The following is a 56,319-nucleotide window of genomic DNA, read 5'->3' as shown; positions in this document are numbered from 1 at the left end:
TCGGTGTCCGACAGCGGATGCGGCATGCCGCCGGAGGTGCTGGAGCGCGCGTTCGAGCCCTTCTTCACCACCAAGGACGCGGGGAAGGGCACCGGGCTCGGCCTTGCCATGATCCATGGCTTCGTCAAGCAGTCGGGCGGGCTGATCGGCATCGACAGCAGTCCGGGTGTCGGCACCACCTTCCGCCTTTACCTGCCGCGGGCCGCCGTCGACGCGGTCCATGGCACGGCCTTCGACGACGACGGCGCCGACGAGGCGTTCGCCGGCCGAGGCGAGACGGTGCTGGTGGTGGATGACGACGCCGACGTGCGCGCCGTCGCCGTCCAGGCCGTGGGTGCGCTGGGCTACCGCGTGCTGGAAGCAGATGGGGCGGAAGCGGCGCTGACCCTGCTGGACCGCCTGCCTGTCGATCTCCTGTTCACCGATATCGTGATGCCGGGCGGCCTGAACGGGCGTGAACTGGCGCGCGAGGGGCTGCGCCGCCACCCCGCGCTGCGGGTCCTGTTCGCCTCGGGCTATGCCAACGGAACCAATGCGCCGGAGCAGGAGGCCGGCGCCGCCATGCCCGCGGACGACGGCACCGATCCGGGTGCCGTTCTGGGGGCGGTTTTGAGCCGGGCGGAGACGCTGGCCAAGCCCTATCGCGACGGCGATCTCGCCCGCGCGCTGCGCCGGGCGCTGGATCTGCAGTCCCCCCTCGCGCCGGCGGAGGCCGTCCGGGGCTGACGACGGGGATCAATGGCGGGGATCGATGGCGGCGCCGTCCCATGCCGCCGATTGTGCACATCAGGTCAGGTTCTGGTTCATGGTTTTGTCCGACGATGCGCTTACCCTGCTTCGAAGCTCGATCCGTTCGGTCTGGGCGCTCGAACTTCTGCTTCTGCTGCGCCGGACCCCCGGGCGCGACTGGTCCAAGGCCGACCTCGTGCGCGAGTTGCGGGGCAGCGACGTGGTGGTGCAGGAGGCGCTTGGCGGCTTTCTCGGCGCCGGGCTGGTGATGGCGCTGGCGGATGGTTGCCACCGCTACCATCCCGCCGCACCCATCCTCGACCAATGGGTCGAGGAGATCGCGCAGGCCTATGCCACCCGCCCCTCCGCCATCATCCGGGAGATCTTCGCTGCCCCCGGCAACAAGGTGCAGATCTTCGCCGATTCCTTCCGCTTCCGCCTCAACGACTGACGCCGGTGAATGACATGACCGCCGCTTTGCAATCCGACATCGTGGACCGATCGCCCTCTCCTTGGTCCGGGAGCTACAGGATGCACACATTTCGCATTTGCGAAAAGACGTGCAGCTTGGCGTTGAGGACAGCCCCTCTCCCCTCGCGGGAGAGGGGTTGGGGTGAGGGGCGGATACTTGATTTCCACGGGCTTTCAGCTGGTCGCCCCCCTCATCCCAACCCTTCTCCCGCAAGGGGAGAAGGGCTTTTCACTACCGATGGTTGCCGCTATTTCGCAGAGGCGAGATGTGTGAATGCCATAGCGTCCGGGAGAGCGGGGTGGGGGCGCTGACATGGACGTCGTGAAGTCGGCGGTCTATCTGCTGTGCTTTGCCGCCAGCCTGTTGTGCATGGTCCTGCTGCTGCGCAGCTTCCTGCGGTCGCGCAGCCGGCTTCTGCTGTGGAGCACGCTGTGCTTCGTCTGCCTGTCGATCAACAACCTGCTGCTGTTCATCGACGTCGTGCTCCTGCCGACCCAGGTGGACCTGCTGCCGTTCCGCCAGTTCTCCGCCATGGCCGGCGTGGGCGTGCTGCTCTACGGCTTCATCTGGGATGCAGAGTGATGCTGCCGACGACCTACAGCTTCTTCACCGGTGCGCTTGCGGCACTCTATGCGGTGGCCGGACTGTTCTTCCTCAGCTTCTGGAGGCGGACGCGAGATGCGCTGTTCGTCTCCTTCGCGCTGGCCTTCGCCCTGCTGGCGGTGAACCAGAGCGTCCTGGCGCTCGGCGGGCTGGAACGGGAGGAGCAGAGCTGGGTCTATCTGCTGCGGCTGCTGGCCTTCCTCTTGATCATCGCCGCCATCGTCCGCAAGAATCTGGAGGGGCGCCGCCGGTAACGCATCACTTCCGTCCGTCGCCGAACCGGCGGCAGTCCCACTCGTCGGTGCCCGACTCCGCCCGGCCGCCGTTGGAGGTGCGGTAACGCCCGTCGTCGCATTGGCCGTTGCCGGCATAGCGGCTGTAGCCGTCGCGCCCCCGTTCGCCATAATGGCCGTTTCCGTAGTAGCCGCCGTTGTGATAGCCGTCGCTGCGGTGGCGGCGCCGGTCGCGCTCGTAAGAGCGGTCATCGTCATCGTCGCCGGCGGTCGCCGCCAGCACGCCCAGCCCCACCACCGCGGCGCCGATCAGCAGGGCGCCCGTCATGTCGTCGTTGCCATTCCCGGCGCAGCCCGGCAGGGCCAGCGACACCGCAAGGCAAGCGGCCAACACCGTCCTGCCGCCGAAGACACCGCGCCGCACCGTCTTTTCCATCGCCGCCTCCCAGCATCGGGTACTTTCATGCATGAACACACAGGCAGGGCTTTTCATCCAGTACCATTATAATTTCTTTTTAGAAATATTTGTTCTGCTCAGCTGTCGCTGTCCTGATCGCATGCCGGGGTGCTCACCGCGGGGCTTGGCCCGGCCGGGAGGAAGCCCTATGGTCGGCCTGCTGTCGCCAAAATGGGGAGTGCGTGGATGTTCACCGCCAGGATCCTGCTGCTCGGCTCCGGTGAGCTGGGCAAGGAATTCGTCATCGCCGCGAAGCGGCTGGGCTGCGAGGTCATCGCCTGCGACAGCTACGCCAACGCGCCTGCGATGCAGGTCGCCGACCGGGCGGAGGTGTTCTCCATGCTGGACGCCGACGCCCTGCGCGCCGCCATCGCCAAGCACCGCCCCGACTTCATCGTGCCGGAGGTGGAGGCGATCCGCACCGAGGTGCTGCACGAGTTCGAGGATGCCGGCACCATTGTCGTGCCGTCGGCCCGCGCCGCCACCATGACGATGAACCGCGACCGCATCCGCGAGGTCGCCGCGACGGAGCTCGGTCTGCGCACCTCGCGCTATCGCTATGCCGAAAGCCTGGACGAGGTCCGCGCCGGGGCGGAGCACACCGGCTTCCCCTGCGTCATCAAGCCGGTGATGTCGTCGTCGGGCAAGGGGCAGAGCACGGTGCAGGACGCCGCCGGGCTGGAAGCCGCCTGGGACTATGCGGTGGCGAACATGCGCGGCGACCGCCGCAAGGTGATCGTCGAGGAATTCGTCGCCTTCGAATACGAGATCACGCTGCTGACCGTCCGCACCCGCGACGGCATCCTCTATTGCGAGCCGATCGGCCACCGGCAGGAGCGCGGCGACTACCAGGAATCCTGGCAGCCGGTCGCCATGCCGCAGGCGATGCTGGACGACGCCAAGGCGATGGCGGCCCGCGTCGTCGACAATCTCGGCGGCTACGGCATCTTCGGCGTCGAGTTCTTCGTGACGGCCGACGAGGTCGTCTTCTCCGAGCTGTCGCCGCGCCCGCACGACACCGGCATGGTCACCCTGCTGTCGCAGAACCTGTCGGAATTCGAACTGCACGCCCGCGCCATCCTGGGCCTGCCGATCCACAACATCGTCTGCCGCAGCCCGTCGGCCTCCGCCGTCATCCTGGCCGACCGCGAGGCGGAGAGCTTCCGCATCGAGGGGCTGGCCGATGCGCTGAGCCTGGGCAGCGCGGAGCAGGAGGTCGACGTCCGGTTGTTCGGCAAGCCGACCACCCGCAAGAACCGCCGCATGGGCGTGGCGCTCGCCACCGGCACCGACACCGACGACGCGCGTGCGCGGGCCAAGCAGGCGGCGGACAAGGTGACGATCCGGTATTGATCGGCTATTTATTAGGTTGCGGCGCTTTCAGGCCCGATGTCCGCATGGCGTCGGGCCTGAACCAAGCGATCGAGGCGCCGACCGCGGCGGCAGCACCGAGGCAGAGGCAGACGAAGCCGGTTGCCGGAAAGCCCAACGCGTTGAGCTGGGACCAATCCACCAGGCAGGAAGCCCCCGTCCAGTCGTAGTATTTGTTCGACCCCGACTTGGTGGCGCAACCGCTGAACAGGGACAGTTGCAGTCCCCATCCCAGCACGCCGAGCATGACCGAACCGCAAGCGAGCGCGCGCAACCCTGCTCGCCAGGGGAGAAGGTGCCAACCGATCGCCATCGCAAAGGAGATGGGGGCCGCCAGAATATGCAGGTACCAGCCGGGTGTACCCACTCCGCGGCCGGTTTCGGCAATCACCGTCAGTAGGTGATAGCCCAGCCCGCCGATCACCGGGCCGACGATGAAGAGGGGCAGGAAACAGGCAGGGGCCTTGGCGAAGCGGCCGGGCCGCAAGGTTGCGACCCAGCGGCCGACCGTCAGAACAACCAGGGTTGCGGTCGCAAGCAACAGATACTCGGGCGGCTGAGCCAAGGACCATGTTCCGGCCCAGATGTAGCTGCCGAGGATAGCGGCGAGGCCACGCACGAATGCTAAGATGGAGAAGTTCTGCTCAAGCCCGGCCTTCAATCCGATTCCATGGGCAAGGCGGATGAAGTCGTTGGTGCCCAGAAGATTATCGAACAGCAGCAGGTTACGCAGATACCATGCGGCTCCGATGAATCCGGCGACGGTGGCGCAGGTCACAAGATCCCGCAAATGCTCGGGTCGCCGTTCGTGCAACCATCGAACGGCAAGAAATGCCAGGACGCCGAAGGAAATCGGGACGAAGAACGCTTTCGTCAGCAGTCCGGCCGCCAAGGCAAGACCCAGCAGCGGCATGGACCATCTGTGCCTTCGCGGCGAAAGCGATTGCAGAAGCAATGCCCAGATCGTTCCCATCAGCAGGAGGCAAAGGCTGTCATTGCCCAACCGTGCCATTTCCGGGAAGAATTGCGGCACCAGGAACGGATACGCAGCCATGAACGGGGCGGCGAATGTGGCCTTTTCCGGCAGATAACGTTGCGTTGCCAGAACGCCGATGGCCAATCCGGTGAATGCCAAGCTCCAGGAGGTAAGGCGCAAAAGAAAAAGATGCGTCACCCAGTTAGCGCTCTTGACCGCCAAATAAACGGGAGCGAGAATTCCGTAGTAAAGCGGTGGATGCTGAGCTTGCCAATTCAGCTCACGCCCCTGACGGAATGAACGTTCTGTAGTCTCTACAATGCTTGTGCGATCCATTTCACGATAGGATCTATAGGTTGGTCGTCCGGTATTGTCGAAAGGCGGAGTGGTTGTATAGGGCATCGGTCCGGGAAAGGCATCCACATCCGCGGAAACATGATCCCGGCCATAAAGAGGAATTGAACCGGTCTCCGCAATTTGCTGGATCGATGACCAATGCGCGTATTCGTCGAACCCTTCCCATGGCGGCAGGAAAGCCAGTTGTGCGACGCCAATCAGGGCGACTGCGACAAGCAATATTCGTGTTACAAAGCCATTGATTGCGTTCTCGTTATGCATCATCGCACGATCTCATAAAACTGCAGATTCTCAGCCATTTCTAATTCAGAAACCTCGTAAGCGAGTAAGAAAGAATCTGATAAATCAGCTTTCCCGCGGGTATTTTTTTTAAAGATTATTGTTTGCGCGGCTCGCTGAGTTAATGTCCTTTCCACACATTTCCCATCAGGACGTCATCGCGATCATGGCAGCGGTGGTGTCTTCGCTCAATCCCGCTGCCCGGCCGGTGGTGGTTAGCGGAGCGGTCGCGCGGCCTTCGCGCAAGCCGAAGGTCACATAATGGGTGGCAGCCGCCAGCTCACTGCTCCCCAGCGCGCGCTGAACATCCGGATTTCGCGCCAGATAGGCCGCGGCGTTGAAGCTGGTCGACCGCCCTTCCAACCGGCCATTGCGGGCGTAATGCATGGCGGCAGCTGTCGTATCGGCCCCGAATGCCCGGATCAGGTCGGGATTGGCCGCGAGGTACGACATGGAGTTGAACGTTGTAACGCGGTTCTCTAGCCGGCCATGCGTTATGTAATGCGTCATTGCCGCCCCGGTATCGGTGCCGAAGGCGGTGGCGAGATCCCGATTGGCAGCGAGATATGCCGCAGCATCGAAACCCGTCGAGCGGTTCTCGACATAACCGAATTGCACGTAATGTGAAAATGCCGCCGCACCATTGGTGCCGAAGGTGGCGGCAAGATCCCGATTGGCGGCAAGATAGCTCAGGACATCGAAGCTGCCGGCGCTGGATGTGGCAACGGTTCTGTCGTAAAAGCGGATATATTCGACATTGCTCAGAATATCGGAGCCGTAGGTCCGATCGAGAACCGCTGCCCGCTCGCCGTAGGCGATCAGTTTGCCCGTTGCGTAATACTGGTTGCTGATGACGGTATCCGTCCCGTCGCCACCGTCCAGCGTGTCCGCCCCATAGCCGCCACTGATCAGGTCGTTCCCGCCCCCGCCACCGATGTAATCGTTTCCGCTATAGCCATAGAGAGTATCGCCGAAAGAAGAACCGAAAATCTGGTCGTTGGCATATAGAATTGTTTGCGGGTTGAGTGAATTGGCGAGGCCGTAAACGCTGTAGAATCTCAGGTCCATGTTGGTGAAGGACAGCAGCATCCCGCCACCCGGCAACGACGCTGTCAGAGATGATATCGTTCCGGAAGCCCCGTAATCTGAAATGTTGAACCAACCGGTTATACTGGCATCAAAAACTGGAACGTTGTTTGACGTATACCGGAACGAAATATGATTTGGACCTTGAGATGTCAGGTAATAATTGTCAAAGACAATACCCGATGCATCGCCAATTCCTGTCAAATTGATTGCAACATTCGCAGAAACAACGGTCATTTGGTCATCCTATCCGGTTCAACGGACGGATTCCATCTCCTCCGATTTGGATGTCGAGAGGATCTTGTCCGCAAAAAGCACAAATATCTCTACAGATGCAATCTGCGAATGTCCAGGCGGAAAACCTATATGTCAGCCCGTGCATCGTGACGGCTTACCGCCCCAGCAGCCTGTCCACCCGCCGCAGCGCCGGGAACATCGCCGCCCACAGTCCGGCCAGCCCGACCGCGCCGACGCCGCCCAGCACAACCGCAGGGACCGCCCCGACCATTGCCGCGACGCTGCCGGACTCGAACTCGCCCAGTTGGTTGGACGCGCCGATGAACAGCGAGGTGACGGCACCGACGCGGCCGCGCATCTCGTCGGGGGTGGACAGCTGGATCAGGGTCTGGCGGACGAACATGCTGACCTGATCGGTGGCGCCGACCGCCAGCAGGGCGATGAAGGACAGCACCGGATCGGTCGACAGGCCGAAGGCGATGGTGGCGCCGCCGAACCCCGCCACCGCGATCAGCATCCAGCGCCCGGCATGGCGCTTCACGCCCCAGCGGGTGATGACCATCGCCATGGCCAGCGCTCCCAGCGCCGGGGCGGAGCGCAGCAGGCCGAGCCCCCATGGCCCGACGAACAGCACGTCGCGGGCGTAGATCGGCAGCAGCGCGGTGGCCCCGCCCAGCAGCACGGCGAACAGGTCGAGCGAGATGGCACCCAGGATCTCCGGCCGGCTGCGGATGAAGGCGGCGCCGGCCAGCATGCTCGACAGGCTCATGGCGCGCCTGGTCATGGTGACCGGACGCGGCCGGCAGGCGGCGATCAGCAGGACCGACAGCACCAGCATCGCCGTGCTGACGCCATAGACCGCCGCCGGGCCGGCGATGTAGAGCAGTCCGCCCAGCGCCGGGCCGGAGATCTGCGCCACCTGCACCCCCGACGATTGCCAGGCGACGGCGTTGGGCAGGTCCTCCAGCGGTACGGTCGCCGACAGGATCGCCTGGTTGGCGGGTCCCTCGAAGGACTTGGCGAGGCCGATCAGCGCCACCACGGCGAAGATCGCGTGCGGCGACAGCGCGCCTGCCATTGTCAGCAGGAACAGGGATGCGACCGCGGCCATTTCGACGGACAGGGCGCCGCACAGCACCGTCTTGCGGTCGTTGTTGTCGACCACATGGCCGGCCACCAGGACCAGCGCCAGGGTGGGCAGGAACTGGAACAGCCCGACCAGCCCAAGGTCGAGCGGGTTGTCGGTCATGGCGTAGACCTGCCAGCCGACCGCCACCACCTGCATCTGGATCGCCAGCATCGAACAGACCCGCGCGCACCAGAACAGGGCGAAGGCGCGGTGACGGAAGGCGGACCGGAAGCTGTCCCCGGCCGCAGGCACGCTGGTCATTCAGACTGGCTCCAGAAGTGTGGCGATCCCCAGACCGCCGCCGATGCCGAGCGTGGCGAGCCCCCGGCGGGGCGACATGCCCGCCGCCGGGAACAGCAGCTCGGTGAACAGGCGCGTCACCAGGATGGCTCCCGACGCGCCATAGGGATGGCCGAGCGCCAGCGCGCCGCCGCCGACCGACACGCGCGACTGGTCGATGCCCAGCGCATCGAGGCTGGCCAGCACCTGGGCGGCGAAGGCCTCGTTGAACTCGATCAGGTCGATGTCGGCGACCGACAGGCCGGGGTTGCGGGCCAGCAGCTTGGTCACCGCCGGAATCGGGCCGGTGCCGAGCAGTTTCGGGTCCACGCCGGCCGCGGCGCTGTCCACCACAGCCAGCCCGTGGGTCAGGCCGAGCGCGCGGAACTTCCGCTCCGAAACCACCGCCACCACGGCGGCGCCGTCATTGACCGGGCAGGCGTTGCCGGCGGTCACGGTGCCGTCCGGCCGCAGGATGGGCCGCAGCGCCGCCAGTTTCTCAAGGCTGGTGTCGGCGCGCGGGCATTCGTCGCGGTCGATGACGCGGCCGTCGCGCAGGGTGAGCGGCACGATCTCGCGGTCGAAGCGTCGGGCGGCTTGCGCGGCCACCGCCTTGCGGTGGCTGTCCAGGGCGTAGCGGTCCTGCCGGGCGCGGTCGATGCCATAGGCCAGGGCGACGTTTTCCGCCGCTTCGATCATCGACGGGTCGCCGATCTCGTCCGGGGCGAAGCGGGCGCGGTCGTAGAAGGTCGGGCTGCGGTAGAGGCTGGACGGCTTGGCGACGCGCCAGGGGGCGGTGCTGGTGCTCTCCACCCCGCCGGCCAGCACGACGTCACAGGCGCCGGACTGCACCAGCCGGGCGGCGAGGTTGATCGCCTCCAGCCCGGACCCGCATTGCCGGTCCACCGTCACGCCCGGCACCGACACCGGCAGCCCGGCTGCCAGCGCCGACAGCCGCGCGACATTGCCGCCGGGTCCGACCGCATTGCCCAGCAGCACCTCGTCGACCTCGGCCGGCTCGATCCCGGCATCGGCAAGCACGGCGCGGATGACCGGCGCGGCGAGATCCTCGACGGGAAGGTCGCGCAGGGAACCGCCGATGCGGCCGACGGGCGTGCGCCGCGCGGCGACGATGATCGGGCGCTTGCTCATTCCACCACCTCCAGACCGCCGCCCTTCGCCTGCTCGCGCACATCGCCGCGGGCGATCTTGCCACTGCCGGTCAGGGGCATGTCGGCCGCCGCGAAGACGCGCCGGGGCGCCTTGTAGGCCTCCAACCGCTCCTGGCACCAGCCGCGCAGCTCCGCCAGCGATGCGCGCCGGGACCCGCGCCACCAGACCACGGCGGACAGGGCGTCGCCCCAATAGGGATCGGGCAGGCCGAACACCACCGCCTCCGCCACCGCGGGATGAGCGCGCAAGGCGGCTTCGACCTCCGCCGGGTAGACGTTCAGGCCGCCGGTGATGACCATGTCGCCGGCCCGTCCGACAAGCCGCAGCCAGCCCTCGCCGTCGATCCAGCCATAATCGCCGACCGTGCCCCAGCCGTCCCGCTCGCGATAGCCGGCGCCGTCGGTGGTGCCGAGATAGCCGTCGCTCAGCATCCCGCTCCGCACCCAGACGGTGCCGGGCCGGCCGCGCTCCACCGGGTTGCCGACATCGTCGCGCAGGCTCAGTTCCACCCCGTGGAAGGGGCGGCCAACGCTGTCGGCGGGGGCGCCCTCGCGGGACGAGCGCAGGCTGACGAAGCTCAGTTCCGATGCGCCGTAATATTCGAGCACCGCGGCATCGGGGCACAGCGCCGCCAGCCGGTCATGCACCGCCGGTGCCAGCTTCGCGCCGGAGCACACCACCCGGCGCAGGGCAGGGAAGCGCCGGCCGTGGCGTTCCGCCGCGTCGAGGATGCCGACCAGCATCGTCGGCACCAGCACCAGCGTGGTGACTCCGCATTCCGTCAGCTGCGCCGCCGCGTCTGCTGCGTCGAATTTCGGCTGCACCCGGATCGTGGCGCCGGCCGACAGCCCTTCCACCGCGCCATAGAGGCCGAGGCCATGGACCAGCGGCCCCGGCACCAGAACGATGTCGTCCGGCCCGATGCCGAACTCCACCCGGCTCGCCTCCAGCGTCGCCAGCCAGGATCCCTGGTTGCGGATGAAAGCCTTCGGCCGCCCGGTGGTGCCGGAGGTGAAGCCGACCAGAAAAGGCGTCTTCGCGTCGACCGCCGGAATGCTCCAGTCCGCCGGCTGTGCGGCGATCCAGGCAGCGGCGGTCTCCGTCGTCAGGTGCAGGTCGGGGCGGAAGGTATCGAGTGCGGCGGCGGTCTGCGCCGCGCTCCATTTCGGGTCGAACAGCCCGACGATGCCGCCGGCAGCGACGATGCCGAAGAACAGCGCCGGCAGCTCCGCCCGGTTGCCGAGGCTGAGCGCAACGCGCGGCGGCGTGGCGTCCTTCCGCAAGGCGGCCACACCGGCGCCGGTCCGCAGTGCCTGTTCCAACAGGGCGGCATAGGACAGGGCGACGCCATCGCACACCAGGGCGGGATGGTCAGGGCTGCGCCAGGCGGCCAGAGCGAAGGGGCGGGCGAGGTTGTCCGCCCCTAGACAGCCGACGCTCAAGGATTGTCGATCGGTCGCCATTCTCTCAGGTATGGATCGGCAGGATGCCGGCCCGGCGGACGCCGGCCGCGGCGACGGCGGCAATGCCGGCCTTGATCAGGTCGCCCGGCACGAAGGCCAGCGAGCCGAAGACCGCCTTTTCCACCGGCAGGCCGGCGACCAGCCACAGCCAGGGAATGCCGCCGGCATAGACGACCAGGATGCCGCCGACGACGCTGACCGCGAACAGCCGGATCGGGTTGGCGTTGGTGGCGAAGCGCTCCGCCAGCCAGCCGGTGACGAAGGCGGCGACCGGCCAGGACAGAACGAAACCGCCGGTCGGCCCCATCAGCACGCCGATGCCGCCGCGTCCGCCGGCCAGCAGCGGCAGGCCTGCGGCCACCAGCAGCACGAACAGCAGGGCGGCGATGCCGCCGCGCTTGGCGCCCAGGATGGTGCCTGCCAGCATGACGCCCAGCGTCTGCGCGGTGACCGGCACCGGCAGGAAGCCGAGCGGAATCGGCGGCGCCATGCCGAGCCCGCCCAGCAGGGCGGCGAACAGGGCGCAGAGAACGAGGTCGCGGGTGGACAGCATTGCGGACGCTTCCTTCGGCTGGTGACGTTATCGTTGTGGACTGTTCTTTGTGGCGGCTTGTGATCCGGAATCCGCCGGATCGTAGCCGCGTGCCTCCAATGCGGCGGTCAGATCATCGGCCATGGTGAGGATCTTGACCAGCAGCGGAACGAACAGGGCGGCTATGTTGCGCTCGACGCCGCGGGCGCGCTGGGCCATCCGCACCTCGCGCACCTGCTCGCCCAGCAGGGGGATGAAGCGGATGGTCAGGGCCAGCATCAGCGCCATCTTCGCCGGATTGACCCCGACCGGACGCAGCAGGCCGAACAGCCGCTCGAACAGGTCGACCATGTCCATCACGCGGGTGGTCAGCGTGACCAGGGTCGCCAGCAGGATCAGCGCGGCGAAACGGGCGACGGCGACCGCGGTTTCCTCCCACCCGCCGCCGGACAGCAGGGCCTGGAAGCCGAACAGCAGGGTCAGCATGACGACCGGCGCCCGCAATTCCTTCAGCACCCGCCCGGCGGGCAGCCTCGCCGCCGCCAGCACAAGGGCACCGATCAGCCCGGCGGCCGCTGCCCCCCAGGCACCGGGCAGCGCCAGCACGACGACCGTCACCAGCAGCAGCCCGCCCAGCTTCGCCCCCGCCGGCAGGCGGTGGATGACCGACTCCCGATGCAGGTAGAGCCCAAGCATCAGCCGAGCCGCTCGATGTAGGCCGGCACGGCGTCGGCCGGCGGACCGTCGGCGACGATGCGGCCATCCTCCAGCACCAGCGCCCGGTCGAAATCCTTCACCATGTCCAGGTCGTGGGTGACGACGATCACCGTCTGCGGCAGCCCGCGCAGCAGTTCGATCACCTTGCGGCGGTTGCGCAGGTCGAGCAGGGTTGTCGGCTCGTCGAAGATCACATAGGCCGGCTCCAGCACCAGCACCCCGGCGATGGCGAGCAGCTGCTTCTCGCCGCCGCTCATCTGGTGGGCCGGCTGGTGGCGGTAGCGGTCGAGGCCGTAGCGCTCCAGCGCCCCGGCGACGCGGCGGGCCACCTCGTCCTTCGGCAGCTTGCGCGCCTTCAGCCCGAAGGCGATGTCCTCCTCCACCGTCGGATAGACGATCTGGGTGTCGGGATTCTGGAAGACGAAGCCGACCCGCTGGCGCACCGCGCGCCCGTCGGTCCGCGTGTCGAGCCCGTCGACGGCAACGCTGCCGGCGGTCGGCACGATCAGCCCGTTCAGCAGCCGCGCCAGCGTGCTCTTGCCCGAGCCGTTGCCGCCGAGAATGGCGATGCGCCGCTCCGCCAGCCGCAGCGACAGGTCATGAAGGACGGGGCGGTCGCCATAGGCGTGGGTAACGGACCGGAGTTCGATCATCGACGGAAACGAGGCTTTCGCGTTGCAGTTCTATTGCGCGTGCGAAAGGTTCTTAGCCGGTTTGCGAGCGGGGTTCCAGGGGGGAGCGTGGCTGTGGCAGCCCCGACTTGACGCATGTCCGTATTTCTGTACATATTGTCATACCCCACCCGCATACGGCCAAGTACTTCGATATGGGTCACATCAGCTACACCGATCTTAGAAACAACCTTGCCAGCGTGATGGACGAGGTCTGTGACAGCCGCGCGCCGCTGACCGTCACCCGTCAGAAGGGACGGTCGGTGGTGATGATTTCCGAGGAAGAATTCGAAGGGCTGATGGAGACGCTTCATCTCCTGAAAAGCCCCAAAAACGCGGAACGGCTGCTCAAGGGCATCGCCCAACTTGATGCGGGCAAAGGCATCGAGCGGGACATTCTGAATGAAGAAGGTTTGGACTGACGGCGCTTGGGAGGATTACTTATACTGGCAGAAGAACGACCAGGCCGTGTTGAAGAAGGTCAACGATCTGATCCGCGACACTGAAAGGAACCCGTTCTCAGGACTGGGCAAGCCTGAACCCCTGAAGGAAGGGCTTGCCGGCTGGTGGTCGCGCCGCATCACGGGCGAACATCGGCTGGTCTATCGGGTGACCGGGAGCGGTGCCGCCCAAGCACTCGAAATACTGGCCTGCCGGTATCACTACTGAGTCGCCATGAAGGCCGCCCCCGGAGGGCGGCCTTTCCTCTCCCACGAACAGCCGTCAAAAACTGTTCCGCTCGTGATAGGTCTGCAGGAACTGCTGCACCCGCGGTTCCGCACATTCGTGGAAGACCTCGCGCGGGGTGCCGAAGGCGGCGATGCGGCCGTGGTCGAGGAAGGCCACCTTGTCGGCGACGTTGGCCGCGAAGCCCATCTCGTGTGTCACCACCACCATGGTCATGCCGTCGGCGGCCAGATCGCGCATGACCTGCAGCACCTCGCCCACCAGTTCGGGATCGAGGGCGGAGGTCGGCTCGTCGAACAGCATCAGGTGGGGCTCCATCGCGATCACGCGGGCGATGGCGACGCGCTGCTGCTGGCCGCCGGACAGGCGGGCGGGATAGCTGTCGGCCTTGGCGGACAGACCGACCCGGTCCAGCATCCGTTGCGCATGGGCGCCCGCCGCCGCCTTGTCCATGCCGCGGACCTGCACCAGCGCCTCGGCCACATTCTCCAGCGCCGTCATGTGGGGCCACAGGTTGAACTGCTGGAACACCATGCCGACGTTGCGGCGCAAGCTCCGCAGGTCGCGGTTCGACAGGCGGCGGTGCGGCGTCTCTTCGGTGTAGCCGACCAGCTTGCCTTCGATGCGGATTTCGCCGCGGTCGTAGACCTCCAGGAAGTTGACGCAGCGCAACAGCGTGCTCTTGCCCGATCCGCTGGGGCCGATCAGGCAGACGACCTCCGACTTGTTGACGGTCAGGTCGATGTCGCGCAGCACCTCGTTGGTGCCGAAGCTCTTGCTGACGCCGCGGATGGTGACCATCGGCGCGGCATCGCCGGCGGTGGCGGAACGGGGCGAGGTGGCGGTTTCGGAAACGGCGGTCATCACGCCCTCGCTGTTGCGGTCTGGGTCGAGGATCCCTGCGGCGACGCATGGGTCAGGAAACGGGTGACGCGGGCCTCCAGCCGGCGGCCCAGGCGCGAAACCACCTCCACCAGCAGCCAGTAGAACAGCGCCATGCCGACGATGGTCTCGAAGGTGGCGAAGGTTTCCGCCGCCATCGTCTGCATCTCGTACATCAGTTCCGGCACGGTGATGATCGACAGCACCACCGTCTCCTTGGTCAGGATCGCCATCATGTTGACGATGGACGGGATGGTCGACACCAGCATGGCCGGCACGATCACCCGGCGCAGGATCGAGCCGTAGGACATGCCGAGGCTGAGCGCGGCCTCCACCTGCCCCTTCGGCACCGCCTGATAGCCGGCGCGGAAGATCTCGGCAAAATAGGCGCTGCCATAGATGCCGAGGCCGAGGATGCCGGCCGCCGTCGCCTCCAGCCGCAGGCCGATGGACGGGCCGCCGCTGTAGAGCAGGAACAGCTGGATCAGGAAGGGTGTGCCGCGGATCACCTCGATATAGGCGCGGATGGCCCAGCGCAGCGGCTTTACCGGGATCTGGCGCAGCAGCATCAGGACGAAGCCCAGCACCATGCCGATGAGGCAGCCGGCGCCCCAGCACAGGATGGTGACGCCGAAGCCGCGCAGCAGCGCCGGGCCGTACTGGACGAGAAGGGAGAGGTCCAACATCGGATCAGGCCTGTTGCAGGCGGCGTTCGACCAGCGTGCCGAACAGGGCCAGCGCGCCGTTGATCGCCAGATAGATGACGCCGGCCGCGAGGTAAATCTCAAGCGGGCGGTAGTTGGCAGCCGAAATGGTCTGGCTGGTCCGCGTCAGCTCCGCCACCCCGACGACGGAGATCAGCGAGGACGCCTTCAGCAGCAGGATCAGTTCGTTGACCAGGGCCGGCACCGAGATGCGGAAGGCCTGCGGCAGCAGGATGCGCGTCCAGATGGCCGATCCGGGGAAGCCCAGCGCCAGCGCCGCTTCCGATTGGCCGTGCGGAACGGCGTTCAGCGCGCCGCGGTATATCTCAGACACATAGGCGCCCGATGCAAGGCCGAGCGCGGCGATGGAGGCAACCAGAGGCGGCACGTCGATGCCGATCAGCGGCAGCATGTAGTAGATCAGCAGAAGCTGGATCAGCAGCGGCACGCCGCGGAAGAAGCTGACATAGACGCCGCCGGCCATGTCCACCGCCCGGCCGCCGGACTGCCGCGCCACGCAGACGGCAAGGCCGATCACCTGCCCCAGCAGCACGCCGAGCAGCGAGACCCAGACGGTCGTGACGGCCGCCCCCAGCAGATGGGGAAGGGCGTCGATGATGACGCTGAACTTCATGGATGGGCCTTCGTCGAACGATCCCGTCCCTCTCCCGCTACGGGAGAGGGACGGTCATGCGTGCCTTACAGCTGCGGTTCCGGAACGGTGGTCGGCAGTTCCTGCGAGACGCCGAACCACTTCTTCTGGATGGTCGCCATGCGGCCGTCCTTCTGGATCTTCACCAGCGCGGCGTTGACCGCCTCGACCAGGCTCTTGTCGTCATCGCCGAGGCGGCCGACCCACGAGAAGTAGGAGGGCTTGCCGAAGGGCGGCAGGACGACGGCGAAGGTCTCCTTGCGCTGGGCGGCGGCGAAGGCGAGGTTCGGCAGCGAGTTGACCGAGGCGTCGATGCGGCCGGCGGCCAGATCGGCGTAGGACTGGTTGCTGTCGACATACTCGCGCACGTCCGGCGGGGTCGGCAGGGTCTGGCCGAACTCCTTCACCTGCGCCAGCTGCGAGGTGCCCTTGCCGCCGCCGACCTTCTTGCCGGCGATGTCCTCCGGCTTGTTGATGGTCTTGTCGTCGGCGCGCTTCATGATCGCGGCGGTCGCCTCGGAGATTGGAACGGTGAAGGCGTAGCGCTTCATGCGCTCCTTCGTGATCGTCACCGGGGCGATGACCAGATCGAACTTCTTGGCTTCCAGGCCGGGCAGGACGCTGGTCCAGGGCAGGTCGATGTGCTTGGCCTTGACGCCCAGCTCCTTCGCCACCTCTTCGATCAGGTCGCGGTCGACGCCCTTGTATTCGTTGTTCTCCAGGAAATCGAAGGGCGGGAACTGCATCTCGGTGGCGACGGTGAGCACACCGGCCTTCTTCACGTCGGCCAGCGTGTCGGCCATCGCCGTGCCGGCGGCGGCACCGGTCACCAGCAGCGTGGCGCCGAGCAGCGCCGCCTTGAACATCGTCCGAACCATACCCTTGCTCTCCATCGTGAGTGGTCCCCTGTCGTGGCCGGCCAACCCTGTCCGGTCCTTTTGTGTTTACAAATTCAACTCGGTCGCGCTGTCGGTGATCGACGAGCCGCTGAGGCTGAACCGGTCGCCGACCGAGAGGAAATGAACCAGCGTCACCGGCCGGTTGAGATGCATGGTCTGCCGCCGGATCGACAGGCAGGCCGCCCCGGCCTCCACCCCCAGCAGCGCCGCCATCTCCGCCGTGGCGTTGACCGCGCGCACCGTATGGTCGGCCGACGACCAGGGAACCCGGTCGACCAGCCAGCGGCTGGGCGCCACGCTGTCGAACGGCTCATCCGCCACTTCCGGCACGGCGTCGAGGCTGACGAGGCGGCGTTCATGCTGGATCGGCGTCCCGTCGCTGAAATGCAGGCATTCCAGCGCCAGGATCGGCGCACCGTCGGGCAGGTCGGGCCAGCGGATTCCCTGTCCGTTGCAAAGACTCTTGCGTTCGCGGATGCGGAACTCGTAGACACGCCCCTCCCGCGCGACGACGTCGCCGATGTCCTCGATGGGCAGGGCGAAGCGGTCGCGGCGGCCGGTGGCGACGAAGGTTCCGGCACGGCGGCGGCGGACGAGGAAACCCTCCCGCGCCAGCACTGCGATGGCCTTGTGCACGGTCTGGCGGGAGACGCCGTAGAGGCTCGACAACTCCGCCTCGTTGGGAAGGCGTTGGCCGGCCTGCCAGCGGCCCCGGAGGATCTGCCCGGCGACGGCGCGCTTGATCTGGTCGAACAGCGCACCGCGGCCATCGAGGGTGAGGCCATCGAGAGAGAGTCCGTTGGGGGGAAGATCCCCCCGCGGGGCGCGGGCCGACGTGGATGCCGGTCCGCCAACGCGGTTCTGTCCGGTCAGGCCTTGCCGTGCCACCCCCTGCACCCCGCTCTCCGCGCCGCGATGTGACGTTTCGGCAATAATGTATGTACATAATCTTACGGTCAATCGCCAATTCCCGGTCCGGCGCCCGGTTTTGCTGCGATGCGGCGGAAAACCGCCTACCCCGTTCGCCGGGGCTTGCGCAACCGCGCGAAAAAGCCAATTGGAGTGTGGAATTTGCGATAAAATCGATTCGGACGCGTGCATGTGGACATGGCAGGGCAAGGTCGGGTTGAGCAGGCATCCGGCAACGGTACGGGACGATCTGGTCGCCTGTCCGGATTGCGGGCGGCTTCACCGTGTCCGCGATCTGCCCCGCGGCGGCAGGGCCGTCTGCACGCGGTGCGGCGCGCTTTTGTACCGGCATGTGGCGGGCGGGGTGCGTCATGCCCTGCCCATGGCGCTGACCGCACTGCTGCTGCTGGGTCTGATCGCCGTGAACCCGCTGATGGCCGTGCATATCCAGGGCAACGACCGCGCCGGTCTGGTCACCACCGGGCTGGAGGCGCTGGCCGAGCAGGGAATGTGGCCGCTGTCGCTGCTGGTCGGGCTGCTGGTGCTGGGCGCGCCGGTGGTCCGCGTGGTGGGGGTGATCGCCGTGCTGCTCCGCCTGCACGGGGGACGCCCGCCGGAATCGCCGCACACGACCGCCCGGCTGTTCGCCCTGACCGAGTCCCTGCGCCCCTGGGCGATGCTGGACGTCTTCCTGCTCGGCCTGCTGGTCGGCTATTCCAAGCTCTACGGATTCGCCAATGCGGAACTGCTGACCGGCGGGCTGGCGCTCGGCGGCTATGTGCTGGCGATCACTGCGATGGACCAGGGGCTAGACCGCCGGGCGCTGTGGTCGGCCATCGACCATGTGCCTGCAGACCCGTCGCCGCCGCCGCAGCGCTGGGTCGCCTGCGCGGTCTGCCAGCGGGTCCACGGCCATGACCATGAGCCCCCGCCGCAGCGCTGCACCCGATGCGGCAGCCGCATGCATGCGCGGGAACCCGACAGTCTTGGGCGGACCACGGCGCTGGTGGCGACCAGCGCCATCCTCTATGTCCCGGCCAACCTGCTGCCGGTGATGACCGTCGTCAATTTCGGCCAGGGCGATCCCAGCACGATCCTGGGCGGGGTGGGGGAACTGGCCGGATCCGGCATGTGGCCGCTGGCCCTGCTGGTCTTCGTCGCCAGCGTCGCGGTCCCGCTGCTGAAACTGGGCGGGTTGGCGTGGTTCGTCGTTGCCGCTTGGCGCGGATCGGCCGCCCGACTGCAGGGACGGACCCGGCTCTACCGTTTCATCGATGCCATCGGGCGCTGGTCCAACGTGGACGTATTCATGATCGCCATTCTCACGGCACTGGTGCAGTTCGGCGCCGTCGCCTCCGTCCGCGCCGATGCCGGCGCCATCGCCTTCGCCGCCGTGGTCATCCTGACCATGCTGGCAAGCCACATCTTCGACCCGCGTGTGATGTGGGACCGGGCGGACGGGGTGCGGCATGACTGACGCCGGCCAGCCGACACCTCAGCACCCGCCCGAGGTGGCTGTATCGACGCGCCGCAGGCTGTCCTTGCTGTGGCTGCTGCCGCTGGTGGCGGCGCTGATCGCCGGCTGGCTCGGCTGGCGCTGGCTGGAGGACCGCGGCCCGCAGATCGTCATCACCTTCCAGTCCGGCGACGGGCTGGAGGCCGGGCGGACCCGCATCAAGCACAAGAACGTCGATCTCGGCGTGATCGAGTCGGTCCGCCTGTCCGACGACCTGTCCCAGGTGATCGCCACCGCCCGCATGGACCGCGCCGCCGGCCGCCATTTGAAGGAGGGAACCCGCTTCTGGGTGGTGGCGCCGCGCCTCAGCCTGGCCGGGGTGTCCGGGCTGAGCACGGTGGTCTCCGGCACCTATGTCGAGATGGAGCCCGGCGGCGGCGAGGACCGGCGGGAGTTCGACGCGCTGGACGACCCCCCGGTGATCCGCGCCGACGTGCCGGGCCGCAGCTTCTCCTTGAAGGCGGAACAGCTGGGATCGCTGGCGCAGGGCTCCCCGGTCTATTTCCGCGGCGTCCAGGTGGGCGAGGTGATGGGCTACAACCTGTCGCCGCAGGACCGCACGGTGTCGGTCTCCGTCTTCGTCCGCGCGCCCTATGAGGGTCTGGTGCGCGAGGGGAGCCGGTTCTGGCGGTCGTCGGGCATCCAGTTCACCGCCGGAGCGGAGGGGCTCAAGTTCCAGACGGAATCGCTGAAGACCTTGGCGCTGGGCGGCGTGGTGCTGGAAACCCCGCCCGATCCGCAGGCGGGAGAGCAGGCGAAGGACTGGTCGACCTTCACCCTCTACGAGGATCAGCAATCCGCCGCCGCGGCGCGCGACCGCCTGCGCGTGCGTTACCGGCTGGAGTTCCCCGGTTCGGTGCAGGGCCTGCAGGCGGGGGCGCCTGTGCTGATGCGCGGCCTGACGGTCGGGCATGTGGCCGCCGTCCGCATGGAGTATGACGAGGCGAACCAGCAGATCCACATTCCCGTCGACATCGATCTGGAACCGGATCTGGTGGCCCGCACCTATGGCATTCTCGATGACAAGCCGATGGATGAAGCGACATTGCGCAAGCTCGTTGCCATCCAGGTGAAAAAGGGCATGCGGGGCCGGCTGGCCTCGGGCAACCTGCTGACCGGGCAGAAGCTGGTGTCCTTCGATTTCGAACCGGGGCCACACCAGCCGGTTCCGGGAACCGAACGGTCGGAATTGCCGACGGTTGAGTCCAGCGACATCGAGTCCATCACAAGATCGGCCGGCGTCCTGATGGACAAGGTTTCGGCATTGCCGCTGGACGGACTGATCGCCGATCTGCGCGGCACCCTGCAGTCGGTCAGCGGGCTTGCCGGGTCGCCGGATCTCGCGCGCTCCCTGGCTGCCCTCGCCAAGGCGCTGGGCAGCGCCGATGCGCTGATGCGCGACGCCGATCGCCAGTTGCCGGAGCTGGTGAAGAGCCTGCGCGGGGTGGCGACGGCGGCGCAGGGAACGCTGAACAGCGCCAATGGGCTGCTGGGCGGCGGCGGCGGGCAGGCCGATCTGGCGGGGGTGATGCGGCAACTGAACGATGCCGCGCGGTCCTTCCGCGTGCTGGCCGACTATCTGGAACGTCACCCGGAGGCATTGCTCCGGGGCAAGAGTCCGTAAGGGATGAGGAAGGGAATGGCGATGGCACGGGTGCGCGGATGGCAGGCTGCGGCGATGGCGCTGCCTTTTCTGGTGCTGGCAGCCTGCCAGTCGACGCCGGACAGCCGGCTCTACACGCTGGCCGTGGTCCCGCCGGCAGGAGCGACGCAGCCGGCCCGCACGGCACCCCAGACCTTGGCATTGGGTTCGCTGGACCTGCCGATGCTGATCGACCGGCCGCAGATCGTCCGCCGCATCGACGGCAACCGGGTGGAGGCGTTGGAGTTCGACCGCTGGGCCGAACCGCTGGCCGACGGGCTGCGCTTCACCCTGGCCGGCGATCTCGCCGCGCGCCTGCCGGGCGTGACCGTCCTGCCGGTGGCCGGCAGCGCGGTGGGGGAGGGCACGGCGGTGCTGGCCGTCACCGTTCTGCGATTCGATGCCGATGTCGGCGGCCGGGTGGTGCTCGACGCGCAATGGAGCCTGTCGCAGGCCGGCGGCGCGCGGAAGAGCGGCCCGGCGCGCGAGACGGTGGAAATCCCCGCCGCAAGCGCCGAGCCGGAAGCCCTGGTGCGGGCGATGAGCCAAGCGGTCGCCAGCTTCGCCGACCGCATTGCCAGCGGAGTGCGCCGCTGAGGACGGCGGTCCTATCCGAACAGGCGGTCTTCAGTGAAGCAGGGTAGCGCCGCGGTCGGCGGTCGGGCGGGGGCGGTCCACGCGATCCGCCATGGTCCGATGGGGCTGCAAGGCTTCGGCATCCGGGTCGGGCATCAGCAAGCCGGCACGGGTGAGGGCGGAGGCCAGGACGCAGAGCGGTGCCATCGCCATCCGCACGCCCGGCAGCGGCAGCCAGTCGTTCATCAACAATCCGGCCTCGCCATGCTGCCCCTGCTGGGCCAGCCGCAGCATGTCGAGCAACAGCGCCTCGTCGATGCCGAGCGACGGGCAGGGCGGCCGGTGCAGGTCCAGCGGCCGGGTGGTCGCCGCCAGAACGATGCGCATCAGCGTGTCGAAGGCCACCGCGGCGTCGTTGGACAGGCCCGCCGCGGTCATTCCATCCTGCCAGTGCGGATGCTGGCGATCCGGCTCGCGCAGGGGTTCGGCCCACAGGCGCAGAACGGACACGACCAACGCCTCCGCCGCGTGCAGATCCTGGAAACGCGCGCGGGCCGGCAGGGCACGGCGATGGGACGACATCGAGGGCATGGCGAACTCCGCTCTGGGGAACGAGCGGAGAGTAGGGCTTTTCCAATGATAATGCAAGTCATTCGCATTTGCATTGAACGAGCACCGGTCAGCGATACTCCGCCCGCCGCGCCAGCCCTTCCTTCAGATGCCGGATCGCCGCATGGACCTTGGGCGGCACATGGCGCTTCTGCGGATAGACCGCCCAGACCGCGGTGTTGGGCGGCCGGTGGCGGTCCAGCAGGGAGACCAGCCGCCCCTCCGCCACCGGACCGCGCACGTAATAGTCCGGCAACTGGCAGAGCCCGAATCCGCGTAGCGCCGCGTCCAGAACGGAGAAGCCGCTGTTGCAGCGCCATCGACCGCGGGGACGGAACAGCCAATCCTGCCCGTTGTCGTCGAACAGCCAATGGTCGGAGGTGCCGATCAGGCATTGGTGGGTGCCGAGGCTCGCTAGGTTGTCGGGGGTGCCGTGGCGGTCCAGATAGGCGGGTGCGGCGCACAGATGCATCACCCGCGGGGCGATGCGCGTCGCCACCATGCTCGATTCGCTGAGCCGGCCGAGGCGGATCGCCAGATCGTAGCCCTCCTGCACCAGATCGAGCTGCCGGTTGGTCAATTCCACCTCGATGTTCAGCTGCGGGTGCAGTTCCATCAGGTCGTTGATCAACGGCATGACGAACTGCTCGCCATAGGCGGTGGAGCAGGTCATGCGCAGCATCCCCTTCACCTCCGCGTCACTGCCGCCCTGCAGCGCACCCACCGCCAGAAAGGCCTCGTCGCGCTGTTCGGCCAACCGCCGGCAGCGGGCGAGGAAGGCGTGGCCGCTCTCCGTCAGGCTGACCTTGCGGGTGGTGCGGTAGAACAGGCGGGCCTGCAGCCGGTCCTCCAGCCGTGCCACGCTGCGGCTGACATGGGAGGAGGAGACGCGCAGCCGCTCCGCCGCGCGGGAAAAGCTGCCGGTTTCGGCCACCGCCACGAATTCGTCGATGCCGTCCCAGCCGCTCATGATCCCTCTCCCAGGGCTTTCCCCCAGGCCGCCCGGCCATTATCCCCGTACGGCAAAAATCTATTCCCGAAATCGCCGTTCTGGCAATGACCGCTCGCGGTCTACACTGCGGGAATCACATGCCAATCCGTTTTGGCCAATCCGTTCTTGGGAAGGAAAGCCACATGGTCCTGTCACGCGCCGCCGTCGCCTGGGAAGCCAACCGTCCGCTGGAGATCGAAGAGGTCGAGGTCGCGGCACCCAAGGCCGGCGAGGTGATGGTCCGCATCGTCGCCACCGGCGTCTGCCACACCGACGCCTACACCCTGTCGGGCAAGGATTCCGAAGGCGTCTTCCCCTGCATCCTCGGCCATGAGGGCGGCGGCGTGGTGGTGGAGGTCGGCCCCGGCGTCACCTCCGTGGCGGTGGGCGACCACGTCATCCCGCTCTACACGCCGGAATGCGGCAAGTGCAAATTCTGCCTGTCCGGCAAGACCAACCTGTGCCAGGCGATCCGCGCCACCCAGGGCAAGGGCCTGATGCCGGACGGCACCAGCCGCTTCTCGCTGAAGGGCAAGGAGATCGCCCACTACATGGGCACCTCGACCTTCTCCGAATACACGGTTCTGCCGGAGATCGCGCTCGCCAAGATCAACAAGGCCGCGCCGCTGGAGAAGGTCTGCCTGCTGGGCTGCGGCGTCACCACCGGCATGGGTGCGGTGATGAACACCGCGAAGGTGGAGCCGGGTTCCACGGTCGCCATCTTCGGCCTGGGCGGCATCGGCCTGTCGGCCATCATCGGCGCCACCATGGCGAAGGCCAGCCGCATCATCGGCGTCGACATCAACCCGTCGAAGTTCGAGATTGCCAAGCAGCTGGGTGCCACCGACGTCATCAACCCGATGGATTACGACCGCCCGATCCAGGAAGTGCTGGTCGAACTGACCGATGGCGGCGTCGATTACAGCTTCGAGTGCATCGGCAACGTCAAGGTGATGCGCGCGGCGCTGGAATGCTGCCACAAGGGCTGGGGCGAGTCGGTGATCATCGGCGTCGCCGGCGCCGGCGAGGAGATCTCCACCCGTCCGTTCCAGCTGGTCACCGGCCGCGTCTGGCGCGGGTCGGCCTTCGGCGGCGTCAAGGGCCGGTCGGAGCTGCCGGAATATGTGGAGCGCTACCTGCGCGGCGAGTTCGAGCTGGACACCTTCATCACCCACACCATGGGGCTGGAGGACATCAACCACGCCTTCGACCTGATGCATGAGGGCAAGAGCATCCGCTCGGTCATCCTCTACAACCAGTGAGGCGACGCAGCCTTCCTCCGCGGGGACTGGGGGAAGAGCAATCGCATTCGGGTGCGACTGACTGGTGAAGCCCCTCTCCCCTTGCGGGAGAGGGGTTGGGGTGAGGGGGCGCGAACCTGATTTCCGCCGACCTGCCGGCCGGCCGCACCCCTCATCCCAACCCTTCTCCCACAAGGGGAGAAGGGCATCCGAAGCGGTACATCGTCGCTCCAACCTTCAGCGCGTTAACCCTGCGCGTCCGGAAGAGGGAGCGATCAGGGCAGCGACTTACAAAAAAAGGCAGTTCCATGACCGAACCCCTCACCACCCTGTCGGAAACCCGCGTCTTCGGCGGCTGGCTGAAGCGGGTGCGGCACCAGTCCGCGGCGGTGGATTGCGACATGACCTTCGCCATCTTCCTGCCGCCGCAGGTGGAGGACGGCGCCAAGGTGCCGGTCTTCTACTGGCTGTCGGGCCTGACCTGCACCGATGAGAACTTCACCCAGAAGGCCGGCGCCTTCCGCGTCGCGGCGGAGCTGGGCCTCGCCATCGTCGCCCCCGACACCAGCCCGCGCGGCGAGGGGGTGCCGGGCGATCCGGATGGCGGCTGGGATTTCGGCCTCGGTGCCGGTTTCTACGTCGATGCGACGGAGGAGCCGTGGGCACGGCACTACCGCATGCACGACTATGTGACGCGGGAACTGCCGGCGCTGGTCGAGGCGAATTTCCCGGTCAGCGACCGCCGCTCCATCGCCGGCCATTCGATGGGCGGGCACGGCGCACTGGTCTGCGCGCTGAAGCATCCCGGCGTCTACAAGGCGGTGTCGGCCTTCGCCCCCATCGTCAACCCGGCGGCGGTGCCCTGGGGCGAGAAGGCGTTCGGCCGCTATCTGGGGCCGGACCGGGACCGCTGGCTGGAGTGGGACGCCTGCGCTCTGATCGCCAAGGCGACGGAGCGGCTGCCGATCCTGATCGACCAGGGCGACCGAGACGGCTTCCTGGAGGCTCAGCTGAAGCCGCAGGCTCTGGTCGCCGCGGCGGACGCGGCGGAGCATCCCGTGACGTTGCGCATGCAGGCGGGCTACGACCACAGCTATTTCTTCATCAGCACCTTCATCGAGGACCATCTGCGCCACCATGCGGCGGCGCTGCTGGGGTGAGTGGCAGGCTTCGATTGCCCCCACCCCAACCCTCCCCCTCTTCGAGGGAGAGGGTGCCTTATGGGACGGCGGCGGCAGTCCCCTCCACCGCCAAAGGCGGGGGAGGGTTAGGGAGGGGGCAGCCGCCACATGCTGCAACTCGCGTTACACCACCCGCCGCGTCAGGTGGTTGTCCCAGCGGAACTCCGGCGCCCGGCGCTCCGGCCCTGCCTCGGCGGTGTTCGACACCGGCTCGATCACGCCCAGCCCGCTGGTCGCCAGATACCCCTCGCCGTTCGGCGCCAGCCCACAACCGTCGGCCAGCGCGGTCGAGCCGAGCCATGCGCCCGTCGCGGCGTCCCACAGCCCGATGATCCCGCCCAGCGGCGAACTGGCCGCAACGGTCCTGCCGTCCGACGCGACGCTGCCGATATAGCCCTGCAGGCGCGACAGCACGTCCTCCGGCGTGTCGAACAGGCGGACGGACCCGCTGCCGGGGCGGTGGGCGCCGGTCAGGGGCTGCAGCATGCCGATGGGCCGCTCGTCCTGCGTGCCGAAGGCGATGCCGCCATCGTCCAGCAGGGCGATGTGGCGGATGCCGAGGTTGCTGTGCTCCTCCGGCAGGCGAACCTTGTCGAGCAGCCTGCCGGTCGCCGCCTCCACATAGGTCAGCGAGGCGTCCATGCTGTCGAGGTTCAGCTTGGCCCGGCCGGTGTCGGGATGGGTGATGACGCCGCCGTTGGCGACCGCCAGCGTGCTGCCGTCCTGCATCAGAACCAGCTCGTGCGGTCCCAGACCATGGGTCGGGATGGCACCGATGCGGCGGTAATTGTCGGTGGCGTCGTAGACGCCGATGGCTCCCTCCTCGCGCGGGACGTCGTCCTCGGCGACATAGAGGGTGCGGCCGTCGGCGGAATAGTCGCCATGGCCGGTGAAGCGGCGGTCGTCCGGTGCCCGCACCACGGGACCCGGAGTGCCGTCGGCCAGCGACAGGGTCAGCAGCCAGCGGCCGGGCCGGCGCGCGAACACCACCGCCTCCGCCATCCCCGGACGCGGCGTGATACCGTGGGCGCGGCCGGGGGTGGGGGTGGTGAACAGCACCTTGCCGGCAGGGTTCAACGCCGCGACGCCGTAGCTCGGCTCCGCCCCGGCGGTGGCATAGGCGTTGAGGTAGATCGCGCCGTTGCCGGCGGCATGGGTCTTGCCGGTCAGCATGGCGAGCAGCCCGCCGCCCAGCAGACGCCCGCCTGCGATGAGACGTCCGCCGAATGCCGGGCCGGCGAGCAGGCCGAGGATGTTCCGGCGGTCCATCGCTCCCCTCCCGCTCATGGTTCAGTCCCCATCCAGTTCGTTGAAGCCCAGCGTGATGTCCAGCAGCGGGGCGAGCGTGCCCAGCATCTCCACCCGCGCCGCCTTGATCAGGCGCAGGGCGCCGTCGGCCTTCTTGCGGGCGGCGGGATCGGTCACCGCCTTGTTCAGCGGACCGGGCACCGCCTCCACCGCGCCGATGGCGGCGGCGAAGCTCTCATCGATCGCCTGCCGGGCGGTCGCCCCGTCATCGCCCGGCGGCAGCAGGGAGACGAAACCCGGCCCGCCATGCTCGCCCATCAGCAGGGCGCGCAGCCCTTCCAGGTTCAGCACGATGTTGCGGAGCGCCCGGCCGCTGCGCAGGGCCTCGACCACCGTCGGCTTGGCATCCTCGATGCCGGTGCCGAGCGGGGCCATCAGCTTCTGGTCGATGATCACCTGCATGGCGGTGATGGCGGAGGCATAGAGCGTGTTCACGGCCTCCGACGCGGTGGGGCCAAGGACGGTCGCCTGACCGGCGGCCAGCGGCGCCTCCAACTCCTTCCAGCCGTCGCGCGCATCGGTCGCGATGGCGGCGACGTTGCGGGCGGCAGCGGCGGCGAGCAGCCCGCGGAAGTGCTTGGCGTCGCTGCCGGTGAAGCTCTCCACCGTGACGTTCTCGTCGAACAGCAGCCGTTCCAGCACGGTCAGGCCCTGCACGGCGGCGCTCTGGCGGGCAAGCGCGCCCGGCTGCAGCAGCTTCGGGTCCTGGTCGCGCAGGATCTGGCCGATCTGGCGCTGGACCACGCCCGCCCGTTCCGGCCAGAAGGACAGGCGGTCGGCGCGCAGGTTCACGGTCAACGGACCCGGCCGCAGATGCTGCACGCTGGCCCAGGCGTCGGTGACGCGGGTGTGGGCCGTCCGCGCTTCCTCCAGCCCGGTGGCGCTGGGGCCGGCGGCGAAGCGGTCGAGCGTGTCGGCATAGGCGGTGGCTGCGGTCACCAGCGCATCGAAGCGGAGCAGGGCGTGGGTGCGGACCATGCCGGCCAGGAAGGAGCTGTCCTTGTCCGACTGGCGGGCGGCGAAGGCCGGGGTCCGGGGCAGCAGCGCCGCCACGGCGGCAGCCGCCGACATCAGTCCAAGCACTATGCGGCGTCGCATACGATCAAATCCCTTCTGCCGGTTACGCGGATCGAAACCCCGCCCACCTTTACAAACCCAGCACGTAGCGCACCAGCCGTTTCCGCTCCGCCGCCGGCAGGGTCATGAAGCGGTCCTTCGCCCCCGCCGCCTCGCCGCCGTGCCACAGGATGGCTTCGGTCACGCTGCGGGCCCGCCCGTCATGCAGCAGCGACAGCTGGCCGTCCCTGGCCGCGAGCCGGTTCAGCCCCCACAGCGGCGTGGTGCGCCAGTCGCTTCCGCGCGCCTCGCCCATCGGCAATGCGTCGCCCAGGGCGGGGCCGAGGTCGTGCAGCAGCATGTCGCTGTGCGGGAAGATGTCGCGGTTGGACAGGGCCGGATGCGCCGGGTCCTCCCCCGTGCGCCAGGACGGGCGGTGGCAGGCGGCGCAGCCGGTGTCGGCGAAAAGCGTGGTGCCGGCCTTGTCCTTCGGCGCCTCCAGGCTGCCGTCGGGCGGCAGGTCGCGCAGATAGCCGTCGATCAGGCCGATCACCGTGCTGGGGATCTCCAGCCCCTCGAACTGCTTGGAGTCGCCGTGCGGGGCGTTGCGGCAGGCGGTCTGGGCCGGGGTGCAGTCGCCCCATGGCTCCGGATAGGCCGGGGTCGACATGCCGATGTCGAGGCTGAAGGCCTCCGAATCCTGGTGGTCGAGCGTGGGATGCATCGCCTTCCAGCCGAAGCGGCCGACCTGACGCTTGCCGTCCACCGTCACATGGTTCACCCGTCCGGCCACCGGTCCACCGGACGCCGCCTGCCGCGCCGCCTCGGCCTCGATGGCTTCGGCCGGGATGCGGTCGAGCAGGCCCATGCCATGGACGCGCGGCGGCACACGGGCGGACATCGCCGTCGCCTGGGCCAGCGGTCCATAGCCGAGATCCTCGACGACCGGGGTGGGGTGGCGCAGCCGGACGGTCTCGCCGTCGGGGAAGCGCACCGTCTCCTCCCGGTAGGTGACGCGGGGGCGTCCTTCGATTACCTGCCCGAGGATGGCGTTCGACTGGATCTGCCGGCCATAGACCGGGTCGTCGTTCAGCTTGATCGCATAGCCGACGCCCTGGTCCCCCTCCACCGCCGGGTCTGGCGGACGGCCGCCGCCGCCACGCGGATGGCAGGTGGCGCAGGACCGCGCGTTGTAGAGCGGACCGAGGCCGTCCGCCGCCTGGGTCGCGGTGGGTGCCGCCACCCACATGCGGCGGAACAGAGCCTCGCCGATGCGGTTGTCGAGGCTGTCGGCGGCCTGCGCCGCGGGGGCGAGCAGCAGGAACAGGGCGGCAAATGCAATCGAATGGACGGCACTCTTCCAATTCGGGACGTCATCCCCGCGAAGGCGGGGATCCAGGGTCTGCATGATGGCACTCGCGGGAAGGACTGGATCCCCGCCTTCGCGGGGATGACGGGAACCGGTTTCCATTGGATGGCGCTCCGCCTTGCATCCAAGCTTTTCAAGCAACGCGGATGTATCCCATCATGCCGGTGTCCTGGTGTTCGATGATGTGGCAGTGGAACATCCAGTCGCCGGGGTTGTCGGCCTTGATGGCGACGCGCAGGCGTTCCTTCGGCTCCAGCAGGACGGTGTCGGCATGGTGGGGCACCACCTTGCGGCCGTCCGACGACAGCACCTTGAAGGTATAGCCGTGGATGTGGATCGGGTGCAGGTGCGGCGTCAGGTTGGCCAGCTCGAAGATGTAGCTCCGGCCCTTCTCCAGCGTGACCAGCGGCGGCGGCAGATGCTCGTGCCCGCCCTCCGGCCAGCTCTGCTGGTTGATTGCCCAGAAGGTCTTCGCCGACAGGCAGAGCGAGTCGGCATAGGGCAGCCCGGCCAGGATCGCCGGCTCGAAGCTCTGCGCCACCGCGGTGGCGGAGAAGGCCATCGGGATGACCGGCGCGTCCTTCAGATCCGGCTCGGGAATGGCGGAGGCGGGCAGGGCGCGCGGCTTGAAGCGCTTGTTGGGCAGTGCGGGGCCGACGGCGCGGAAGGTGGCGAGCGGCCTGGGCTCGGCGGAATAGACGTTGGTCAGCCGCAGGGTCTGGCCGGCCTTGGCCGGGGCGCGGAACAGCACGTCGATGCGCATCGCCGGTCCCATCGGCCAGCCGTCCAACGGGCGGGGCGGCAGCGGGTTGCCGTCGACCGCGACGATCCAGGCCTCCGCCCCCTCCACCCGCAGGTCGACGACGCGGGTGCTGTCGACGTTGTAGAAGCGGGCGCGGATGTCGCCGTTGGTCGGGACCTCGATCACCGGATCGATGGCGCCGTTGACGGTCGACACGCTGCCGAAGGTGCCGGCGCGGGCGGCGCCGCGGTCGGTGATGAAGGTGCCGAAGCTGCCGGACTTGTCCAGTATCCAGTCCTTGACCAGACAGACGATGTCGGCGTCGAACTTCGGCGCGTCCGGCTCCTCCACGATCAGCACGCCGGCTAGGCCGCGGCCCAGCAGCTCCACGGTGTTGCAATGGGGATGGAAGAAGAAGGATCCGGCGTCGGGCGGGGTGAATTCATAGACATGGCGCTCGCCGGGCTTGGTCGGCGGCTGGGTCAGGTAGGGCACACCGTCTTCCAGGTTCGGCAGGCGGATGCCGTGCCAGTGGATCGAGGTGTGCTCGTCCAATCCGTTGACCAGGGTGGCGCGCAGCCGCTGGCCCTTGCGCATGCGGATGATCGGACCGGGGAAGCTGTCGGCGTAGGTGATCAGCGGCGACGGTTCGGCAGGCTCCGGCAGGATGCGCTGAAGGCGCTGCTTGGCGACCAGTTCCACTTCGACCAGATCGCCGGTGGAAGTGATCGGCGCCGGTCCGCCAAGGCCGGGCTTCAGGGCACCGGCAGCCGGTGCGGCGACCCCGGTGCCGCCCAGTGCCGTCGCCGCGACGGCGGCTCCCCCGGCGCGTAGAAGGGCACGGCGGGACAGGAGTGCGGCGAGGCGGTGCGGCATGACGGCGGTCCGAAAACGGCAGACGGGAAAAAGCCGGCTCCGGCCCCGCCCCATCCGCGCCGGAACGGCCCGGAAGGGAAGGTGGGGGGGACGGTCATGCGCGGATGGGGCGCGGGACCGGAGCCGGATGCAGGCTTACTTGCCGACCTTCGACGGATCGTCGAGGCTGTCGGACCCCTGGACGTTGATGGAGACGCCCAGGGTGCTGACGGCGCCTTCCAGCGCCTTCTTCTGGTCGACAAGACGGTCGACGGCGGTGGCCACCAGCTTGTTGCCCACCTCGTTGTCGGCGGCAATCATCTGGTCGTAGGCCATCTTGCCGCTGTCGGCGGTGTCCTTGATCGCCTGCATCGCCTTCATGGTCTCGGCCATGGCGGTCTTCACCGCGGCGTCGGCATCGGCGGACTTGGCGGCGACCAGCTGCGACAGCGAGGCGCCCGACACGGTCTTGCCGTCGGTGCGCTTGTAGCTGCCGGTGTAGACGTTCACCATGCCGACTTCGTCGTAATAGTGCGAGTTGTGGGTGTTGTCGGAGAAGCAGTCATGCTCCTCCTCCGGATCGTGCAGCATCAGGCCGAGCTTCATGCGCTCGCCCGCCAACTCGCCGTAGCTCAGCGAACCCAGGCCGGTCAGCATGCGGGCGATGCCCTCACCTTCCGGGGCCTTGGCGATGGAGGCGCGGGCCTTGCCCTTCGGCGCCCAGTCGGCGGTCATCTCGGCGAGGTCGTCGACCAGCATCTGGGTGGCGACGGTCAGATACTGGGCGCGGCGGTCGCAATGGCCGTTGGTGCAATCCTTGCCCTTGGCATAGTCGGTGGCCTTGCGCTCGCCGGCACCGGGGCCGGTGCCATGCAGATCCTGGCCCCACAGCAGGAATTCGACGGCGTGATAGCCGGTGGCGACGTTCGCCTCGACCTTGCCGGCCTCGTGCAGCTTCTCGCTCAGCAGGCTCTTGGTGATCTTCGACGCGTTGATCGTCTTGCCGCCGGCCGTGATCTTCGGGTTGGCGATGACATTGGCCTTGGCGTAGGGGTTGCTCTCTCCGCCGGCATAGCCGTCGTCGACATAGTCGATCAGGCCCTCGTCCAGCGGCCAGGCATTCACCTTGCCTTCCCATTCGTCGACGATCGGGTTGCCGAAGCGGAAGGCTTCCGTCTGCATGTAGGGGACGCGGGCGACCTTCCAGGCCTCGCGCGCCTTCGCCAGCGTCTCTTCCGTCGGGTTGGCGACCAGAGCGTCCACCGCCTTCTTCAGGGCCTTGGCGCCGTTGGTGGCGTCCTCATAGGCGGCATGGGCGATGTCGGCGTAGTTCTTCGCCACGTCCTTGTAGGCCGGCGCCGCCGCCTGGGCGGCGAACGGCATCAGGGCAACGACGGCTACGGCGGCAAGGCCGGCAGCGCGCTTCGACATGGAGGTCTCCTCGAACGTCGGTGGTCTGAAATGACAGCAAGTGCGACTGATTCTCAGGGAATAACGTCGCGAATCATTCTCACTGTCAAGCCCTATCCGCGTTGGGGGTACTCGGAAAAGCGGCTGCGGCCGGTGGCTGCGTCGATATTGCCGGGCGACGAGGGGGATGAGGGCGTCCCTCAGCCCTGGCGGCTAGCCCGATTGAGTGCCTGGCCCAGATCTTCGAACAGGTCGTCGGGCGACTCAAGGCCGACCGACAGGCGCAGCAGGTCGCCGGGAACCGGGGAGGTCGGGCCTTCGATGCTGGCGCGGTGTTCGATCAGGCTTTCCACCCCGCCCAGCGACGTGGCGCGGCGCCAGACGCCGACATGGGCGGCGGTGTCGATGGCGGCCTGGGTTCCGCCCTTCACCCGGATCGACAGCATGCCGCCGAAGCCGCCGGTCATCTGCCGCGAGGCGATGCCGTGGCCGCGGAAACCGGGCAGGCCGGGATAAAGCACCTCCGCCACCTGCGGATGGGCGGACAGCCGCTCCGCCAGGGTCATGGCGGCGGCGCACTGCCAGCGGACGCGGGCGAACAGGGTGCGCAGCCCGCGCTGGAGAAGCCACGCCTCGAAGCTGCCGAGGATGCCGCCCTGCTGGGTCTGCACCGCCTTGATGCGGCTCCAGAACTCGTCCTTGCGGGCGGCGGTCAGGGTGCCGGCGACGACGTCCGAATGGCCGTTCAGGTATTTGGTCGCCGAATGCATGACGATGTCGGCGCCCAGTTCCAGCGGACGGGTCAGCACCGGGGTCGCCACCGTGCTGTCCACGGCGAGCCAGGCCCCGGCCTCATGCGCGAGTTCGGCCACCGCGGCGATGTCGGTGACGGTCCAGAGCGGGTTGGCCGGCGTCTCCAGCCAGACCAGCCGCGTCTCGCCGGGGCGCAGCGCGGCCCGGACCGCATCGGTGTCGCTGCTGTCCACCCCCTCCACCCGCAGGCCCCAGCGGGTCGCCGGACCATGCACCCAGTTGCGGAAGGCCCAGTACATCACGTCGGGAACGATCACATGGTCGCCGGGATCGAGCGCCTGGAACACCGCCGTCGCCGCCGCCATGCCGGAGGCGAACAGCAGCGTGTCCGCGCCCTTTTCCAGTTCGGTGATGGTCCGCGCCGGAATGTCGAATGTCGGGTTGTCGGCACGGGCATAGACCCGGCCGCGGTCATAGCCGTTGTCGGGGTCGCGGATGTAGGTGGTGGAGGGATGGATCGGCGGAATGACCGCGCCGCTGGCGGCGTCCTCGAATCCCAGGGCGCCGGCGGCAATGGTTTCGGGACGGTGGGGGCGGTCGGTCATCGCCGGGGGACTCCGGATCGGGGCGTAGGGGGCCGTGAGAATACGCCCCGGATCGGCACCGGCGCAACGCCGCGTCGCGGCAGTGCCTTTCACCGCATGCTCAGGCGTAGCGGGCGATCAGGCGGGCCAGCGGCGGTCCGCACAGAACCACCACGAACAGCCGCAAGGTCTGCAGCGCCAGGACCAGCGGCAGATCCACCCCGGTGCCGAGCGCGATCACCACCACGGAGTCGAGGCCGCCCGGACTGGTGGCGAGGAAGGCGGTCAGCGGGTCGGTCGGCAGCAGCGTGACCAGCATCCAGGCCGACAGGCTGCACAGCGCGATCATCAGCGCAGTGGACAGCAGCATCTGCGGCACCGCACGGAACGCGTGGCCCAGCACCTCGCGGGTGAAGCGCAACCCGATGCTCCAGCCGATCACGGTATAGGTGACGGTCAGCAGCATGTGCGGCAGTTGCAGCGATATCCCGGCACCGGTCTGGACCAGCGCCCCCAGCACCATCGGGACCAGCAGGGCGCCCGACGGGATGCGGAACCGGTGCCCGATCCAGCCGCCGACCAGGGCGACCAGCAGGGTCGCCGCCAATCCGGCCGGATCCAGGGTCTCGACCGGAGCGGCGGCCGGCACCGGGCCTTGCGGACCGGCGGTCAGCGCATGGGTGACCAGGGAGGCGCTGAGCACCACCAGAACCACCCGCAGATACTGCATCACCGCGACCAGCCGGGCGTCTGCGCCATGCTGGCCCGCCATCGCGACCATGGCCGAGGCGGCTCCCGGCGACACGCCCCAGGCGGCGGTGGTGCCGGGCAGGCTGCCGTAGCGGACGAAGAGCCAGCCGACGATGCCGCTGACCATCACCGTCAACCCGACCGTTCCCAGCATCAGCGGCCAGTTACGGGCGATGGACAGCAGGATCGACGAGGTGACGGCATGGGCGACGAGACAGCCGATGATCGCCTGGGCCATGGTGAAGCCGGACGGCGGCACCCGGATGGAGGCCCCGCCGACGCCGAAGGCGATGGCTCCGATCATCGGCCCGATCAGCCAGGCGGCCGGCAGCCCGATCCAAGCCAGCCCCAGAGTGGCTGCCCCCGACAGCGCCAGCAGACCCGCCCATTGCGCCAGCTTGCCGGCCCAGCCCCTCGGCCGGCCGGCTCCCGTCCGATCCCCCGCACCCGCCACGGACTCATACCTATACGAATAGTTTGCGACCGGAGCATGCTGCCTGCCGCAGGACCTTTCCGTCCAGCGGCAGGGCGGTCGCGGCAGCCATGCGTTGTGGGGGCGGTGCGGGCGGGGTGGGGTCAGCCGGCCGAGCGGATGCGGCTGAGGAAATCGTCGACACCCCGGTTCAGCTCGTCCGCCTGACGGTGCAGCAGGCCGGCGGCGGACAGCACCTCCTGCGCGATTCCACCGGTTTCCGCCGAGGATTGCGTCACCTGCCCGATGGAACCGGTGACCCGTCGGGCGCCGATGGCCACCTCCTGCACGTTGCGGGTGATCTCCTGGGTGGCGGCGGTCTGTTCCTCCACCGTGGCGGCGACGGTCGTGACGATCTCGTTGATCTGGGTGATGGTGCGGCCCACGGCGTGGATCGCCTCGGCGGCATTGCCGGCCGCGCTCTGCATGCCGGCGATCTGGGTGGAGATGTCCTCCGTCGCCTTGGCGGTCTGGTTGGCCAGATGCTTCACCTCATTGGCGACGACGGCGAAGCCCTTGCCGGCCTCCCCGGCGCGGGCGGCCTCGATGGTGGCGTTCAGGGCCAGCAGATTGGTCTGGCTGGCGATGTTGTTGATCAGGTTGACCACCTCGCCGATGCGCTGCGCCGCTTCGACCAGGCCGCTGACGGTCCCCTTCGTGCGCTCCGCTTCATCGACGGCGGAGGACGAGATGCGCGAGGATTCGTTGACGTGGCGGCTGATGTCGGAGATGGAAGCGGAGAGCTGCTCGGTCGCGGCGGCGACGGTCTGCATGCTGGACGAGGCGATCTCCGTCTCCGACGCGACATCGGTGGAGCGGCGGCTGGTTGCGGTCGCGATCTCCGACATGCGGCGGGCATGCGCCTGCATCTGGTCGGACGCGGCGACCGTGCCCTGCACGATGCTCTTCACGCTGTCCTCGAAATCGCCGGCCAGCCGGTTCAGGGTGGCGCGCTTGCTGTCCTCTTCGGCGGCCTTGTAGGTCTCCAGCAGCAGTTCCATGTCGAACCACGTCACCTTGGTCAGCGCTTCCAGCTGGGCGGCACGGGTGCGACGGCCGGCTGCACCGAACAGGCCGGCGATCATGCCATCCTCCCCGCCACCCGTCAGCCCCAGTTCGCGGGCGATGTTCGTGCTGACGACGAAGTGGCAGATCGAGACCGCGTAGGCCGGAACGCCGTTGCCGTAGAACAGAGACGCCAGCCGGCGGGCGGACTCGGCGAAGCTCTCGTCGAGCCGTCCGGACGCGGCGCGGGACCAATGGTCGACACGGGCGGCATGCACATCCGGCCGCTTCAGTGCCGACTGGATCTCCGGCCACGCCTCGAAGTGACGGTGCCACTGCTCAAGGAGTCCGGGAAGCCTGCGCTCGGCAAAATCGCGGTTCTCCCGCAGAATGGCGAGATCATCGTCGGTAATGGCAAAGGCGGCAAGACGCTTGGCATGCCCGTTGGACAGCGCGACACTCATGCTCGGACGATCCTCTATTCCGAATTCTTTCGTGCGGCTGCCGCAGCCGCTGGCCTCCGGCCAGCAGCCTGGGTGGATTGTTGCAGCCAACAATCGCTTCAAACCGCGGAACGACGTGCGACTATAAAGCACCAAGATTACGCATGCATGAAGTGTAATTTTTTAGATAAATATTTCGTACACGGTGGATCGAAGGCCTAAAACGTTCGACCCTGCATATTTTACTTACTGATACATACGTCCGATCGGCCATTCGCCAGGGTCATGCTCAACAGAAGTGGAATCAATCCCCGACAGTCGCAGGTGGAAAGGGAAAATTCGGAGCCACTTTGCGCTTTCGCCAAGCCGCCAAGCCGTTGCCTCAGGGTCCCCCTGAGCGTTCGAACCGGAGGTCGCTTGCCAGGGCCGCCCAACGACCGCAACAGCGACAAACCCAAGGGCGGCAACCACAGCAGATACAACTTTCGACAGGATACAGAAGGCGCCCACAATCCCGCCAATCCGGTGAAGACGCGCCCGGAAGTCAAATCCGGCAAACCCTGCCGATCCGCGCCGCAACCGTCTGGCCCTGCTCTTCCAGATTGAAAATGGCAGAGAATGGCCGACTTCCCGAAGCCGCGGCGGTATTTTTCATTGAACGATCAATCAAAATAAAATGCGCTGCCCGGTGCGGCGAGATGGGCAACGTCGTCATCAAAATGCAAATTCCGTGAACGCGGCTATCGACCGCGCCCTCGTCTCGGGGCAATCTACGGCCCGATTGCCATCATCCCGTTCTGTTGCGTTCCGGAAGTCTTGCCATGTCCATGAACCTGCCCACATCCACCGGCTCGTCTTCGACGTGGACTGGAGAGGTGCGCCTGACGGTTCGCGGCCTGCGCAAGGTCTTCGCCGACGACCCGCGTCCGGCGCTGGAGATGCTGCGCCGCGGCGCGACGAAGGCGGAGGTGCTGCGGACGCTGAACGTCAATGTCGGCGTGGCGGAGGCCAGCTTCGACATCCGGGCCGGCGAGATCTTCGTCATCATGGGCCTGTCCGGGTCCGGCAAATCGACCATCGTCCGTCTGCTGAACCGGTTGATCGAGCCGTCTGAGGGGGAGATCCGGCTGGACGGCCGTGACCTGACCCGCCTGTCCTACGGCGAACTGGTCGAGGTGCTGCGGCGGGACATGAGCATGGTCTTCCAGTCCTTCGCCCTGCTGCCCAACCGCACCGCCCTGGAGAATGCCGTCTTCGGGCTGGAGGTCGCCGGGGTCGCGGGCGGGCAGCGGCGCAAGGCGGCCATGGCGGCGCTGGAGCGGGTGGGGCTGGGCGCCTATGCCGACCGCTATCCGGATGAACTGTCGGGCGGCATGCAGCAGCGGGTCGGGCTTGCCCGCGCGCTCGCCAAGAATCCGACGATCATGCTGATGGATGAAGCCTTCTCCGCGCTCGATCCGCTGATCCGCACCGATATGCAGGACGAGCTTCTGCGGCTTCAGCGCGAGGATTCCCGGACCATCGTCTTCATTTCCCACGATGCGGAGGAGGCGATGCGGCTGGCCGACCGCATCGCGGTGATGGAGGACGGGCGCATCGCCCAGATCGGCACGCCCGCCGAGATCCTGCGGGCGCCGGCCGACGATTATGTCCGCGCCTTCTTCCGCGGCGTCGATTCCACCCGCGTTCTGCGCGCCCGCGACCTCGCCCGCCCGCCGACACCGGCAGACGCCATGGGGGACGGGGAGGGGACGCGTTTCCGTTACCGCACCGATGCCGCCGGCCATTTCCGCGGCGTTCTGGCCGGCGACTGCAGTTCGGCGCTGTTCGGGCTGGAACCCGTGGCCGCTGACACCCCGTTGCACGCGCTGTTCGGCCGGGTCGCCGCGGCGCCCTGCCCGCTGCCGGTGGTGGAGGCGGACGGTCGCTTTGTCGGCGTCATCTCCCGCGCAGCGCTGCTGGCGGCGCTGGACCGGGGCGAGGGTGCCGGCCGCGGCGAGGTGCGTCATGGCTGAGGCGGCGATCCTCGACGTGGAGTGGCTGAGCGAGACCATCGGCGGCGGCATCGCCCGCGGGTCGGAATGGCTTGTGGCGACGATTCTCGACCATGGTCAGCCCGCGCTGAGCGCCATCGCCGGGGTGGTCGACGGGCTGGGCGGCGCACTGGACGACCTGCTGCTGGGCGTACCGCCCTGGCTGCTGGCGCTGGTGCTGGCCGCAATCGCCCTGTGGCGGGTGGGGCGGGGCTTCGCCCTGTTCACCCTGCTGGCGTTCGGCGGCATCTTCGTGATGGGCCTGTGGGAGCCGACGATCTCGACCCTTGGCCTCGTGCTCGCCTCCACCGCGCTCAGCCTGATCGGCGGGGTGCCGCTGGGCATCTGGATGGCGCGCAGCAGGATCGCCGACGGGGTGGGCAAGACGCTGCTCGACCTGATGCAGACGATGCCGGCCTTCGTCTATCTGATCCCGGCGGTGATGTTCTTCGGGCTGGGGCGGGTGCCGGGCATCATCGCGACGGTGGTGTTCGCCATGCCGCCGGCGGTGCGGCTGACCGCGCTCGGCATCCGGCAGGTCCCGGAGGAGCTGGTTGAGGCCGGCCGCGCTTTCGGCTGCCGCGGCCACCAGCTGCTGTTCAAGGTCCAGCTGCCCAATGCCCTGCCGTCGATCATGGCCGGGGTGAACCAGACCATGATGATGGCGCTGTCGATGATCGTCGTCGCCTCGATGATCGGCGCCGGCGGGCTGGGCAACGTGGTGCTTCAGGGCATCCAGCGCCTCGACATCGGCCTCGGCGTGCAGAGCGGGCTGAGCGTCGTGCTGCTCGCCGTCGTGCTCGACCGCATCACCCAGAGCTTCGGCCGGGGTTTCGGGCGGGGTGTTCGCCGCCGGGGCGCCGCCGGAACGGCCGAGCGGCGCTGGTGGCGGCGGTGAGGTCAGGCGTTCAGTTCGGAATCGAGGTAGCCCAGCGCCACCGCCCGCGCGGCGCTGCCGTCGATGGCGCCGGTCAGGGCGAAGCGCAGCCACAGCCCGTCGATCATCGCCGCCAGCCCGAAGGCCACCCGCTCCGCCCGTTCGGCCGGCAGCAGGGCGCGCAGGGCGTGCAGCAGGTTGGAATGCAGGCGGCGGGCGTTGATGCGCTGCAGCCGCGCCAGCGCCGGATTGTGCGGCGCCTGCGCCCAGAAGCCCAGCCATGCCGCGACCACCCGCGGCTCGAACTGGCCGGGGGCGAAGTTGCAGTCGACGATGGCCTCCAGCCGCGCACGCGGCGAGTCGGCGGTCGCCAGCCGCTGGGTCGCGTCGTCGCGCAGCTGTTGCAGCATGCTGCGCATGGTGGCGGCCAGCAATTCGTCCTTGCCGCCGAAATAGTGATGGATGATGCCGGGCGACACGCCGGCCCCGCGGCTGATCGTCTGAACCGTGGTGTCGACCAGTCCATGCTCGCCCATCGAGGTGATGGTCGCGTCGATCAACTGACGGCGGCGGATCGGTTCCATTCCGACTTTGGGCATGGGGCGAGCGGTCTCCTGTCCTTCTCAGCCACGGCCGGCCGCAACCGGCACCTTGGCTTGGGCGGTAACAAATGCGCCATTTTCGCCGCTCCGTCGATGACGAAAACGGCAGACCGGAGCAATGGATTTAGCCGTGGGGAGAAGAAGGAAAGCCCCTCTCCCCTTGCGGGAGAGGGGTTTGGGGTGAGGGGTGCGGTCCAGCTTGAAAAAGCTGGGGATCAGATTTCCTGCCGGCCTTCGCCGGTCCCACCCTCACCCCAACCCCTCTCCCATCGAGGGAGAGGGGCTTCGATCCGCAGCCTGACAAGCAGACCGGACGTACCGGAAACACAAAAGGAGTTGAGGATATGAGCGGATGGATGGCCCTGGCCAAGGGGATCGCGGGCGTCGGCGTCGCGACGGCGGTGGTGCTGGGTGCCGGCGGGGCTCTGGCCGCCGACCCGGCCTCCTGCAAGGCGGTGCGTTTCGGCGACGTCGGCTGGACCGACATCGCGGCGACGACCGCGCTCGCCTCCGTCACGCTGGACGCGCTGGGCTACAAGCCGATCACCACCATGTCGTCGGTGCCGCTGGTCTATACCGGGCTGAAGACCAAGTCGCTGGACGTCTTCCTCGGCAACTGGATGCCGACGATGGAGCCCTTCCTGAAGCCGGTGCTTGAAGACGGCTCGGTCGAGGTGACGCGGGTCAATCTGGAAGGCGCGAAGTACACGCTGGCCGTCCCGAAATACGCCGCCGACGCCGGGCTGAAGACCTTCGCCGACATCGCAAAGTTCAAGGACAAGCTTGGCGGCAAGATCTACGGCATCGAGGCCGGCAACGACGGCAACCTGATCATCGACAAGATGCTGAAGGCCGACGCCTTCGGCCTGAAGGACTTCAAGCTGGTGGAATCCAGTGAGGCCGGCATGCTGGCCGAGGTGAAGCGGGCGGCCCGCAACAAGGGCTGGGTCGTGTTCCTGGGCTGGGAACCGCATCCCATGAACAAGAGCTTCGAGCTGACCTATCTGGAGGGCGGCGACGACTGGTTCGGCCCCGACCTGGGCGGCGCCACCGTCGCCACCAATGTCCGCAAGGGCTACGCCGCCGAATGCCCGAATGTCGGCAAGCTGCTGTCCAACCTGTCCTTCACCCTGGACATGGAGAACGCGGTGATGGGCGACATCATGAACGGCAACAAGAAGCCCGATGCCGCTGCCAAGGCCTGGCTTAAGAAGAACCCCGAGGTGCTGAAGGGCTGGCTGGACGGCGTCACCACCATCGACGGCAAGGACGGTCTGGCGGCCGTGCAGGCCAAGCTGGGCGTGGCCGTGAAGTCGTGACCTGACGGGGGGTTCCGGCTGAAGGGTTCGACCGGCGGAGGCGACCGGCCCATTGCTTGGCCGTGTTGCGGTCGCCATATCGGAGGTCATTCCTTCGTGCCCACCCGGAGCCCCCATGTTTTTCGGCCCGCTTCCCCTGTCCGACGCAGAGGGCGCAATCCTCGCCCATTCGCTCCGCCTGGGGGCGCTTGCGTTCAAGAAGGGCCGGCGGCTGTCGGCCGGTGACGTGGCGGCTCTGCGGGAGGCGGGCATCGGCGAGGTGATCGCGGCCAAGCTGTCTGATGCCGACATCGCGGAGGATACCGCCGCGACCCGCATCGCCGCCGCGGTGGCGGGCGGCGCCGTGCAGATCGCCGCCGCCTTCACTGGCCGCGTCAACCTGTTCGCCGAGTCGCGCGGGCTGCTCCGCCTCGACCCGGCGCGTATCGACGCGATCAACGCGATAGACGAGAGCGTCACCATCGCCACCCTGCCGGATTTCGCCCCGGTCGAACCGGGCCAGATGCTGGCGACCGTCAAGATCATCCCCTTCGCCGCCCCCGCCGCCGCAGTGGAACAGGCGGAGCGTCTGGCGGCCGACGGAACGCCGCCGCTGGCCGTCATGCCCTACCGCCCGCTGTCGGTGGCGCTGATCCAGACCAAGCTGCCGGGGGTTAAGGACAGCGTCCTCGACAAGACGGTGGGGGTGACGCGGGAGCGGGTGGAGGCTCTCGGCGGCACGCTGGTCCATGAAGCGCGCTGCGCCCATGATGAAGGCGCACTGGCGGAGCTGATCGCCGCGATGCCGGCCGCTGACCTGTTGCTGATCGCCGGCGCTTCCGCCATCACCGACCGGCGCGACGTGCTGCCCGCGGCCATCGAGCGGGCCGGGGGCGTGGTGGAGCATTTCGGCATGCCGGTGGACCCCGGCAACCTGCTGCTGCTGGCCCGGCGCGGGGACAGGCCGGTTCTGGGCCTGCCGGGCTGCGCGCGCTCGCCCAAGCTGAACGGCTTCGACTGGGTGCTGCAGCGCATCGCTGCGGGTGTGCCGCCGGGCAGGGCGGAGGTGATGCGGATGGGCGTCGGCGGGCTGCTGGCGGAGATTCCGACGCGCCCCCTGCCGCGGGCCGGTGTGGCCGCGGAGACGCCGCGGGCGCCGCGCGTCACCGCGCTGGTGCTGGCGGCCGGACGCTCCAGCCGGATGGGACCGACCAACAAGCTGCTGGCGGAGGTGAACGGCGCGCCGCTGGTCGCCCGCGCGGTCGATGCCGCCCTGGCCTCCCAAGCCGCCAACGTCATCGTCGTCACCGGCCACCAGGGGGAAAGCGTGGCGCAGGCGCTGGCCGACCGCCCGGTGACCTTCGTCCACAATCCCGCCTTCGCCGAGGGGCTGAGCAGTTCGCTGCGCGCCGGGCTGGCGGCGGTTCCCGGCGAATCGGACGCGGTGGTGGTGTGCCTGGGCGACATGCCGCGGGTGGCGTCCGCCGTGATCGACCGGCTGATCGCCGCCTACAGCCCGCTGGAAGGCCGCGCCATCTGCGTGCCGACCACCCATGGCAAGCAGGGCAACCCCGTGCTGTGGGACCGCGCCTTCTTCACCGAAATGGCGGCGCTGACCGGCGATGCCGGGGCGAAGCGGCTGATCGGCCAGCATGCCGACCGGCTTTGCGAGGTGCCGGTGGAGGATGCCGGCATCCTCTATGACGTCGACACCCCCGACCTGCTGGCCCGCTTTACCGAAACCGCCGGCTAGAGTGTGATCGGTTCAAGCGGAATCGCTTGAAGCGTGAATCACACGGAAAACCATAAGCTTAGAGTCTGTCTGGTGCTTCAATAAGCACCAGACAGACTCTGAGGGTCAGCGCGCCAGATCCAGCCAGCGCCGGGTCATGGCGCGGGTGAATTCCTCCGCCACCGGCAGATGGGTGGCGATGGAGTCCTCCAGCCCGTGCAGCATGTCGGCATTGCTCTCCCGCGCCTCCTCCCGGATGCGGGAGGCCCAGCCGCGCAAAATCTCGCCGGTCGCCTCCGGGTGGAACTGGAAGGCGTAGGTGGCGCGGCCGAGCCGGAAGGCCTGTCGGTCGCAGGCCTCGCTATAGGCCAGCGGCACGGCGCCCTCGGGAAACTCGAAGGTGTCGTAATGCCACTGGGCGAGGTTCAGCTTCGGACCGAAGCCGCCCAGCAGCGGGTCGTTCTGCGCGCCGTCGGTCAGGCTCACCCGGTGGATGCCCAGTTCCGGCGTGGTGTGGCGGTAGACCTTGGCGCCATAGGCACGGGCGGCGAGCTGCGCCCCCAGGCAGATGCCCATCACCGGCCGGTCGGCATCGGTGAACTCGCGGATCGTCTCCATCACCCGGCCGAAATGCGGTCCCTTCGCGTCGTCCCAGGCGTCCTGCGGACCGCCCAGCACCACGAGGCCGGCATAGCCGTCCTTGTCGGGGATCGCCTCCCCCTCGTTGGCGGCGATGGTGTGGAGGGTGGCGCCGTTGTCGGTCAGCGCGTCGCCCACCAGACCGATGGGAGCGGTGCGGCTGTTCTGAACGACCAGGATGCGCATGGGTCTGCTCGGCTCGCGTCGTTGGCACGGGTGTCATCAAGTTGTGAGACCGTCGCGGGCAGAGTTCAAGCCGCAGGCGCTCCGGATCCCATGCTCCGCCCCGCAAAGCCGCTATGCGTGCCGCCGGGCTGCTGGTTTAGAGTGCCTGTTACCTGTCCTTTTCTGGTCCGCGCCGGAGGTCCGCCCCATGCCGTCCCGCATCCGTCTTCTCGCCGCTCCGTTGATCGCCGCCATTCTCGGCATGGCCATGCCCGCTTGGGCGCAGAACGGCTCGCTGACCTTCCTGCACATCAATGACGTGTACGAGATCGAACCGGTGAAGGGACAGGGCGGGTTCGGGCCGCTGATGACCCTGCTGAAGCGCGAACGCGCCTCGGCCCCCGACGCCTTCACCACGGTCGGCGGGGACTTCCTGTCGCCGTCGCTGCTGTCGGGGACGACCCAGGGCGAGCAGATGATCACCCTGTTCAACGCCATCGGCGTCGATGCGGTGACCTTCGGCAACCATGAATTCGACTTCGGTCCCGACGCGCTGAAGAAGCGGATGGCCGAGTCGAAGTTCCCCTGGATCGGCACCAATGTGCGCGCCGCCGACGGCTCCGCCTTCGCGACGACGGTGCCGAGCTGGACGAGGACCGTCGACGGCATCGCCGTGGGCTTCATCGGCCTGATCACCCCAGACACCGCCCGGCTGTCGAGCGCCGGCCCCGGCCTCAGCTTCCCGCCGGTGCTGGAGACGGCGGCGGCGGCGGTGAAGGAGTTGCGGGCCAAGGGCGCCGCTGTCGTGGTGGCGCTGACCCACCTGACCATCGAGGAGGACCGGCAGCTGGCCGCCAAGGTCAAGGGCATCGACCTGATCCTGGGCGGCCACGACCATGACCCGATCAGCGTCTATGAGGGTTCCACCCTGATATTGAAGGCCGGGCAGGACGCCCGGTATCTCGGCGTCGTCAAGCTGGCCGTGACAACCAAGGATTCCGGCAAGGGCCCGGCGACCATCACCCTGCCGACCGAATGGCGCTTCGTCACCACCGCCGGCGTCGCCCCGGATCCGGAGGTCGAGGCGGTGGTTGAGGGCTATACCAAGCGACTCGACAGCGACCTCGCCACGGTGATCGGCACCACCGCGACCGAGCTGGACAGCCGCAAGGACGTGGTGCGCAGCCGCGAGTCCAGCATGGGCAACCTGATCGCCGATGCCCTGCGCGAGACGCTGAAGGCCGATGTCGCGATCACCAACGGCGGCGGCATCCGCGCCGATGCGCTGCACCCCGCCGGTCATCGTCTGACCCGCAAGGATATCTTCGCCGAACTGCCCTTCGGCAATGTCGGGGTGCTGGTGGAGATGTCGGGGCAGGACCTGATTTCCACCCTGGAGCACGGCGTCGGCAAGGTGGAGGAGAAGGCCGGCCGCTTCCCCCAGGTCTCCGGCCTGACCATGACCTACGACCCCAAGGCCCCGGCCGGCCGCCGGCTCACGTCCGTCACCGTGGGTGGCAAGCCGGTCGAGCCGCAGGCGACCTACCGCGTCGCGACCAACGATTACATGCTGAAGGGTGGCGACGGCTATGCCGCCCTCCCGCGTTCCAAAGTGATCGTCGATGCATCGGGGGCGGTGTTGCTGGCGACCATCGTGATGAATTATGTCGAATCCAAGAAAACGGTCACGCCCGCGGTGGAAGGACGGATCGTGGCAAAATAACGCAGCCGCCGGGACATTATCGGGCCGCGACACGACACTCCGTTGCGCGGGTGCGGCATTTCCCTTTAGGGTAGCCCGCTCGCCCTATGTCCGCGCCGGAAGCCGCCGCATGTCCGATACCCTGCCCAGCCGTTCCAACGACTTCGCCCAGACCTTCAACACCGCCCATGGCGAGGCCGGTCTGGGCCGGGTGTCGATTGCCCATATCCTGCAGCGCATCCAGGCGGAGCCGAACTTCCTGTTCAGCGAGGAATTCCGGCAGGGCGGCGGCCAGTGCCCCTTCCATGCCGGCAAGACCGAGGGAGCGCCAGAGGGAGCGAAGGACGGCGCCCCGCCGATCCCGCAGGACGATGCCGACAAGGTGGCGGTCAACAGCCTGCTGGCCCTGCTGTTCAACCGGTTGCGCGACCACATCGCGGCAAAGCTGCCCTTCGATGACGAGGGGCGGCCGATGCTGCCGATCCCGCCGCGCTCCCCCCACGGGCTGGACCCGGCCGACCGCGCCGCCATGGCCGCGGCGGAGCCCGACGTTCTCTGCTCCGTCCTGCGCGACGCAACCTGCCACCTGCTGGATGGGCTGATCACCGGCTGGGCCGTCGATCTGGTGCATGAGGAGGAGTATTTCCGCTCCCAGGGGACCGGCGCCATCTCGCTGGAGGCGGCGGCGACCTTCGTCCTGCGCAGCGTGCTGGAACATTCGCCGCTCTACCAGCGCGCTGGCTACGACATGCTGTCGATCACCAAGACCGGCAGCCATACCGCGATTCACATCTGCTGGGCACTGGTGGAGGCGGCTCCGCTGCTGGTGCCCGGCCGCGACGCCGCCTTCTACGACGACCTCGTCCACCGCAGCCTGAAGCAGATCGTGCCGCTGTCGATGGCCAGCCTCGGCATGCTGGTCCATTACATGGAAGAGAGCGGGATCGAGCCGGCCGACGGGCTGGCCGTGCATCGGCTGCCCAAGGACCAGACCGCCTTCGTGCTGGACGGCAACGGGCTGATCCGGCTGAACGCCGATCCCATCGTCACCTTCGCCAAACCGGGCGAGCGCTACTATACCGGCTGCCCGGCCTTCTACACCACCAACCTGATCAAGCTGTATCTGGACATCGTGGCCGGGCTGGCCCTGGAATATTCCGTCTACGACCGCCTGCAGGAGGGCTGACCCCGATGGCCCGCACCAACGACTTCGCTCTCACCTACGCCTCCGCCCATGAGGAGGCAGGGATGACGCGGATCAACCTCGCGCCCATCCTGCACCGCATCGCGGAGGAGCCGAGCTATCTCCTGAGCGAGGAATTGCTGACGCTGGCCGGCCACTGCCCGGCCCATGCCGACACCCGCAAGGAGGATTTCGAGAAGGTCGCGATCAACACCCTGCTGGGCTTCCTCTATGTCGATCTGCGGGAGCACATCATCGCCCGCATGCCGCTGGACGAGACCGGTCATCTGGTGCTGTCGACCCCGCCGGACTCGCCGCATGGGCTGGACTTCGCCGATCCCGACGGCATCGAGGCCGCCGATCCCGACCGCGTGGTCGGCTTCCTGCGCGATTCCGTCTGCCACCTGCTGGACGCCATCATCAAGGATTGGGCGATCAAGGTGATGGTGGAGGAGGACCGCTGCCGGACGGAGGGAACCATCACCGACATGGCCGCCGCCGGCTATGTGCTGGGGCGCGAGTTGCAGAAGTCGGTCCTGCACGGGCCGTCCGGCTACGACATGCTGTCGATCACCAAGACCGGCAGCCACACCGCCCTGCATGTCTGCTGGAATCTGGTGGAAGCCGCCCCGCTGCTGCGTCCGGGGCTGGAGGCCGCCGCCTATGACGACCTCGCCCGCCGCAGCCTGAAGCAGGTGCTGCCGCTCGCCATGGGCAGTCTGGGCATGCTGTGCCAGTTCATGGCGGCGGGAAAGATCGAGGCCGACGACCATCAGGCCATCCACCCGCTGCGCCCCGACCAGTCGGCCTTCCTCTATGATCCGGACAAGGACCTGATCGTCCTGAACACCGACCTGATCGAGCCGACCGCGATGGCGGGGGAGCGTCATTACACCGGCTGCCCGGCCTTCTACGCCAACGGCCTGATCAACCTGTACATGGAAATCGTGCTGACGCTTGCGGCGCAATACGGCATGTATGTGCGGCTTCAGGGGAAGTCGGCGTGACGGGGGTTCTTGACGGAACGGCGACCATGCCTATGTTGGCGTTCCGTCAGAATCGAAAGGTCTAAGTTGGCGAAGAAAAGCTATCTGCGGGCGGTCACCACCACCGCGCTGGCCGACGCTATCAAGCGCGGCCGCAGCCGCATGGCGACGCCGTGGCAGCGTGCGCTCGGCCATCTGGAAAGCGTGTTCATCGACCACGCCTGCTTCCGGCTGATCTATTCGAACACCTACCGCATCTCGCCCAACATGTACCGGGCGAGCCAGCCCTCGCCTTCGCACATCGCCGTGGCGGCGCGCAACGGGATCAAGTCGATCCTGAACCTGCGCGGCTCGCGTGACTGCGCCTCCTACATCCTGGAGGCGGAGGCCTGCCGCGTCCATGGTCTGGAGCTGGTCGATTTCCCGGTGAACTCCCGCGATATGCCGAAGAAGGAAACCCTTCTGAAGGCGCGCGAGCTGTTCAAGACCATGGCGTATCCGGCGCTGATGCACTGCAAGTCCGGCGCCGACCGCGCCGGCTTCATGTCGACGCTGTATCTGTTCGCCCATGAAGGCAAGCCGCTCGACGAGGCGATGAAGCAGCTGTCCTGGCGCTACGGCCACTTCAAGCAGGCGAAGACCGGCATCCTCGATTACTTCTTCGAGCTTTACGCCGCCTACAACCAGAAGCGCCCGATAGAGTTCTGGGATTGGGTCGAGCGCGTCTATGACCCGGTCGAAGCCAAGGCGAGCTTCCGCTCGCGCGAATGGGCCGATGCGGTGGTCGACCGGGTGCTGGGCCGCGAATAGGGCGGCCCGCTCCGTTCAGCGGGCGACGTACCAGTCGGCGCGGTGGTTGAACGCGACGAAGGCGTTCAGCACCGCCGCCCCCAGGATCGAGGCGAGCAGCGCCGGCCACTCCAGCACGAAGGCCGCGGCGGAGAAGACCGCCAGATCGAACAGCGACTGCAGCCAGCCGGCGCGGAAGCCGGTCTTCTCCTGCAGGTAATAGGCGAGGATGCCGACACCGCCGCCGCTGGCGCCGTGGCGGAACAGCCCGATCACCCCGATCCCGACGCAGAAGCCCGCCAGCACCGCCGCGACATAGGGGTTGATGGCGCTGAAGCTCATCATCGACGGCAGCAGGCTGGACAGCAGGGAAATGCCGGTCACCGCGATCAGTGACTTGACCGTGAAACCGACGCCGATGCGGGCCAGCGCAAGGAAATAGAAGGGCAGGTTGACGAGGAAGAACAGAATTCCAAAGTCGATGCCCGTCGCGTAAGAAATCACAAAGCTCAGCCCTGCCGCCTGACCGGTGACCAGCCCGGCGGCATGCAGAATGGCAATGCCGAACGACGTCATGACGACGCCGAACAGTTGTCCTTGCAAATTGTCAAAGACACTGTGCGCCGCCTTCGGGCGCTCGTAAATGACCGATGCAGGGGATGACGAAATGGTCGGGGCGGATTTGTTCGTCATGCCAATCACCCTTCGGTGTCGCCTGTGTGTTTACACGCGACGACCAACATAGGTCATTTCTGCTGACCTATCCATACTTCACTTCGGCGAAGAGGGGAGCTATGCGATTTGCGGGGGAGGGGTACGGAGACCGTCCTTTGGTCCTGCCTCAAGCGGCCTTCAGCATGAAATCGACATGAACGGACTCATAAGGGAACTCGATCCGTCCGTCGGTTGTCCGCTGAAGGATCCCGGCATCGATCAGGGCATGCACATCGGCATGAACTGCCTTCACGTCACGCTCCAGTCGCCGCGCGACCTCCCGCGGGGCCAAGGGACCTTGCCCGGTCATGACGCGCAGGATCTCCCACCGCTTGGCGGTCAGCACCTTCCAAAGCAACTCCGGCGTGGCAAACCCGATACGCGCGCTTTCCTCAGCCTTTCCATTGCCCCAGGCCTGCCGGAAGGCGGCAAGTCCGTCCGCCAGTTCGGTCACCTCAAGCGTCAGCGTTTTCATCGAGCCACCTCCGTGCGGGTGTATAAAGTCTGTCACGCCGCCAATGTCCGCGCCAGCGTGTCGCCGTCGACATTACGGCCGGACAGCACCGCTACCGTCCGTCCGGTTCGTCCCAGCCGGCCAGCCAGCACTGCGGCGACCCCGGCAGCACCCGCTCCCTCGGCCACCACGCCGAAGGAGCCGTGCAGGGCGCGCATCGCGGCGGCGATCTCCGCCTCCTCCACCTCGACCACGCGGTCGACCAGCGTGTCGACGATGGCCTGGGGCAGCTTGCCCAGCGCGTGGACGTTGATGCCGTCGGCCAGCGTCGGGCCGCCGCGCCGGGCCAGCCTCACGCCGATCACCCGCACGCGCGGGCGCTGTGCCTTCACCGCGGCGGCGACACCGGCCAGCAGCCCGCCGCCGCCGACGGGAACCACCACGGTGTCGACATCCGGACGGTCGGCGAGGATCTCCAGCCCGACGGTGCCCTGGCCGGCGATCACGTCGGGATCGTCATAGGGGTGGAGGAAGGTCAGCCGCCGGTCAGCCGCCAGTTCAAGCGCCTTGCCCTTGGCCTCGCCCACCGTGGCGCCGTGCAGCACCACCTCGGCCCCAAGGGCGGCAGTCCGCTCCACCTTGCAGCGGGGGGCCGTCTCCGGCATCACGATGGTCGCCTTCACATCCAGCCGCGCGGCATGCAGAGCGACGCCCTGGGCGTGGTTGCCAGCCGACATCGCCACCACGCCGGCAGCCCGCTCCGGCGCCGTCAGGCGCAGCAGGCGGTTCAGCGCGCCGCGCTCCTTGAAGGCGCCGGTGGCCTGGAAGACCTCCGCCTTCAGCCACAAATCCCGGCCCAGCGCGGAGGCATGGAGCAGGGGCGTGCGGACGATCTGGCCGGACAGCCGCCGGGCAGCGTCGGTGATCGCCGAAAGCGGCAGCCAGGCCGGCAGGCGCTCCTCATCGAAGGCGGGGGTTTGGACAGGCGTGCAGACGGACAGAGTGCGCGCGGCATCGGCATGCGCGGTGAACATCGCGAGTTCCTCGACGAACGAATTTGGGTAGGACGGGCTTGACCCGGACCGCCTCAGCGGACCGGGTGAATAATTCGCGCCGAGCCACACATTCGCTCGCCAGGACGGACGCCGGACTGCGGTCCCGCGACAGCGGTCAGACGGTTGGACTTGTCATGAACCGGATTGAGGGTTCCGGCGACCACACGGTGCAGCGACACGCCACACACTCCACACGACCAGTGAACACGAAGACGGCAACTCTCCGACGCTCTCAGAGCGCCGGGCCGGTAATTCGCATTCGCATGGTGGCGGTGGTATTCATAGACTCTGAATACCCGCTGCCGCCGCATCGGTCAAGCGATGATCGAACGAAATGTCGCAGGCCGTACACCCAGGGTCAGTTCTGCTCGACCCGGTTCCGCCCCAGCGCCTTGGCACGGTACAGCGCCTGATCGGCGCGGCCCAGCACGCTTTCCACCGTATCCACCAGCGGACGGACGTCCGTCAGGCCGAAACTGCCGGTCAATTGGAACCGCCGGCCATCGGGCAACGGGATCGCCAACGCCGCCAGACCGCTGCGCAGCCGCTCCGCAATCGCAGCACCGTCGGTATGGCTGGTATCGGCCAGCAGGATCGCGAACTCCTCCCCGCCGATGCGGCCGATCTGGTCGGTTGCGCGCAGGTGGCGGCGGATCTCCTCCACCACGCTGCGGATGGCGGCGTCGCCGGCAGCATGGCCCAGCGCGTCGTTGATGCGCTTGAAATGGTCGATGTCGAGCATGACGAGACAGGCCGGCCCGACATTGGGCCTGGGTTCGGCACCGCCTTGCCCCGCCAGCATCCGGTCCAGCAGGTCCAGGATATGGCGGCGGTTGTGCGCGCCGGACAGCGGATCGGTAGTGGCCAGCCGGTGCAGTTCATGCTCCATCCGCCGCCGTTCGGTGATGTCGGTGGCAATGCCGATCAGGCCGGCGGCCGTACCGTCGGCCGCCGTCAGCGGACGCTTCACCACCAGCAGTTCGCGCGGGTCTCCATCCGGCCCGACCACGCTGGTCTCGAAGGAATAAGCCTCGGTGCCGGTGCCCGTCCGCCCATGCGCGCCGACGATCCATTCGATACCATCGGTGGCATCGGGAAACAAATCGCGGAAGGCCCGGTTGCAGAGGGTGCTGCGGCCGGCGGAGTCGCGATACCAGACCGGACTCGGCATCATCTCCACCAGATTCTCGATGAAGCGGCGTTGCTCGTCGGCCAGCGCGGTCTGCCGTTCCAGTTCCGCCGTGCGCTCGGCGACCCGGCGCTCCAGGGAGTGGTTCAGGGTCTCGATGGTGACGAGGTCGCGCCAGCCGCGCACCGCGCCGATCAGGCTGGTGAACAGCTTCTGCGCGGTCAGCTCGGCCTTGCTCTTGTAGTCGTTGATGTCGTAGGCGACGATCACATCGCGCTCCGGCGCCTGTCCGGGTTGGCCGGTGCGCAGGATGATGCGGATGTGGCGGTTGCCCAGGTCGCGGCGGATGTGATGGACCAGCCGCAACCCGGCGTCCTGGGTCTCCATCACCACGTCCAGCAGAACCACCGGCAGGTCCGTCCGCTCGGCCAGGATCGCCCGTGCCTCCGCCGCGGAAAAGGCGCTGACGATGGCGAAGCGGCGTCCTTCGAACTCGAAGTCGTTCAGCAGGACGCGCGTCATCGCATGCACCTGCTCGTCGTCGTCGACCACCAGGATCGGCCAGGGGGCTGTGCTCACCGACGGCTGTTCCGACGATGCCTCCGCCTGTTCGTCGCCGAACAGCAGGTCGTCGGGAGACATGCATTCAGACGAGGCTTGTCCGATTGAGGTTTTCATATCCCTGTCGCTCACTGGGCTTCGATATCGACGCCTGAGAAGTCCTGCTTGAACAGATTGTTCGTGTAATTCTTCACTTCCTTGCGGTGGACCACTGCAATGAAAGTGTTGGCAATCGGGAACCAGGGCATTTCCCGATGAAAGACCTGCTGCGCCTTTCGATAATACTCAGCACGCTTCTCGATGTCGTTGTCCACTTTGGCCCTTGTGATCTGTTCTTCGAAATCGGGATCGCACCATCTCGCGACATTCGTTCCGCCCGGGCGCGCCCCGGTGCAACTCAGCAAAAAATACAGGAAGTTGTCGGGATCGCCGTTGTCGCCGGTCCAGCCATAGATCACCATGTCCTGTTCGCCCTGAGTCACCCGGCTGCGATAGTTGCCCCAGCTCTCCGTCTTCAGCACGACCTTGATGCCGATTCGTTCCAGATTCTCCCGGATCATCTCGGCGGCGCGCTTGCCGTTGGGCATGTAGGGGCGCGTGACCGGCGGATACCAGAGATCGAGGGTGAAGCCTTCCGGATATCCCGCTTCGATCAACAGGTCGCGCGCCGTCATGGGATCGAACGGGTGCTCCCCGATGCTGTCGTCGTAAGACCACATGCTGGGTGGGATCGGGTTCTTCGCCGGCCGTCCTCCATTCTGGTAGACGGCATCGACCAAGGTGCGCTTGTCGATCGCCAAGGTGATGGCGCGCCGCACCCGCACATCGTCGAGCGGCGGTTTCTGGGTGTTGAACGCCATATAGGCGACGTTCTTCCCGTCCTGCTGCTCGATGACCAGATTTGGATCCTTTTCGATCTTTCCCAACTCCGCCGGGTTCGGGAAGATCATCACGTGGCACTCGCCGGACCGCAGCTTGTTCAGGCGCACGGCGATGTTCGGGGTGATCGAGTAGATCAGGTTGTCCAGCGGCTGGCGCCCCTGCCAATAGGCGTCGAACGCCTTGTAGCGGATGGCGAGATCGGGCTGGTACGACACCAGATGGAACGGCCCAGTCCCGATGGGGTTTTCGTCGAACAGGTCCGGCCGCTTCGCCTTCATCAGGGTGTCGGCATATTCCGCCGACTGGATCGACAGGAACGGCATGGCGAGATCGGCCAGGAACGGGGCTTCCGGCCGGTTCAGCGTGATGCGAACCGTGTGGTTGTCCAGCTTCTCCACCGATTTCAACAGGGTCGGCAGCCCCATGCCGCGGAAGTAATCGTAAGTTGCCGGACCGACAGTGTGATAGGGATGATCGCTCTTCCATTGACGTTCGAACGTAAACAGCACGTCATCGGCGTTGAGCGTCCGGCTGGGCTTGAAATGCTCGTTCGAATGAAATTGGACATTCCGGCGCAAACGGAAATCGTAGACCAGACCATCGTCGGAAACCGTGTAGGACTCGGCAAGTGCCGGGATGATGACCTGTGTGCCGCGGCCGAATTCCACCAGATTGTTGAACAGGGGGCTGGCGGCGTTCACGCTGGTGCCGGAGGTGGACACCTGCGCATTGAAGCTCTGCGGATTTCCTTCCGTGCAGTAGACGAGTGACTTGTCGGCCTGTGCGGTGCCGGACGCTCCTGCAAGAAAAACGAGAATAGATAGCCCCTGCACAATCCTTTTCATGAATGTCATCGGCGGCAAAGGCATTTACTGCTCCTGCACGGATTGTGCTTCGATCGCAACGGCCACGTTATCAGTAGCAAGTCGTCGTGGAAAGCGAATGGTGAAGCGAACGCCCTGGCCGAGCCGGCTCTCCACCGCAACCCTTCCGCCTAGAGTATTCGCCACAAGATTGTAAACGATGTGCAGCCCGAGCCCGGTGCTGCCGGTTCCGCGGCGGGTGGTGAAGAACGGATCGAACACCCGTCCCAAATCGGCCGCCGGAATACCCATGCCGTCATCGGTATAGACCAGTTCCACCAGGTCCGGGCTCGGCGTGCTGACCGCGATCAGCAGGTGACCCGGCTTGCCGTCCTGATAGCCATGGATGATGGAGTTCATCACCAGATTGGTCAGAACCTGCGCCAGCGCGCCGGGATAGCCATCGATCTCGATGTCCTCGGGGCAGTCGACCCGCAGGCTGTGGCCAGCGCGGCGCCAGGACGGGCTGAGGCTGGTCGCAAGATCCTCCAGATAGGGCTTCAATGCAAAGTGCCGCCCTTCGTCGCTGGTCTGGTCGGCGGCGACCTGCTTGAAGCTCTGCACCAGTTCGCCGGCCTGACGCAGGTTCAGCACCATCAGCCGGGACAGTTCCTCCGCCGTCTCCTGGAAATCGGCGAAGTCGCTGCGGCGCAGCTTTCCCTCTTGGACCAGCCGCCCGATCGCTTCCAGCCGGTCCTGCAGATGGGTGGCCCCCATCAGGGCGTTGCCGAGGGGCGTGTTGATCTCGTGCGCCACGCCGGCGACCAGGGCACCGAGAGAGGCCATCTTCTCCGCCTGGATCAGATCGGCCTGGGTGCGGCGCAGTTCCTCCAGTGCGCGGTCGGCACGTTCCTTCGCCTCGCGGGCCGCCAGCTCCCGCAGACCGATTTCGCGGATGAAGAAGGCGGCGGCGCGGGCCATCGCGCCGAATTCGTCCTGACGGCGCGTGCCGTCGATCGGGCCGGCCAGCGGATCCTCGGCCAGCCGGGTCATCTGCCGCTGCAGCCGCAGCACCGGCCTGCTGATGGAGCGGGCAACCACCACCGCCGCACCGCCGCCCAGCAGCAGGCCGATGGTGGCCCCGATGATCAGGATCCGGGTCAGCAGGTCGCCGATGCGCGCCGCCTCGTCGCGGAAGGTCTCGTCCAGTTGCCGGGCAGTCTCCACCAAGGCACCGGCATCGCGATCCATGGCGATCAGCAGCTGATTCAGCCGGCGCAGCCCCTCCGCGGTCCGCCTGAGACTGTCGCGCCAGCTGCGGATGGCCGACAGCACCTCGTCCTGCAGCAGCGGCGACATGGGAAGTCCATGCACCGTCCCCAACAGCGCACCGGCATCGTCGACGATGCGGTCGGCTTCCTCGGCGTCGCGCACCGCCACGGCATCGGCCGCCCGCCGCCCCAGGCGCAAGGCGACGATGGCGACATTCTGGGTTTCCTGTTCCGTATCGTTGGCCTGGATGGCATAGGCGATCAGTTGCACCACCTCTTCCTGGAGAGCGGTGTATCCGGTCGCTTTCACCATCAGGATGCGGGCAGTGAGCGCCTCGATGGCGGAGGCGGCTTCGGCGCTGGCATGCTGGGCGTCGGCAAGCCTCCGTTGCGCGGCGGTCGAGCGCTCCTGCACCCGATGCAGCCCCTCCAGTGCCGGACGAACCGATGGCAGCATTGTGGACAGGAAGGTCACGTCGGGTTGTTGGCCCAGCGTGCCGGTCATGACCAGCGCCCGCACCACCGGCAGGGTTCGGCTGGCCTGCTCCGCCAGCATCCGCTCCCCCAGGCTGGCGGCCGGCATACCGTCGCCTCCGAAGCCGGCCGCCGCCTGGACCGCCGTTTCGAACCTGGTCAGTGCCGCGTCGCGCTCCGCCCGCGTCTCGCGCAGCGCCTGGACGGCGGATTGCAGGTCGGCCACCGCCGCGGCATAGCGGCCCGAGCTTTCCATAGCCGGATAACGGTCGGCCAGCGGATCGGTGCGGCGCAGCGCCGCCTGGAGCCGATCCGCGGTGGCGCTCAGCTTGTCGGTGGCGATGCGGAAATCCGCGGCGGTCAGCGGCCGCCCGGTACCGAAGACTCCGGCGCCGAAGGCCAGTGCCGCGACATGCTGCGCCTCGGCCCGTTGCAGGGCCAACATCGCCTCGCGCAGTTCATGGGCCCCATCGACCACGTCGCGGCTGTCGCGCAGGCGCTGGTCCGCCTCGGTCAGCGAGCCGAGCGAATCCACATTGGCGGCGTGCTGGCGCTTTCGCGCGCGATCGGTCAGCGACATCAGGCTGGCCGCATGCCGGCCCATATCGGCGACGGCCGCGTCATTGGCCCCCGTCACCTCGATGAAGGCGCGCATCTGGCCGACATAGCGCTCCAGCACCGCGGTGGCGCGCTCGACCTCCGGCCGGTGGGTGGCAGCCGATCCCGATGAATCCAGCTGACGCAACTCGGCGCCTGCCGAGGCCGACAATGCCTCGAACCGGGCGACACGGCCGGCACGATCGGCGGGAGCGACCTGGAGATAATCGATCCGCGCCGCCGTCGCCGCCAGCACGTCGCGATAGACGGAACCGGCAAGCACCGCCGCCTCGTAAACCCGTTCGCTGCGGTCCAGCAGCAGGCCGCCGGTGACGGCGATCACCGCGGCCACCGCCACCGGCACGCCCCCCAC

The 56,319-nt window shown here is 67.6% G+C and carries 53 protein-coding genes (2 of these 53 running past the window's edge); 20 read left to right on the top strand and 33 right to left on the bottom strand.

Annotation, left to right across the window (positions count from 1 at the left end; translation table 11 throughout):
• From AZOLI_RS22380 to AZOLI_RS22365, 4 genes are all read left to right on the top strand, one after another.
• On the top strand, nt 1-726 hold the 3' portion of the coding sequence (locus AZOLI_RS22380; RefSeq protein WP_014249461.1) for a response regulator. 1,599 nt of this gene lie to the left of the window's left edge; only the last 726 of its 2,325 coding nucleotides appear in the window; its start codon lies beyond the left edge, outside the window; it ends in the stop codon at nt 724-726.
• Between the two features lie 79 nt (nt 727-805).
• Nucleotides 806-1,180 carry a hypothetical protein gene (locus AZOLI_RS22375; protein WP_014249460.1) on the top strand — a complete coding sequence of 125 codons (375 nt, stop codon included), beginning with the start codon at nt 806-808 and terminating at the stop codon, nt 1,178-1,180.
• Nucleotides 1,181-1,513: 333 nt separating this feature from the next.
• A complete protein-coding gene (locus tag AZOLI_RS22370; protein ID WP_014249459.1) occupies nt 1,514-1,783 on the top strand; it encodes a DUF5985 family protein in 270 nt (89 codons plus the stop codon).
• Nucleotides 1,783-2,058 (top strand): DUF5985 family protein, encoded by a 276-nt coding sequence (locus AZOLI_RS22365; RefSeq protein ID WP_014249458.1) that lies wholly within the window; start codon nt 1,783-1,785, stop codon nt 2,056-2,058. Before AZOLI_RS22370 ends, AZOLI_RS22365 begins: the two co-directional genes overlap by 1 nt.
• 4 nt (nt 2,059-2,062) lie before the next feature.
• On the opposite strand, the gene AZOLI_RS22360 is transcribed toward AZOLI_RS22365, so the two are convergent.
• The gene (locus AZOLI_RS22360) at nt 2,063-2,473 is read right to left on the bottom strand and encodes a hypothetical protein (RefSeq protein ID WP_014249457.1); all 411 of its coding nucleotides are present in this window, start codon (nt 2,471-2,473) and stop codon (nt 2,063-2,065) included.
• Nucleotides 2,474-2,680: 207 nt separating this feature from the next.
• On the opposite strand from AZOLI_RS22360, the gene purT reads away from it, so the two are divergent.
• Nucleotides 2,681-3,847: a formate-dependent phosphoribosylglycinamide formyltransferase gene (purT, locus tag AZOLI_RS22355; RefSeq protein WP_014249456.1), complete on the top strand. Its 1,167-nt coding sequence runs from the start codon at nt 2,681-2,683 to the stop codon at nt 3,845-3,847.
• A gap of 4 nt (nt 3,848-3,851) precedes the next feature.
• Here the strand turns inward: purT and AZOLI_RS30515 are convergent, their stop codons facing one another.
• The 8 genes from AZOLI_RS30515 to AZOLI_RS22315 all read right to left on the bottom strand — a co-directional run bounded on the left by AZOLI_RS30515 (nt 3,852) and on the right by AZOLI_RS22315 (nt 12,746).
• Nucleotides 3,852-5,462, bottom strand: coding sequence for a hypothetical protein (locus AZOLI_RS30515; RefSeq protein ID WP_014249455.1), 1,611 nt, complete (start codon nt 5,460-5,462; stop codon nt 3,852-3,854).
• Between the two features lie 162 nt (nt 5,463-5,624).
• Entirely contained in the window at nt 5,625-6,800 is a 1,176-nt protein-coding gene (locus tag AZOLI_RS30715) for a calcium-binding protein (RefSeq protein WP_014249454.1), read from the bottom strand.
• Between the two features lie 154 nt (nt 6,801-6,954).
• Nucleotides 6,955-8,190, bottom strand: a complete 1,236-nt coding sequence (locus tag AZOLI_RS22340) for an MFS transporter (protein ID WP_014249453.1) — start codon at nt 8,188-8,190, stop codon at nt 6,955-6,957.
• The gene (locus tag AZOLI_RS22335) at nt 8,191-9,360 is read right to left on the bottom strand and encodes a thiolase family protein (RefSeq protein WP_014249452.1); all 1,170 of its coding nucleotides are present in this window, start codon (nt 9,358-9,360) and stop codon (nt 8,191-8,193) included.
• The gene (locus AZOLI_RS22330) at nt 9,357-10,844 is read right to left on the bottom strand and encodes a class I adenylate-forming enzyme family protein (RefSeq protein WP_044552784.1); all 1,488 of its coding nucleotides are present in this window, start codon (nt 10,842-10,844) and stop codon (nt 9,357-9,359) included. The genes AZOLI_RS22335 and AZOLI_RS22330 overlap by 4 nt, the downstream gene beginning before the upstream one ends.
• Nucleotides 10,845-10,848: 4 nt before the next feature.
• A complete protein-coding gene (locus AZOLI_RS22325; RefSeq protein WP_044553011.1) occupies nt 10,849-11,394 on the bottom strand; it encodes a biotin transporter BioY in 546 nt (181 codons plus the stop codon).
• Between the two features lie 30 nt (nt 11,395-11,424).
• Nucleotides 11,425-12,072: an energy-coupling factor transporter transmembrane component T family protein gene (locus AZOLI_RS22320; protein ID WP_014249449.1), complete on the bottom strand. Its 648-nt coding sequence runs from the start codon at nt 12,070-12,072 to the stop codon at nt 11,425-11,427.
• Nucleotides 12,072-12,746 carry an energy-coupling factor ABC transporter ATP-binding protein gene (locus AZOLI_RS22315; RefSeq protein ID WP_014249448.1) on the bottom strand — a complete coding sequence of 225 codons (675 nt, stop codon included), beginning with the start codon at nt 12,744-12,746 and terminating at the stop codon, nt 12,072-12,074. Before AZOLI_RS22315 ends, AZOLI_RS22320 begins: the two co-directional genes overlap by 1 nt.
• Before the next feature lie 173 nt (nt 12,747-12,919).
• Between AZOLI_RS22315 and AZOLI_RS22310 the strand changes: the two genes are divergently transcribed.
• Both AZOLI_RS22310 and AZOLI_RS22305 read left to right on the top strand, forming a co-directional pair.
• Nucleotides 12,920-13,186, top strand: coding sequence for a type II toxin-antitoxin system Phd/YefM family antitoxin (locus AZOLI_RS22310; protein ID WP_044552781.1), 267 nt, complete (start codon nt 12,920-12,922; stop codon nt 13,184-13,186).
• Nucleotides 13,167-13,433, top strand: coding sequence for a Txe/YoeB family addiction module toxin (locus tag AZOLI_RS22305; RefSeq protein WP_014249446.1), 267 nt, complete (start codon nt 13,167-13,169; stop codon nt 13,431-13,433). The genes AZOLI_RS22310 and AZOLI_RS22305 overlap by 20 nt, the downstream gene beginning before the upstream one ends.
• Before the next feature lie 54 nt (nt 13,434-13,487).
• Here the strand turns inward: AZOLI_RS22305 and AZOLI_RS22300 are convergent, their stop codons facing one another.
• From AZOLI_RS22300 to AZOLI_RS22280, 5 genes are all read right to left on the bottom strand, one after another.
• Complete coding sequence (locus AZOLI_RS22300) at nt 13,488-14,315, bottom strand: amino acid ABC transporter ATP-binding protein (protein ID WP_014249445.1); 828 nt, start codon at nt 14,313-14,315, stop codon at nt 13,488-13,490.
• Entirely contained in the window at nt 14,315-15,019 is a 705-nt protein-coding gene (locus tag AZOLI_RS22295; RefSeq protein WP_014249444.1) for an amino acid ABC transporter permease, read from the bottom strand. The genes AZOLI_RS22300 and AZOLI_RS22295 overlap by 1 nt, the downstream gene beginning before the upstream one ends.
• 4 nt (nt 15,020-15,023) lie before the next feature.
• On the bottom strand, nt 15,024-15,671 hold the full coding sequence (locus AZOLI_RS22290) for an amino acid ABC transporter permease (RefSeq protein ID WP_014249443.1): 648 nt from the start codon (nt 15,669-15,671) through the stop codon (nt 15,024-15,026).
• A 65-nt stretch (nt 15,672-15,736) separates the two neighbouring features.
• Complete coding sequence (locus tag AZOLI_RS22285; RefSeq protein WP_044552779.1) at nt 15,737-16,567, bottom strand: transporter substrate-binding domain-containing protein; 831 nt, start codon at nt 16,565-16,567, stop codon at nt 15,737-15,739.
• A 66-nt stretch (nt 16,568-16,633) separates the two neighbouring features.
• Nucleotides 16,634-17,476 carry a GntR family transcriptional regulator gene (locus AZOLI_RS22280; RefSeq protein ID WP_162488376.1) on the bottom strand — a complete coding sequence of 281 codons (843 nt, stop codon included), beginning with the start codon at nt 17,474-17,476 and terminating at the stop codon, nt 16,634-16,636.
• Nucleotides 17,477-17,687: 211 nt separating this feature from the next.
• Between AZOLI_RS22280 and AZOLI_RS22275 the strand changes: the two genes are divergently transcribed.
• Genes AZOLI_RS22275 through AZOLI_RS22265 form a run of 3 tightly spaced genes read left to right on the top strand, consistent with a single transcriptional unit; the run spans nt 17,688 to nt 21,252 of the window.
• Entirely contained in the window at nt 17,688-18,974 is a 1,287-nt protein-coding gene (locus AZOLI_RS22275; RefSeq protein ID WP_065814241.1) for a paraquat-inducible protein A, read from the top strand.
• Nucleotides 18,967-20,637, top strand: coding sequence for an intermembrane transport protein PqiB (locus AZOLI_RS22270; protein ID WP_014249439.1), 1,671 nt, complete (start codon nt 18,967-18,969; stop codon nt 20,635-20,637). Before AZOLI_RS22275 ends, AZOLI_RS22270 begins: the two co-directional genes overlap by 8 nt.
• A gap of 15 nt (nt 20,638-20,652) precedes the next feature.
• Nucleotides 20,653-21,252, top strand: coding sequence for a PqiC family protein (locus AZOLI_RS22265; protein WP_244442637.1), 600 nt, complete (start codon nt 20,653-20,655; stop codon nt 21,250-21,252).
• Nucleotides 21,253-21,282: 30 nt separating this feature from the next.
• Here AZOLI_RS22265 and AZOLI_RS22260 read toward each other — a convergent pair whose 3' ends face one another.
• Both AZOLI_RS22260 and AZOLI_RS22255 read right to left on the bottom strand, forming a co-directional pair.
• The gene (locus AZOLI_RS22260) at nt 21,283-21,822 is read right to left on the bottom strand and encodes a hypothetical protein (protein ID WP_014249437.1); all 540 of its coding nucleotides are present in this window, start codon (nt 21,820-21,822) and stop codon (nt 21,283-21,285) included.
• Between the two features lie 88 nt (nt 21,823-21,910).
• Complete coding sequence (locus AZOLI_RS22255) at nt 21,911-22,810, bottom strand: LysR family transcriptional regulator (protein WP_014249436.1); 900 nt, start codon at nt 22,808-22,810, stop codon at nt 21,911-21,913.
• A 164-nt stretch (nt 22,811-22,974) separates the two neighbouring features.
• On the opposite strand from AZOLI_RS22255, the gene AZOLI_RS22250 reads away from it, so the two are divergent.
• Both AZOLI_RS22250 and fghA read left to right on the top strand, forming a co-directional pair.
• A complete protein-coding gene (locus tag AZOLI_RS22250) occupies nt 22,975-24,093 on the top strand; it encodes an S-(hydroxymethyl)glutathione dehydrogenase/class III alcohol dehydrogenase (RefSeq protein WP_014249435.1) in 1,119 nt (372 codons plus the stop codon).
• A 287-nt stretch (nt 24,094-24,380) separates the two neighbouring features.
• A complete protein-coding gene (gene fghA, locus AZOLI_RS22245) occupies nt 24,381-25,232 on the top strand; it encodes an S-formylglutathione hydrolase (RefSeq protein WP_014249434.1) in 852 nt (283 codons plus the stop codon).
• Between the two features lie 144 nt (nt 25,233-25,376).
• On the opposite strand, the gene AZOLI_RS22240 is transcribed toward fghA, so the two are convergent.
• The 9 genes from AZOLI_RS22240 to AZOLI_RS32680 all read right to left on the bottom strand — a co-directional run bounded on the left by AZOLI_RS22240 (nt 25,377) and on the right by AZOLI_RS32680 (nt 36,715).
• Nucleotides 25,377-26,522 carry a DUF1513 domain-containing protein gene (locus tag AZOLI_RS22240; RefSeq protein ID WP_014249433.1) on the bottom strand — a complete coding sequence of 382 codons (1,146 nt, stop codon included), beginning with the start codon at nt 26,520-26,522 and terminating at the stop codon, nt 25,377-25,379.
• 21 nt (nt 26,523-26,543) lie between these two features.
• Complete coding sequence (locus AZOLI_RS22235) at nt 26,544-27,659, bottom strand: imelysin family protein (protein ID WP_044552775.1); 1,116 nt, start codon at nt 27,657-27,659, stop codon at nt 26,544-26,546.
• Between the two features lie 49 nt (nt 27,660-27,708).
• The gene (locus tag AZOLI_RS22230; RefSeq protein ID WP_014249431.1) at nt 27,709-29,025 is read right to left on the bottom strand and encodes a di-heme oxidoredictase family protein; all 1,317 of its coding nucleotides are present in this window, start codon (nt 29,023-29,025) and stop codon (nt 27,709-27,711) included.
• Nucleotides 29,026-29,119: 94 nt separating this feature from the next.
• Complete coding sequence (locus tag AZOLI_RS22225) at nt 29,120-30,604, bottom strand: multicopper oxidase family protein (protein ID WP_014249430.1); 1,485 nt, start codon at nt 30,602-30,604, stop codon at nt 29,120-29,122.
• 135 nt (nt 30,605-30,739) lie between these two features.
• Complete coding sequence (locus AZOLI_RS22220; RefSeq protein WP_014249429.1) at nt 30,740-32,014, bottom strand: imelysin family protein; 1,275 nt, start codon at nt 32,012-32,014, stop codon at nt 30,740-30,742.
• 179 nt (nt 32,015-32,193) lie between these two features.
• Complete coding sequence (locus AZOLI_RS22215) at nt 32,194-33,351, bottom strand: trans-sulfuration enzyme family protein (protein ID WP_014249428.1); 1,158 nt, start codon at nt 33,349-33,351, stop codon at nt 32,194-32,196.
• 100 nt (nt 33,352-33,451) lie between these two features.
• Nucleotides 33,452-34,534 (bottom strand): AbrB family transcriptional regulator, encoded by a 1,083-nt coding sequence (locus AZOLI_RS22210; protein ID WP_014249427.1) that lies wholly within the window; start codon nt 34,532-34,534, stop codon nt 33,452-33,454.
• A gap of 122 nt (nt 34,535-34,656) precedes the next feature.
• Nucleotides 34,657-36,021: a globin-coupled sensor protein gene (locus tag AZOLI_RS22205; protein ID WP_014249426.1), complete on the bottom strand. Its 1,365-nt coding sequence runs from the start codon at nt 36,019-36,021 to the stop codon at nt 34,657-34,659.
• 523 nt (nt 36,022-36,544) lie between these two features.
• Nucleotides 36,545-36,715: a hypothetical protein gene (locus tag AZOLI_RS32680; protein WP_162488374.1), complete on the bottom strand. Its 171-nt coding sequence runs from the start codon at nt 36,713-36,715 to the stop codon at nt 36,545-36,547.
• Nucleotides 36,716-36,827: 112 nt separating this feature from the next.
• Between AZOLI_RS32680 and AZOLI_RS22200 the strand changes: the two genes are divergently transcribed.
• Entirely contained in the window at nt 36,828-38,015 is a 1,188-nt protein-coding gene (locus tag AZOLI_RS22200; RefSeq protein ID WP_044552993.1) for a quaternary amine ABC transporter ATP-binding protein, read from the top strand.
• Nucleotides 38,008-38,931: an ABC transporter permease gene (locus tag AZOLI_RS22195; RefSeq protein ID WP_014249423.1), complete on the top strand. Its 924-nt coding sequence runs from the start codon at nt 38,008-38,010 to the stop codon at nt 38,929-38,931. Before AZOLI_RS22200 ends, AZOLI_RS22195 begins: the two co-directional genes overlap by 8 nt.
• A 2-nt stretch (nt 38,932-38,933) precedes the next feature.
• On the opposite strand, the gene betI is transcribed toward AZOLI_RS22195, so the two are convergent.
• Nucleotides 38,934-39,509 carry a transcriptional regulator BetI gene (gene betI, locus AZOLI_RS22190; RefSeq protein WP_014249422.1) on the bottom strand — a complete coding sequence of 192 codons (576 nt, stop codon included), beginning with the start codon at nt 39,507-39,509 and terminating at the stop codon, nt 38,934-38,936.
• 347 nt (nt 39,510-39,856) lie between these two features.
• Between betI and AZOLI_RS22185 the strand changes: the two genes are divergently transcribed.
• Nucleotides 39,857-40,831, top strand: coding sequence for a choline ABC transporter substrate-binding protein (locus tag AZOLI_RS22185; protein ID WP_014249421.1), 975 nt, complete (start codon nt 39,857-39,859; stop codon nt 40,829-40,831).
• A gap of 115 nt (nt 40,832-40,946) precedes the next feature.
• Entirely contained in the window at nt 40,947-42,563 is a 1,617-nt protein-coding gene (locus AZOLI_RS22180; RefSeq protein WP_014249420.1) for an NTP transferase domain-containing protein, read from the top strand.
• A gap of 105 nt (nt 42,564-42,668) precedes the next feature.
• On the opposite strand, the gene AZOLI_RS22175 is transcribed toward AZOLI_RS22180, so the two are convergent.
• A complete protein-coding gene (locus AZOLI_RS22175) occupies nt 42,669-43,367 on the bottom strand; it encodes a type 1 glutamine amidotransferase (RefSeq protein ID WP_014249419.1) in 699 nt (232 codons plus the stop codon).
• Nucleotides 43,368-43,554: 187 nt separating this feature from the next.
• On the opposite strand from AZOLI_RS22175, the gene AZOLI_RS22170 reads away from it, so the two are divergent.
• From AZOLI_RS22170 to AZOLI_RS22155, 4 genes are all read left to right on the top strand, one after another.
• Nucleotides 43,555-45,069, top strand: coding sequence for a bifunctional metallophosphatase/5'-nucleotidase (locus AZOLI_RS22170; protein ID WP_014249418.1), 1,515 nt, complete (start codon nt 43,555-43,557; stop codon nt 45,067-45,069).
• 109 nt (nt 45,070-45,178) lie between these two features.
• Complete coding sequence (locus AZOLI_RS22165) at nt 45,179-46,234, top strand: hypothetical protein (RefSeq protein ID WP_014249417.1); 1,056 nt, start codon at nt 45,179-45,181, stop codon at nt 46,232-46,234.
• A gap of 5 nt (nt 46,235-46,239) precedes the next feature.
• Nucleotides 46,240-47,238, top strand: a complete 999-nt coding sequence (locus AZOLI_RS22160) for a hypothetical protein (RefSeq protein WP_014249416.1) — start codon at nt 46,240-46,242, stop codon at nt 47,236-47,238.
• A gap of 66 nt (nt 47,239-47,304) precedes the next feature.
• Nucleotides 47,305-48,027: a fused DSP-PTPase phosphatase/NAD kinase-like protein gene (locus tag AZOLI_RS22155; RefSeq protein ID WP_014249415.1), complete on the top strand. Its 723-nt coding sequence runs from the start codon at nt 47,305-47,307 to the stop codon at nt 48,025-48,027.
• A gap of 15 nt (nt 48,028-48,042) precedes the next feature.
• Here the strand turns inward: AZOLI_RS22155 and AZOLI_RS22150 are convergent, their stop codons facing one another.
• From AZOLI_RS22150 to AZOLI_RS22125, 6 genes are all read right to left on the bottom strand, one after another.
• On the bottom strand, nt 48,043-48,708 hold the full coding sequence (locus AZOLI_RS22150) for a YitT family protein (RefSeq protein ID WP_014249414.1): 666 nt from the start codon (nt 48,706-48,708) through the stop codon (nt 48,043-48,045).
• Nucleotides 48,709-48,847: 139 nt separating this feature from the next.
• Nucleotides 48,848-49,195, bottom strand: a complete 348-nt coding sequence (locus AZOLI_RS22145) for an HVO_A0114 family putative DNA-binding protein (RefSeq protein WP_014249413.1) — start codon at nt 49,193-49,195, stop codon at nt 48,848-48,850.
• Between the two features lie 32 nt (nt 49,196-49,227).
• On the bottom strand, nt 49,228-50,208 hold the full coding sequence (locus AZOLI_RS22140) for a pyridoxal-phosphate dependent enzyme (RefSeq protein WP_014249412.1): 981 nt from the start codon (nt 50,206-50,208) through the stop codon (nt 49,228-49,230).
• Nucleotides 50,209-50,587: 379 nt separating this feature from the next.
• On the bottom strand, nt 50,588-52,000 hold the full coding sequence (locus AZOLI_RS22135; protein ID WP_014249410.1) for a diguanylate cyclase: 1,413 nt from the start codon (nt 51,998-52,000) through the stop codon (nt 50,588-50,590).
• 47 nt (nt 52,001-52,047) lie between these two features.
• Nucleotides 52,048-53,670, bottom strand: coding sequence for an ABC transporter substrate-binding protein (locus AZOLI_RS22130; RefSeq protein ID WP_014249409.1), 1,623 nt, complete (start codon nt 53,668-53,670; stop codon nt 52,048-52,050).
• On the bottom strand, nt 53,671-56,319 hold the 3' portion of the coding sequence (locus tag AZOLI_RS22125) for a sensor histidine kinase (protein WP_244442635.1). It continues 27 nt past the right edge of the window; 2,649 of the gene's 2,676 nt are visible here — the last part of the coding sequence; its start codon lies beyond the right edge, outside the window — the gene reads right to left on this strand; its stop codon occupies nt 53,671-53,673.

This window comes from Azospirillum lipoferum 4B (assembly GCF_000283655.1).
Classification (GTDB): Bacteria; Pseudomonadota; Alphaproteobacteria; order Azospirillales; family Azospirillaceae; genus Azospirillum; species Azospirillum lipoferum_C.
This window is presented reverse-complemented; position numbering and strand designations above follow the sequence as displayed.

Coding starts and splice junctions, on each gene's coding strand:
- AZOLI_RS22375 (WP_014249460.1), top strand. CDS start 806: ATGGTTTTGTCCGACGATGCGCTTACCCTGCTTCGAAGCTCGATCCGT.
- AZOLI_RS22370 (WP_014249459.1), top strand. CDS start 1,514: ATGGACGTCGTGAAGTCGGCGGTCTATCTGCTGTGCTTTGCCGCCAGC.
- AZOLI_RS22365 (WP_014249458.1), top strand. CDS start 1,783: ATGCTGCCGACGACCTACAGCTTCTTCACCGGTGCGCTTGCGGCACTC.
- AZOLI_RS22360 (WP_014249457.1), bottom strand. CDS start 2,473: ATGGAAAAGACGGTGCGGCGCGGTGTCTTCGGCGGCAGGACGGTGTTG.
- purT (WP_014249456.1), top strand. CDS start 2,681: ATGTTCACCGCCAGGATCCTGCTGCTCGGCTCCGGTGAGCTGGGCAAG.
- AZOLI_RS30515 (WP_014249455.1), bottom strand. CDS start 5,462: ATGATGCATAACGAGAACGCAATCAATGGCTTTGTAACACGAATATTG.
- AZOLI_RS30715 (WP_014249454.1), bottom strand. CDS start 6,800: ATGACCGTTGTTTCTGCGAATGTTGCAATCAATTTGACAGGAATTGGC.
- AZOLI_RS22340 (WP_014249453.1), bottom strand. CDS start 8,190: ATGACCAGCGTGCCTGCGGCCGGGGACAGCTTCCGGTCCGCCTTCCGT.
- AZOLI_RS22335 (WP_014249452.1), bottom strand. CDS start 9,360: ATGAGCAAGCGCCCGATCATCGTCGCCGCGCGGCGCACGCCCGTCGGC.
- AZOLI_RS22330 (WP_044552784.1), bottom strand. CDS start 10,844: ATGGCGACCGATCGACAATCCTTGAGCGTCGGCTGTCTAGGGGCGGAC.
- AZOLI_RS22320 (WP_014249449.1), bottom strand. CDS start 12,072: ATGCTTGGGCTCTACCTGCATCGGGAGTCGGTCATCCACCGCCTGCCG.
- AZOLI_RS22315 (WP_014249448.1), bottom strand. CDS start 12,746: ATGATCGAACTCCGGTCCGTTACCCACGCCTATGGCGACCGCCCCGTC.
- AZOLI_RS22310 (WP_044552781.1), top strand. CDS start 12,920: ATGGGTCACATCAGCTACACCGATCTTAGAAACAACCTTGCCAGCGTG.
- AZOLI_RS22305 (WP_014249446.1), top strand. CDS start 13,167: ATGAAGAAGGTTTGGACTGACGGCGCTTGGGAGGATTACTTATACTGG.
- AZOLI_RS22300 (WP_014249445.1), bottom strand. CDS start 14,315: ATGACCGCCGTTTCCGAAACCGCCACCTCGCCCCGTTCCGCCACCGCC.
- AZOLI_RS22295 (WP_014249444.1), bottom strand. CDS start 15,019: ATGTTGGACCTCTCCCTTCTCGTCCAGTACGGCCCGGCGCTGCTGCGC.
- AZOLI_RS22290 (WP_014249443.1), bottom strand. CDS start 15,671: ATGAAGTTCAGCGTCATCATCGACGCCCTTCCCCATCTGCTGGGGGCG.
- AZOLI_RS22285 (WP_044552779.1), bottom strand. CDS start 16,567: ATGGTTCGGACGATGTTCAAGGCGGCGCTGCTCGGCGCCACGCTGCTG.
- AZOLI_RS22275 (WP_065814241.1), top strand. CDS start 17,688: ATGTGGACATGGCAGGGCAAGGTCGGGTTGAGCAGGCATCCGGCAACG.
- AZOLI_RS22270 (WP_014249439.1), top strand. CDS start 18,967: ATGACTGACGCCGGCCAGCCGACACCTCAGCACCCGCCCGAGGTGGCT.
- AZOLI_RS22265 (WP_244442637.1), top strand. CDS start 20,653: ATGGCGATGGCACGGGTGCGCGGATGGCAGGCTGCGGCGATGGCGCTG.
- AZOLI_RS22260 (WP_014249437.1), bottom strand. CDS start 21,822: ATGCCCTCGATGTCGTCCCATCGCCGTGCCCTGCCGGCCCGCGCGCGT.
- AZOLI_RS22255 (WP_014249436.1), bottom strand. CDS start 22,810: ATGAGCGGCTGGGACGGCATCGACGAATTCGTGGCGGTGGCCGAAACC.
- AZOLI_RS22250 (WP_014249435.1), top strand. CDS start 22,975: ATGGTCCTGTCACGCGCCGCCGTCGCCTGGGAAGCCAACCGTCCGCTG.
- fghA (WP_014249434.1), top strand. CDS start 24,381: ATGACCGAACCCCTCACCACCCTGTCGGAAACCCGCGTCTTCGGCGGC.
- AZOLI_RS22240 (WP_014249433.1), bottom strand. CDS start 26,522: ATGGACCGCCGGAACATCCTCGGCCTGCTCGCCGGCCCGGCATTCGGC.
- AZOLI_RS22235 (WP_044552775.1), bottom strand. CDS start 27,659: ATGCGACGCCGCATAGTGCTTGGACTGATGTCGGCGGCTGCCGCCGTG.
- AZOLI_RS22230 (WP_014249431.1), bottom strand. CDS start 29,025: ATGCAGACCCTGGATCCCCGCCTTCGCGGGGATGACGTCCCGAATTGG.
- AZOLI_RS22225 (WP_014249430.1), bottom strand. CDS start 30,604: ATGCCGCACCGCCTCGCCGCACTCCTGTCCCGCCGTGCCCTTCTACGC.
- AZOLI_RS22220 (WP_014249429.1), bottom strand. CDS start 32,014: ATGTCGAAGCGCGCTGCCGGCCTTGCCGCCGTAGCCGTCGTTGCCCTG.
- AZOLI_RS22215 (WP_014249428.1), bottom strand. CDS start 33,351: ATGACCGACCGCCCCCACCGTCCCGAAACCATTGCCGCCGGCGCCCTG.
- AZOLI_RS22205 (WP_014249426.1), bottom strand. CDS start 36,021: ATGAGTGTCGCGCTGTCCAACGGGCATGCCAAGCGTCTTGCCGCCTTT.
- AZOLI_RS32680 (WP_162488374.1), bottom strand. CDS start 36,715: ATGACGACGTTGCCCATCTCGCCGCACCGGGCAGCGCATTTTATTTTG.
- AZOLI_RS22200 (WP_044552993.1), top strand. CDS start 36,828: ATGAACCTGCCCACATCCACCGGCTCGTCTTCGACGTGGACTGGAGAG.
- AZOLI_RS22195 (WP_014249423.1), top strand. CDS start 38,008: ATGGCTGAGGCGGCGATCCTCGACGTGGAGTGGCTGAGCGAGACCATC.
- betI (WP_014249422.1), bottom strand. CDS start 39,509: ATGCCCAAAGTCGGAATGGAACCGATCCGCCGCCGTCAGTTGATCGAC.
- AZOLI_RS22185 (WP_014249421.1), top strand. CDS start 39,857: ATGAGCGGATGGATGGCCCTGGCCAAGGGGATCGCGGGCGTCGGCGTC.
- AZOLI_RS22180 (WP_014249420.1), top strand. CDS start 40,947: ATGTTTTTCGGCCCGCTTCCCCTGTCCGACGCAGAGGGCGCAATCCTC.
- AZOLI_RS22175 (WP_014249419.1), bottom strand. CDS start 43,367: ATGCGCATCCTGGTCGTTCAGAACAGCCGCACCGCTCCCATCGGTCTG.
- AZOLI_RS22170 (WP_014249418.1), top strand. CDS start 43,555: ATGCCGTCCCGCATCCGTCTTCTCGCCGCTCCGTTGATCGCCGCCATT.
- AZOLI_RS22165 (WP_014249417.1), top strand. CDS start 45,179: ATGTCCGATACCCTGCCCAGCCGTTCCAACGACTTCGCCCAGACCTTC.
- AZOLI_RS22160 (WP_014249416.1), top strand. CDS start 46,240: ATGGCCCGCACCAACGACTTCGCTCTCACCTACGCCTCCGCCCATGAG.
- AZOLI_RS22145 (WP_014249413.1), bottom strand. CDS start 49,195: ATGAAAACGCTGACGCTTGAGGTGACCGAACTGGCGGACGGACTTGCC.
- AZOLI_RS22140 (WP_014249412.1), bottom strand. CDS start 50,208: ATGTTCACCGCGCATGCCGATGCCGCGCGCACTCTGTCCGTCTGCACG.
- AZOLI_RS22135 (WP_014249410.1), bottom strand. CDS start 52,000: ATGTCTCCCGACGACCTGCTGTTCGGCGACGAACAGGCGGAGGCATCG.
- AZOLI_RS22130 (WP_014249409.1), bottom strand. CDS start 53,670: ATGCCTTTGCCGCCGATGACATTCATGAAAAGGATTGTGCAGGGGCTA.